A 57671-nucleotide genomic window follows, 5' to 3' on the forward strand; every position below is an offset into this window, starting at 1 on the left:
GAATCTATCTTGAAGTAAATCAATTAACCTTTTTTATTATCTTCATTCTTTATTTGGAATTGAATTATGAAAGAAAATTTAGAATTAGATTTAGCATGGAAGTTTGTAAACAATACTAATAGAAATGTCTTTTTAACAGGAAAGGCTGGTACTGGTAAAACCACCTTCTTACATAAACTAAAACTTCAGGGAAATAAACGAATGGTCATTGTTGCTCCTACAGGAGTAGCTGCCATAAATGCTAAAGGTGTTACAATTCATTCTTTTTTTCAAATGCCGTTTGGACCTATTTTACCAAATGATGAAATGTCTTCATCAAGTTTCAAACGAAAATTCAGCAAAACTAAAATAGATATAATTAAGTCTTTAGACTTATTGGTCATTGACGAGATTAGTATGGTTAGAGCTGATTTACTAGATGGTATAGATCAAACCTTAAGACGCTATAAGGATAGAAATAAAGTATTTGGCGGCGTACAGTTGTTAATGATTGGTGATTTACAACAATTGTCTCCAGTGATAAAGGATCATGAGTGGAGACTTCTAAAGCCCTTCTATAAGAATGCATTCTTTTTTAGTAGTATATCTTACCAAAATAGTAATCCTATTACTATAGAACTAAAACATATTTATAGACAAGAAAATCCGCTGTTTATTAATATTTTGAATGAAATCAGGAATAATAATTTAAGCATTGCTTTAGCCGAAGAATTAAATAAACGGTTTTCACCAGATTTTGAACCCAATGAAGATGATGGGTATGTGTCCCTAACCACACATAATAATAAAGCACGACAAACTAATTTGGTAGAGTTAGATAAGTTGAAAGGTAAAACATGGACATATAAAGCCATTATTGAAGGAAATTTTCCAGAACATTCTTTTCCTAATAAAGAAACATTAGAGTTAAAAGTTGGAGCACAGGTTATGTTTATTAAAAATGATAGCTCTCAAGAGAAACGATACTTTAATGGTAAAATAGGTAAGGTGCTATTATTAGAAAAGGATGAAGTTATTGTACACTGTCCGGATGACGATTTTAATATCACTACAAAATTAGAAACTTGGGAAAATATAAAATATACTGTTGATGCTGATACCAAAGCTATCTCTGAAGATAAAATAGGTAGTTTTACACAAATTCCATTGCGCTTAGCTTGGTCTATTACAATTCATAAAAGTCAGGGATTAACTTTTGAAAAAGCAATTATTGATGCTCAGGGAGCTTTTGCTCACGGACAAACTTATGTGGCATTGAGTCGTTGTAAATCATTAGAAGGTTTGGTTTTAAAAAGTAAAATTGAATCGAATCAAATAATTAGTGATTATAATGTTATTGAATTTAATAAGAAAGTAGAAGAAAATCAACCTAATGATTCTATTTTATTGGAATCAAAACGTAATTATCAATTAGATTTAATTTCAGAAGTATTCAATTTTTATGGCTTTATCTATCCCGCTAATCGTGTTTTAGATATTTATTATAAAAACAGAGGTAGTATTGAAGGTACAATAGAAGCTCCGATTATTACAATTAAAGATAGTGTAACAAATCTTCTTAAAATAAGTAATGGTTTTAAATCACAATTACAAACTTTAGTCAACCTTAAAGATATTCCTGAGCTGAGCGATGTGGTGCAACAACGGTTTAAAAAAGCCTTGGGTTATTTTAAAGATCAAACGACTTCAACTATAGAAGCCCCTTTAAAAGAGTTAAATTTTTCTACTGATAACAAAGCCATTCAAAAAGATATTGTTAAGCAATTAGATACTTTAGAGGAACTATTAGAAGCTAAGCTTTCTTACTTTGAAGGTTTAACTGATGGTTTCAATACAGATACATTTTTAAACTTAAGAGCAAAATCAGTATTCTTAGGTAAAGAAAAGCCAAAGAAACAGCGTAAAACAATTATAGATGGTACAACTAATGTTGAACTGTTTGAATTATTACGAGAATTAAGAAATCAAATTGCTAAACGTGAAGGCTTAGTTCATTTTCAAATTTTTACACAAAAATCGTTATATGCCATGTGTGAATTACTACCAACTTCTAAACAAGAATTGAAAGAGGTTCATGGTATGGGTAAAACGAGAATTGAAAAATATGGGGCAGACATATTAAAAGTTATAACGGATTATTGTAATGAAAATGATATTGAAACTTCTAACGATCATTCTGTATTTGATGAATTAAAACCTAAAAAACGAAAAGGGGATACCAAGAAAATATCTTTAGATTTATTTAAATCGGGAAAATCAATTGATCAAATTGCCTTAGAACGTGAATTAAATTCTAGTACTATATTTGGACATCTAGCGGATTTTATTGCTTCAGGTGAAGTGAAAATTACGGATTTAATGTCTTCAACACATTATAAAGAATTAAAAGCGATTATCCCAACTCTTACTTTCGAAAACCTTTCAGATTTAAAACATCAAATAGATGATAAATATTCTTATGGAGAATTACGATTGGTCCTTCAAGAATTAAAATCATAATTATTATACTTTTCTAGGTTATAGGTTAATGATAATAATATAGATGCTATGTCCAGATTTCACTCAATGGCATAAAAAAAAGCTTCGTTATCGAAGCTTTTTTGTAAAAGAAGACTAACTCTTTTATTCTATGATTTAATAATTTTAGCAACAGAACGTTTATTCGTGTTTTGTTCTATTATGTGGAGTAAATACATCCCTTTAGGATAATTTGAAAAATCCATTTTTTCAAGTCTACTATTCGTTGTTGTATGAATGAGTTTTTTTCCATGTATATCAAACAGTTGTAATGAATAGTTTACATCTGTATGAAATTGAACATTTAATATCGTATGTGTTGGGTTAGGAAAAACCTTAAAATTTGTATGGTCTAAATTTTCTACAGATAAACTACTGTCTACATTAAAGAGTTCAAATATGTAAGCAGACCAGTTATTATCCATATTCTTTACTCTAAGATATAAATAATGAATGCCATCGGTCATATCTTCAGGAACGGGTATGGCAAAAGTTTCATTAATTGTAAAACCTTCGGTTATTGGAATTGATGCACCATTACCAATGCCTGGATCAGTATCAAAAAAGTATTCTGCAGCTGTTATAGGTGATGAAACAACATTAGAGATGGTTTGAATATAAAAGTAATCTCTGTAGAACAAACCCCAATTATGGTCTAAATCCTTTACACGTATATGTAATACATGCAAGCCATTATCGAGACCTGCAGTTGGAATATTAAAGGTGTCATTGAGTGTTTGATCAGCTGTAATAGATAAGGAAGTGCCATTGCCAACACCAGGATCGGTATCGATAAAGTATTCAGCTTCACTTAAGTTTGAGCCTACAGGAGGAATTTCTATAGTATGTATATAAAAATAATCACGATAATACATACTCCATATATCGTTAGTACCTTTAACTCGGATATGGAGTACATGCAATCCATTGCTTAATCCATTGGTTGGTATACTAAAGTTTGAACTAATAGTATTGCCAGAAGTAACTGCTAATTCATTGGCATTCCCAACACCAGGATCTAGGTCTATAAAATATTCGGCATCTGTAATCTGGCTCCAGCCATTACAAAATGCGCCTATAGTGCAAATCAGGATGAGTAAAATACGTTTCATTACTATTGTTTTTGTGTTGCAGTAAAGTCTACATTAAGTGTTTGTCCTGGAGCAACAACACTATTTGTAATGGTGATACTTTCCGCATATGGAGTAAGATTAGGTCTACCATCGGGATCAAACGCAAAGTTATTTCCATAAAGACCTATATCTGTTCCATCGCTTCCTGCATTGATTCCTGGTGATCCACTAGCTAAATTAAAGTCGTTAATATAAAAATCAGTTACAGATTCAAATGGCACGTTTTCAAATAAGGGATTGGTATTATCTAAATTATTGCTTCCTGATAACGGACTAATAGTAGCACCGTAATAGCTGTAGGTTATATTACTTACAAATGTTATTGTAGAACTATATATGCCTATTTCTGTTAGAGTCCCTGTAGATAAGAAAATATTGTTATTCACTAATGTGTTAGAGCAATAAGAGAAAAATGTTTCAGAACTAAATGTAGTAAGAAATATATTATTTGTAACGATTGAAGTATTATTGAGATTAGTAATGGAACCTCTTAAAAAATTATTCTTTATCTGCCAATTGTTAGTCCCTGTTTGAGAGTTTATATTTGTGCTAGTACTTGAAAAATAATTGCCTTCAATAATCCATCCATCACTAAGGTTATCAGTAGTAGATCCGGTAACATTAGATCTAATACGATTGTTAATAATGTGCATATTGGTTTGATCGGGACTAGTACTGGATGTACCGCACTTTATATTGTTAATTGATAAACCTTTTATTTGTGAACCAGCTGAATTATTAATAAACGTAATGGTATTAAGGCTAGCGATTTCGTCTCCAGTAACATCAGAGTTGTGACCAAGCCCCATAATAGTGAGCGTTTTATCAATAGTTATAGACTCATAAGAATTAGGAGAAGGGTGCACTTGAATTATATCTCCTGTACTAGCTGTATTTATAGCAGTTTGCAAATCTGTAAATTGGGCTCCAGATTGATCTCGGTTGTCAACGGTGTGAATCGTTTGGGAAAAGCCAAATAGATTCAGTAATGTGCATAAAATAGTAATTTTTAAAGTTTTCATAATATGTATTTATTTAATTAATAAATGTGTGATATGTTTTTTTTAAGTCGGGTTAAAAGTGTCTTTTTAGTAGTGTATTTGTTTTTATAAAGTGTCAATTGTTGCTGTACGCATTATACTCAAACTCTCCATCTACAATGTAAGTTTCTTCAATTTCATCGCCATTGATATTGACTTTATCAACAGCAATTCCTTGGAAAGATCCCTTTATACTAGTAACATAAATATCATTATGTTCAATTTGCAGAACTTCTACAGAAATAGATTTGGCTTCTAGACCTAATTCTAAATCATTAAATCCAAAAAGTAAATCGAAATCTGTATGGCCATCTAATACTTCAGTCAAACCTGTTCTTGCAGGAATACTTAATGATGCATTAATAGATTGATTGATATCGTTATAAACGATTACGGCCTTCTTTAAGGTTTGAGAATTGCTCTCAGGAAAAATATTGGCTACAGCAATTACGCTTGGATTACTGATATTATCAGTCACAATATTGAACGTATCGTTTACTTGATTGCCAGTGACACTATAATTGATATAAATAAGTTGTTGTGGAGTATCATTAGAATCATCATTATTTTTACTGCAAGACATCGTAATTAACGATAAGAGCAATAAGAGTTTTATTGTAGGCAATATAGGCTTCATATGATACGATTTATAAATTAAACTTTACACCGTCTGCAATAACAAGCTGTCCACCATCTATTATAACGTATTTTATTTCTGCGAAAGGGGTGATGCTACTTCCGATGTTAAAATTGGCACCTGCGCCTAAGTTGAGACCGATACGACCATCACTACTAGAGAAATCACCTCCTAATCCAAAGCTGTTTTCGTATTTTACTTTAATACTAGAGTAGTTAAGACCTGCAATACCGTAAACATCAATGTTTTCTTCATCTAGAAAGTAATAGTTGGCATTGGCATTAACTTCAAACCAGTTTATTTTTATACCGCTTTCATCTTTAGGTAAATAATAAATAAACGATGGTGAAATGGTTAATTTTTCCATTATCGGAAACTCTGCATTGGCACCTAAACCTATAGTTTTAATTTCGGTACCATAACCTAATAGTGCTCCTATTTTTGTGTCTGATTGAGCTGACGCTGTAAGAGAAAATGTGATAATAACTATGGCTGTAATTAATATATGGATTTTTTTCATGATTGAATATTTAAGATTATTTTACAAGTTATTGTTAGGTATCGTGTATTCAAAGCTACCTGTGACAGAGTGTAGTAATTCTTCTGGCTCAGAAGTTGGACCGGTATAGGCTTTGTAATATGCCTGCCCTTCAAAACTCCCTTTAATATGTCCAAGTGTTAAAATTCCAAAATCATTATAGGTTTCTTCATATTCAGTAATTGTTAGACTAATATTTTTTGAAAGTAAATGAGTAAGTAAATCGTTATCACCATCATTATCACCATCATAGAAAGCATATAGTTCTCCAAACAAAAATTTCATATTAAAAATAGGCTCCTCTGTTATATTACCGGTTGATCCTGTTTCAATTTCACCAAGAGCAAATTCACCTATATTAGTAGGAAGTGTCATATAAATCTCCTTAAAATCATCACCAGGTAATGACCTTGCAAACACTAAACTTGCAACTTGTGTTGTTCCTTCATTATATACGTGTCCAAGTATCGTTATATTATCATTTTCAATTTCCTGAAATTCTGAAATAGTAAATGAGTGATTAACAGCACTACCTGTTATGCTGTAATACATATAATTACTTTGAGATTGTGGGTCGTCGTCATTAGTAATGTCATCACTACTTGAGCAGGTATGCAACATTGTGGGTACTATGACCGTCAATATGATTTTTATAAAATTTGTTTTCATAATGTAGTTTTGTTTATTAATTTTTAAATCCAGAGAGTAAATTCATTGATTGATAATCTTTTTTACTAATAGTTGTAGGTTTCTTGTCTAGAGATTTTGCTGTTATACTTATATTATTCTTAGATTTCTTTTTATCAATCATTTCCATTTCCATAATTAAACCATTAGAGAATTGGGATAGAATTTTGGGATCTATGTCTGGTAAATCCATGTTTTTTACGCCATTAAAGTTCATGAAATGACTAAGTTTTATAGGTGCTTCTATAGTATGGTACATTTTTATAATATACTTGTCGTCTTCAAGCTGTAGGCCTTTGCAATTGTAGTTTAATATGGTTTTTGAAGCTAAATCTGTAATTTTAAAATTTGGTTTGTCATTAGTATTTTTAAGTTCTGGAATAGGATACATTTGAAAAAAATTATGGCCTTGAGTCTCCATAAACATGACCATAATATTAAGATTTGAATCAAATAACATGGTAGCATTACCTTTGTTTTTTGATTTGTTATCTACCATTTTTGTTGCTTGATAGTTTGCATTTTCTTTAATTAAGAAAGTCATATCTATGGCTTCTTTTTTTCTTGAAGCCATCAATATTTCGGTTTCAAGTTGCCAATCAAAATCATAAGAATCGGGTAACATTTTTGCAGTAACTTTGTTATTTTTTAATGCATTTCTGGCAGATTTTACTTGACCTTTTGAATTACTAGTATCATAATCATCCTCATCAATATCTTCAGTGTTTTTGTCTTTTTTAAAAGATCCCATTACTAATCCCATCATATCTTGGCCACGAGGTTTTACTTCTCTAGCTGGTGGCAGATTGACTTCTACAGGTGTGTATTCGTAAATAATTAGGCTTTCTCCAGGCGGCATCATGTCCATGTCAAAAGCATTCATAGACTGTTCTGTATCTGATTTATTAGTATATATTTCAATAAGACGATCGTTGTCATCAAAAATCACATAACTACCATCATAGCCAGGCTCGTTTAGAAATTCAAACTTTGTATAGCTTTTTCCTCTTAAGGATTGTTTACTTTCTTTAAAATCCTCATATCTAAAATGTTCGGGTTTGTATATAAAGGCAAATTCTACAAAACCATTAAACGGATTTGGGGTTATATTTTTATCCATTTGCTTTTGTGTGTTTGCCATAAATGGTTCTGGAGGTAGCTTTAGCATTTCTAACATCATGTTTGGCATCATCATTCCTTGACCTCCTGATGCTATTAGTGAAGATTTGTTGTAAGCATGTGCTTTGTCATTATAAGCATATATAAATCCTTCACTGTCTGTATAACCTGGTTTAGGTGTTTTGTTAGATTCTAATCGTACAGCGACTTCTTCTGCATCAAAATATTGTGTCTGATTGCTATTTCCATTTTCATGTATTTTAAGAACAACATCTTCCTTGTAGAAGTCTGTTTTATATTTGGTGTTAAGCTCTAGTGCAGAATTTGTTGATTCAGATTCGATTTGTTCTTCTGAATTTTTACGACTTCTTTTTTTAGACTTGTTTGTTGTTGTAGCATCATCTATGGTTTTTTCTGTTTTCTTTGAGACAACCTGATCAGTTTTTTTTAAAATGGTACGTTCGGCAGCTTGTTCTGCTTTTTTTCTTATCTTTTTTAAGATTTGAGCGTCTACATTTACGACCATGAAGAGGCTGAAAATCATTAATAGTATGTGTTTCGTTTTCATAATAAATGTGATTATAAATTGTTAAACCATTTTATATAATGTGTGCCTAAAAGGGGAACAGGTTTTTCTCTTTCGTTAATAGCATTTATAAATCCCATAATCCACATATAGAGTAAAACAAAGACACCAATGATGTTAATGAGCCAACCTAATATTGGTACAAGTCCAATGATGCCCAAAGCAAGACCTGTTATGGCTAAGCCTAAGGATTGGGTAATATGATATTTTGCAAAATCATCTTTTTTGTCATTGTTCATCACAAAAGCAATAATGAGTCCTATAATGGTTAAATAGGCAATGATGGCAATTGTTTTACCTTCTGAAGATGTTGTTTTTGTTTTTGCTGATTCCATAAGATTTGTTGTTTTTAAAATGTAACGTTTATGTTTCCTGAAATTGGAAAGTTCCTACCATACTCCATCATTCCACTGCCTTCTCCTTCAAAGGTCATCCGTAGTCCTTTAGGTGTGATTTTAGAAATATTGATGGTTCCTTTTCTAAATATGATGCGTTTATTCATTTGCTTAACATCTCTATCTTTATTAAAGAGGTTGAGATCAACAGTTTGTTTTTCTGAATTCACATTTGGAATGTTGTATGTTGCTGAGCCTTTTTGTAAAATATCTGTATGAAAGAGGTTAAAGTTGATTTGTAACGGATTATCATTATCCCTAAAAACAAGCAGAATTGAATCGTTTTGAAACTTGTTTTGTATTTGTGGTATTAATTGATTTTGCTTTATTTCAAATGATTTGTCTTCCATGGTGACTTGAATTGCAACATTTGAATCATTAGTACTGTAAGCAATACTATTTGTTTGAGTATTATTGTTGTTACAAGCTATGATTAAGCAAAAGGTGCTTATTGTTAGTATAAATTTTAATTGAGGTTTCATGTCTTAAAGTCTTTATTGTTTTACCGTAAATAGCTTTAGCATATTTTTTTGTTTTGGGCTAGGTACTTCGGCAATAAACGCATAGTTACCTGGCGTCAGATTTGTTGAAAAATAACCGGTGTTACCTGTTGGCATTTCTTGAATACCTCCTAAAAAAGTGACTCCTTTAGGAGAAGGTGATATAAAACCTTTTGGGTTGGTCCAATTCATCCAACGATCTAATTCTTCTAAATTGGCTTCGTTACTTAATTTGACTAAATGAATATCATGCCCTAAAAAGTGTTCATGTGCTTTTTGATCTGTAAATGTTACGGCAATAGTGTGCTGTCCTTTAGTGTATGACGTATTTGCTGTGATACCATTGGCACTAGATATATTGAGATCTATGGTTGGTCGTGGTTTTTCTATTACGCTCTTATGATTTGTAACACGTATTTCTTTAAACATACCCATCACAGAATGAAACTTACCATTGGGCATTTTTACATAACATTCCATTAAGTAGTTTCCTGGTTCTAAATATATAGTAGACTCCGAGGTTGTATTGGGCGAGGTTAAACCAATACCTCCAGTAAAAACAACGTTAAAAAACCAAGGAGGTAAATTACCAAAGGCGGCGAGACCTTCTTCTGTTTTTCCTTCATTAATCAAGGTCATGCCTTTATCAAATACAGGAAATACGTCTGCTTTTGTGTCGGCAGCACTTATGCCATCAGGATATTTTTCAAATACTATAAAGTGTGTTTCCTGAGATTGATTTTTGTAGCTGAATGTATTCCATCCAGAAGGAATAGAATCAACAGTTTGTATTTCCATGTTATTGGTTGTAATTTCTATAACTGGTTTTTTATCTGTTTTGCACCCGTAGCAGAGCAACAGTAATGGAAGTAAAAAATAATAGAATCGCTTTAAAATAGTATTCATGATTTCTTGATTTTTATAGATTTAACAACATTGCTATTAAGCACAACCTTTATAAAATAGTCTCCGCTTTTTAAGTGATCTAAATTGATATATATGTTTTCTGCTTTTTTATTAAGCGTATGTCCTTTTGTTATCATTTTGTATTTTTTCAAATAGACAAATCGATTATTAATAACTTTAATACTCTAAAATTAGATCGTTAACTGATAACGGGATTGCACTTATGTAACAAAGTATTGTACTTATGTAACATCGATTTTAAGTTGCTTGTTTTAAGGTGTTTGAGGCGAATTCGGTAGGGGTGCAATTGTAAATTGACTTAAAAGATTTTATAAAATAGGAAGACGTATTGAAACCCGTTTGGTAAGCAATTTCTGAAATTGTACTATCCGATTGTTCTAATAAACTAACCGCGACTTTCATACGTTCTTTTTTAATAAATTCTGTAGTAGATAAACCTGTAAGCGATTTCAGTTTTCTGTGTAGTTGCATTCTACTCATTAACATTAAATCACTTAATTGCTTTGATGTAAAATCGGGTTGTAGTATATTTTCTTTTACAGCTTCTTGTAGTTTTTGAAAAAAATGATCTTCTGTGTGAGAAACATTTATACCATGGAAGTCTAGAGCATTATTTTTACTGTAATATTTGTGGAGTGTATTTCTGTTAGCAACAATTTGTTGCACTCGTATTTTAAGTTTTTCTACATTAAAAGGTTTTGTGACGTATGCGTCAGCTCCAGATTTTAAACCTTGTATTTCATTTTTGTCACCAGATTTTGCCGTTAGTAGAATAATAGGTATGTGGCTTGTTTTTATATCTTCTTTTAAGGTGTTGCACATATCGATCCCATTTTTAATAGGCATCATTATATCACTAATGATAATATCTGGTATAAGTTTTATAGCTTTTTCTATACCTTCCTTACCATTACAAGCTTCATAAAGTTTATAGTCTTCTTTAAAAATAGAGTGAATAAAAGTTCTGATGTCGTTATCATCTTCAACGATTAATAAAATAGGTTTTTGATTATGTTCTATGTGTGCAGAATTTATGTGTTTTTCTGAATATTTAAGTTCTTCATGTGTTAGATCTAGAATTGGTTGCTGAGAAATTTCTGTAGTACCAAAATAGGAGAGCGCTAAAGGCAAAGTTACTGTGAACTGAATATCATCAGAATTCATAGTATGTGCTATAATATTACCATGAGATAAAACAGCTAACTCTTTTACTAAGGACAGTCCTATACCAACACCTTCGTTTAGCTTATTATTTTGGTAATAGCGCTGAAATAATTTTGGAAGTTCATCGTCTTTTAATTTATTCCCATTATTCACTATAGCAATTGTTATAAAGTTTTCATTTAAGTTAGCATCAAACGTAATTTTACCATTAATAGGGGTGTATTTTATCGCATTAGAAAGTAAGTTGGTAACGATTTTCTCTATAACATCAGGATCAAACCAAACATCATCCATCGTGTCAATATTGTAAGAGAATTTGATTTGTTTTTCTTGAGCGCTATACTCAAAAGCTTTAACTAACTGTTTTAGTAATATTGTAATATTACCTTGCGATACATTGAGCTTTAAATTTCCAGATTCTAATTTTGAAAGGTCTAATAATTGGTTGACTAAATTTAATAAGCGTTTTGAGTTTCTTTTAATAAGGTTCAATTGCTCCTTATCATCTTCGGAAATATTTGGTTTCGCTAATTGATTTTCAACAGGACCAGAAATTAGCGTTAATGGGGTTTTAAATTCGTGTGAGATATTATTGTAAAGTTTAGTTTTAAACTCATCTAATTTTTTGATTTTGTCTTTTTCAATTTCAATTAAATTAAACTTATATCCTAAACCTAAAGAAAAACAAAGCATTTCTAAGAAAACCCCTAGCTGCGATGCATTAAAATTATAGAAACCAAATAAATTATTGGCATGTACACCTTGGATATAAACAGCTGTTGAAGCAGAGTACATGCCTAAAATAGTTAGAGAAATAAGGCATATATTACTTACCAAGATGTAATACCTTAGTTTTGATTTAATGACAATAAAAGCTCTAATTACAGCATATACGGAATATAAATGAAGCGGAATAAAAATGTAAGATTGGTATTTAATAACGTTTTCTGAGTCTTTGGTTATAAGCAAATACAAAAAAGTCACTGTTGCTAGCACATACATGAGTACCGTAAACATGTCTACTTCTTTAGAAAATTTTGCATGGTGAGATTTTATTTCTGCAAAAACATTAATAAATTTCACATACAGACCTGTTAGCAAAAACAATAAGGGTAATAAGAAGCTAAATTCTAGGTCTACATTATCTGTAAATAATCTTAGCTCTAGCATTAAATCTATTTTTATAAAAAAATAGCCAGCAAATAGAAGAGAATAAATTCCATATAGTAAATAGTCTTTTTTCTTTACTTGAATATAAACTAATAACATATATAAGCCAATAAATACAAATGCACCTTGAAATAGGAACGTTGTTATAATAGCCTTTATAGCGTCTGTATTTTGAAAAATCTCATTCATTATCAGATTTCGTCTTTTAATAAAAAGAAAAGGGAAATAATGACTAACTCAGGATTATTTCAACTTACTTCCCTTTTCACAACTGATTAATAGCGCCTTAAATATTATTTAGTAATCTTGATAGATTTGATGACCTTATTATTTAGTAGAATTTCGAGCTGATAGTTTCCCTTTTTTAAATGGTCTATATTGAGATATATTTTATCATCTTTTGGTTTGTCCTTAATGGGATTTTCCATCTCAAAAAATTCTACTTAGTTAGTGTAGTTGTAAAATTATAGTGAAGCTTGAATACATCATATCAATTATGTTTCAAAACATATAACAGGTGTTTCATTGTGTTGAAAGATGTTTGTAATTAACTGATTAATTGCGATATAGTGCTTAAGAGATGTATTCTTTAGGAGTTGTCTTATACGTGTCCTTGAAACATTTTATAAAATAGGAAGGAGAATTAAAACCTATTTGATACGCAATTTCAGATACTGTAGCATCCGAATTTTTTAATAATTCGAGCGATAGTTTTAAACGTTGTGAACGAATAAATTCAGTGGTAGATAAACCAAAGATTGCTTTCATCTTTCTATGGAGTTGCGTTCTGCTCATTTGTAGTTTCTCACTAAACTTTTCACTAGTAAGGTTTGGATCCGTTAGGCATTCGTCTAAGACGTCTTTTATTTTTTGAAGAAAATCGTTTTCGGTAGAGGTAATGGAAAATTCTGGTGTAATGCTAAAATTTTTACTGAAGTGTTTTTGTAATTGTCGTCTGGTTTCGATTAAATTATCGACTGTCAACTTTAATTTTTCGCTATTAAAAGGTTTGGTAACGTAGGCATCAGCTCCAGTTTTTAAGCCTGTAATTTCATTAGCGTTACCTACTTTTGCCGTTAATAAGATGATTGGAATATGACTTGTAATTTCATCATATTTTAATGCATTACAGAGTTCAATGCCATCTTTCTTTGGCATCATAATGTCGCTTATAATAAGATCTGGCATGTGTTTGCGTGCTTTTTCTATACCAGATTCACCATTGGTCGCCTCAATTAAGTAGTAATTTTTTTTGAAATTAGAAACGATAAAAGCACGTATGTCTGGTTCATCTTCTACAACTAAAATTGTAGGTTTATCGGTAACTAAAATTTCTGAAGCCTCTTGTTCAGTCTCATTAAGAGTCTCTTTAGTGTTCTCAATGATTTCATCATTACTAAAGGCTTCTTTCTTAATGGGAAGTGTTACTGTAAATTGAATTTTATTGTCATCAATATTATTCGCAATAATACTCCCTTTAGACAAGTTGACTAAATCTCTAACCAATGCCAGGCCAACACCAACACCATCAGATAATTTGTTGTCTTGGTAGAATCGCTGAAACAGCTTACTCAAGTCTTTTCTGCCAACGCGATCGCTAGAATTTACTATAGATAAAACCAATACATCATCTTGAAGAATGACATCGAATATAATTTCACTTTCTTTTGGAGCATATTTTACAGCATTCGATAATAAGTTTGATGTTACCTTTTCAATAACATCTTTATCAAACCACACTTGTTTTATATCTTGAATATTGCTTTTTATCTTAATATTTTTCTGATTGGCTTTATACTGAAAAGCACTAACTATTTGTTTTAACAATACGGTTATGTTGCCCTTAGAGACTCTTAATTTTATTTGCCCCGAATCTAGCATTGAAAGGTCTAGCATCTGATCTACTAACAATACTAATCTGTCCGTATTTTGCTTTACTAGTTGTAGCTCTTTTTTATCGCTTTTAGAAAGTTCTGGTTTTGATAGTTGATTTTCTATAGGTCCAGAAATTAGGGTTAGTGGTGTTCTAAATTCGTGAGAAATATTCGTGTATAATTTGGTTTTAAATTCGTCTAACTTTTTAAGTCGTTTAGTTTCTTCGTGTTCAAACTGAAGTTGCATTTTCATTTGCCAACGCCATTTTAAATAATAATAAAGTGCAAATGCAGATAACAACCCTAAGATTACATAAATAATTTTTGCCAAATTAGTACCATACCAAGGTTTGTTAATGGTAAATGCATATGTTGCAGGTGTATTATTCCAAACACCGTCATAATTACTAGAGATAACTTTAAAAGTATAATCGTTAGGAGGAAGGTTGGTGTAATGTGCCGTATTACTATTGCCTGCATTTATCCATTTTTCATCGTAATTCACCAACTGATATTTATAAGAGTTACGCTCAGGTTGTGAAAAATGCAGGCTCGAAAACGTAAAAGTTATAGTGTTTTTATTGAATTTAAATGCTGCATTTTGTTGAAAGGGGTGGTCTACTGAATAAACTTCAAACTTTGTAATAATAGTTTTAGGTTTTATGGTGTTAAATGTTAATTGGTTTGGGTTAAACCAATTGAGGCCTTCTAATCCACCAAAATAAAGATTATCGTTTTTGTCTTTATAGTAGGCACCTGTATTAAATTCTAAAGCTTGTAACCCATCGTAATTGCTATAATTTTCAAATTTATTTTTAGTTTGATTGGTGAATTTACTAATGCCATTATTTGTACTTAACCATAAATTCCCATTGTTATCTGGTAAAATTCCATAAATAACATTGTTAGGTAAACCATCCGTTGTTGTAAACGTTTCAAAAGTATCGTTTTCAATATGATACTTTTTAAGACCTTTACCATTGGTACCTATCCAAAGAATACCATTGTGGTAGTACAAAGATTTTATCTTACTATTGATGGTTTTAATATTTACTACGCGATCTAAACCTGTATGTAACTTATACAGACCATTATCGTCACTTCCTATCCATAATTCACCATTGTCGCCATTGGTTACGGTTTTTATGTCGTTGGTTGTTAATAAAGAATTACTGGTATTAAATTGCTTAATAATTCCTTTATTTATGTCGAATAAAATCAGGCCGTTTCGTTCAGTACAAAGCCAACTTTGTTCATTGTTTTCTCTAACAATTTGCCAAATGGTATAATTGGCTAATTCTGGAAACGACTTATAGTTTCCGTTAATATCTCTAATATTTAGACCAAACCCTTGATGTCCAATCCATAAATTATTGTTATTGTTGAGTAGGCTAATAATTCTATCGCTAGCTAAAGGAGAATTATTGGCAGTGAATGTTTTATGTTCTTTAGTCTTAAAGTTAATGTAGGTTAGGCCTTTTCCGGAGGTGCCAATCCATATATTATCATCTTTATCAGTGCTAATACTTCTTACAACATCAACATTTACTGTTTTAGGAACTTGGTTATTGGTTAATACATTAAATTTTATAAGATGTGTATCGTAATAATTAGCACCAGCTCCATCAGTACCCAACCATATGATATTTGTTACGTCTTCATACAAACATAAGATGTCATTATATTGAATAGCAAATGGGTTGTCTTTGTTGGCTTTAAAGTTGGTGAGATTCTGGTTTGTTAGGTCAAGTTTATAAGCTCCATTTCCATAAGTCGCAATCCATAATCTGTTTTCTTTATCAATAAGAAGATCTTCAATATTTAAGTCTTCTGGAAGATCTTTATGCCGATATTTTACAAACAAATCTGTTTTTTTTTCTCTGTAATATAAACCTTGACCAAAAGTTCCCAACCAGATGTTGCCGCTCTTATCTTTTGCTAATGTGCTAAAGTTTGCGTTATTGTGAGAATCTATCAGGATTTCCTTATAAGATGTGTTCTGTTTAAATTCAAATACCGAACCAGATGCTGAAACAATTAAGGAATTATGGGTTTCAATAAAATCATAAATAGTTCTTTGTTTATCGTTTTCATTTAAAACCTGAAGCGTGTCTTTTGTTATTGCATCAATTTTAAATAAGCCGTCGCCATAAGTACCAACATAAGTGTTTAAATTTTTATCTTGAAATATAGAACTGACATTTTTGAAGGTTGAGATGTACTTAAAATCATCTGTTTTTGAGTTGTAAAGTTCTAGTTTTCCAGAATTAGTAATAATCCATAACTGATTTTGGTTATCATTATAAATCTTACCGAGCCTACTAAATGTTGGTCTAGTAATGTCTTCAAAATGTTTGTCGTAGTGTTTAAAACTTCTACCATTATATTTGTTCAGTCCATCTTGTGTTGCAAGCCATAAATAACCAACACTGTCTTGTGCAATGCTAATAACGCTGCTTTGAGATAAACCATCATTGATGGTTAGACTATCAAATGAAAATGGTTTTTCGTTTACAGATTCTTGAGCGTTTGCGAAAAATGAACAAGCAATCAATATACAAATAAAAAGGAAAAAATTAATTATTTTGTAAAGTAAGTAAACCATAAATTAAATGACAGTGAATCTTAAAAAGATGCTGTTTAACTTACTAATATAAAGAATTTTAACTTGATATTACAATTTGTGAATAAATGTAAAAACCCATCAAAATTTGATGGGTTTTAAAATATATATTATGAGTAGTTATCTAATTTTTTATAAGTCCTCTAGAAATTACAATTTTCTGAATTTCTGAAGTTCCTTCATAAATCTGAGTGATTTTAGCATCACGCATTAAACGTTCTACATGGTATTCTTTTACAAATCCGTTTCCACCGTGTATTTGTACAGCTTCAACTGTATGTTCCATAGCAACTTTACTAGCATATAATTTTGCCATAGCACTAGACATGTCATAATTGTTCCCTTGGTCTTTATCCCAAGCAGCTTTCATCACTAACATTCTTGCAGCTTCAATTTCAGTATGCATATCTGCCAATTTAAACGCTATAGCTTGGTGGTTACAAATTTCTGTACCAAAAGCTTTACGTTCTTTAGAATATTTTAAAGCTAATTCATAAGCACCAGCAGCAATACCTAAGGCTTGTGCAGCAATACCAATTCGTCCGCCAGAAAGTGTTTTCATAGCAAATCTAAAACCAAAGCCATCATCACCAATTCTATTTTCTTTAGGAACTTTTACGTCATTAAATTGTAATGTATGCGTATCACTACCTCTAATTCCTAATTTGTCTTCTTTAGGCCCAATATCAAAACCAGGCATACCTTTTTCAACAATAAAGGCATTAATACCATGAGAGCCTTTATGCTTGTCTGTTTGAGCAATAACTAAATAAACTTCGGCACGTCCACCGTTTGTAATCCAGTTTTTTGTACCATTTAAAACGTAATGGTCACCTTTATCTATAGCGGTTGTTTTTTGAGATGTAGCATCACTACCAGCTTCTGGTTCGCTTAAACAAAATGCTCCAATACATTCACCTGTAGCTAATTTTGTTAAATATTTTTCTTTTTGAGCTTCATTTCCGTATGCTTCTAATCCGTAACAAACCAAAGAGTTATTTACTGAAACCATAACAGAAGCAGAGGCATCTACTTTAGATAATTCTTCCATGATGAGTACATAAGAAATAGCATCCATACCGCTTCCGCCATATTTAGGATCTACCATAATGCCTAAAAATCCTAATTCACCCATTTTACGTACTAAGCTTTCAGGAAAAGTTTGTGCATTATCACGTTCTATGACACCAGGAAGTAATTCTGTTTGTGCAAAATCTCGTGCTGCATCACGAATCATTAAATGTTCTTCTGTTAAGTTAAAGTCCATATACTATAAATATTATTGATTTCTTAAAATTTTGATGCAAAGATAATTTTTTATTGCGGTATTTTCAATAAGGAATATTATTTTTACTCATATGACAAAATTTACTTATAAAGTTATTGGTGTAATGTCAGGAACTTCACTAGATGGTATAGATCTTATTTATGCAACCTATGATGTTATTGATACCCATTGGGATTTTAAAATTCACGATGCAGAAACTGTAAAGTATTCAGCACAATGGAAATTACAATTGGGAGCATTAGTTAACCAGTCAATGGACCAATTGCAGGATATTGATTCATTATATTCTAAATATCTAGCAACAGTAATTTCAACATTTATAAAACAACATCACATTAAAGATATAGATTTTATTGCCTCGCATGGACATACGGCTTTACACCAACCAAAGCAAGGGGTAACTTATCAAATAGGTAATCTGCAAGTGTTAGCAGATGTTTTAAATGAAAAAGTTATCTGTGATTTTAGAGTTCAAGATGTAGAATTTGGTGGACAAGGAGCGCCTTTAGTACCTATAGGTGATCGTTTGTTATTTAAAGATTTTGATTATTGTCTCAATTTAGGCGGCTTTGCCAATGTTTCTTTTGAATCTAAAAATAAAAGAATTGCGTTTGATATTTGCCCTGTAAACATTGTTTTAAATTATTATGTTTCTAAATTAAATTTAGAATATGATGATAAAGGTAAAATAGCTTCAACAGGACAGGTAAATGAAGCGTTACTATTTCAGTTAAACACACTTCGTTTTTATAACGAACAAGCACCAAAATCTTTAGGTTTAGAATGGGTAGAATTGAATATCTTTCCACTTATTGAACCTTATAAGCTTGAAACAAAAGATATATTACGAACATTTATTGAACATGTTGCTATTCAAGTCTCTAGAGTTCTAACAGAAAGCAATACAAAGGTTTTAGTTACAGGAGGTGGAGTTTACAATGATTTTTTAATGGATAGAATTAGTCATTTCTCTAAATCTAAAATTGTAATCCCAGAAAATGAAATTATAGAATTTAAAGAAGCTTTAATTTTTGGATTGCTTGGAGTATTAAAAGAGAGAAACGAAGTTAACTGTTTAAAAAGTGTAACAGGTGCAAATCAAAATCATTCATCAGGAAAAAGATTAATCCCTAAAAATCTAAATTAATTAACATTTCGGTTCGATTGTTTTTTATATTTGTTACCGGAAATAAAACAAAAATAAATTGATAAAAGATTTACTTCAGAAATACGAAAATAAGACTCCCGAAATCGTATTTCATTGGAACGACTCAGAAACAGACGCGGAAGGGTGGACAGTTATAAACTCATTACGTGGTGGAGCAGCAGGTGGTGGAACACGAATGCGAAAAGGATTAGATAGAAATGAAGTGTTGTCTCTTGCTAAAACGATGGAAGTAAAATTTACAGTTTCTGGCCCTGCCATAGGTGGAGCTAAATCTGGAATAAATTTTGACCCACAAGATCCAAGGAAAAAAGGTGTTTTAGAACGTTGGTATGCAGCGGTATCTCCTTTATTAAAAAGTTATTATGGAACAGGTGGTGATTTAAATGTTGACGAAATTCACGAAGTTATTCCAATTACTGAGCAGAGTGGTGTTTGGCATCCTCAAGAAGGTGTCTTTGAAGGCCATTTTAAACCAACACAAGCCGATAAAATTAATAGAATTGGTCAGTTAAGACAAGGTGTTATCAAGGTTATTGAAAATCCAGACTTTTCTCCTAGTGTTAATAGAAAATATACCGTTGCAGATATGATTACGGGTTACGGTGTCGCTACAGCAGCAAAACACTTCTATGATATTAATGGAGATTCTGTGAAAGGAAAACGGGTTGTTGTTCAGGGATTTGGAAACGTAGGTGCAGCAGCTGCTTTTTATTTCGCACAAATGGGTGCAAAAGTTGTTGGTATCATTGATAGAGTTGGAGGGTTAATCAATAAAGATGGATTTACATTTGAAGAGATCACTGATTTATACCTTGCAAAAAATGGTAATACACTAGTTGCAGATAACCTCATTCCGTTTGAAGAAATCAATGAAAGTATATGGTCGTTACAGACTGAAATATTTGCACCTTGTGCAGCATCGAGATTAGTGACTCAAGATCAAATTGATCAGATGATTACTACAGGTTTAGAAGTGATTACCTGTGGTGCTAACGTCCCTTTTGCTGATAAAGAAATATTTTTTGGATCTATAATGGAACATACAGACCAAAAAGTGAGCCTAATACCAGATTTTATTTCAAATTGTGGTATGGCAAGAGTTTTTGCTTATTTTATGGAACGTAAAGTGCTAATGACTGATGAAGCTATTTTTAATGACACATCTGAAGTTATAAGGAAAGCTTTAGAAAAAGTGCATGAAAATAATTCAACAAGAATAGGTATAAGTGAAACAGCTTTTGAAATAGCATTAAAACAACTGATATAACATATAATGGAAGCTGCAATAATTCTTGTATTTGTTTTTGGCTATTTGGCCATAACATTAGAACACAATATTAAAATTGATAAATTAATCCCTGCTTTAGTCATGATGGCTATAAGTTGGGCACTGATTTCATTAGGTATTGATGGATTTACTCAATGGTTTGATTCTGCTAATCATAGTCTAATGGACAATTTTGGTTTACTTCCGCATGAAGAGAAAATGCACTTAATGGAAGAAACCTTACTTCATCATTTAGGTAAGACAGCAGAGATTCTTGTATTCTTATTAGGTGCAATGACCATTGTTGAAATAATAGATTATTTTGATGGGTTTTCTACCATTAAAAATGCTGTAAATTTTAACAGTAGGAAGAAACTGCTATGGATGTTTGCAATCTTAGCCTTTTTACTTTCAGCAATCATTGATAACCTTACTGCCACAATTGTTTTAATATCAATTCTTCAAAAAATTGTAAAAGAAAGAGATGTAAGAATATGGTATGCTGGTTTAATTATTATTGCAGCAAATGCAGGTGGTGCTTGGTCGCCTATAGGAGATGTGACAACAACAATGCTTTGGATTGGAGATAAAGTGTCTACAGGTAAATTGTTCTCGTATTTGTTTATCCCTTCATTGTTATGTATGGTAGTACCAACTTTTATTGCGTCATTTTTAAAGCCTTTTAAAGGCGATTTAGAATTGCAAGAGTCAGATGGTAAACCAAAAAACAAGTTTAGTGCTACCATGTTATTCTTAGGATTGGGAGCTATTATTTTTGTGCCAATATTTAAAGTGATTACACACTTACCTCCTTATGTAGGTATGATGTTGTCATTGGGTGTTGTTGCTATTTTTGCTGAAGTATATAGTAGTTCTAAATTTTCAATTTCAGAAGTGAGTTCAGAAGAACATAATTCTAATGCAAGTCATAGTCCTGTTCATCATTCACTATCTAAAATTGAATTGCCAAGTATATTGTTTTTCTTAGGCATCTTAATGGCCGTTGCAGCCTTAGAATCTTTAGGGATTTTATTCGGTTTTGCAGGTTCACTTCAAGACACTATGCCAATGTTAGGTACAGAGTTTCATCATGAAGGTGTATCGGATTTAGTGGTGTTACTTTTAGGTGTTGGATCGGCTGTAATAGATAACGTACCTTTGGTTGCAGCAAGTTTAGGTATGTTCTCAGAACCATTAGATAATGAGCTTTGGCATTTTATAGCCTATTCTGCAGGTACCGGAGGAAGTATGTTAATCATCGGTTCTGCAGCAGGTGTTGTGGCAATGGGAATGGAAAAAATAGATTTCTTTTGGTATTTAAAGAAAATATCTTGGTTGGCATTAGTTGGGTTTCTAGCTGGAGCAGCAGCCTTTATGGTAACAAGAGCTATTTTTTAATATTAAAATAATAAATATACTTAAGCTATAAACTTAGCGTTATAAACAGTACAACTTTAAAAAATTAAATATTTTAGTATGATATCATTAAATACTATTCAAGATGAAGTAGATATTTTAACTGAGGGAGAACCAGTTGAAAAAACCTTATCTATTATTGAATTAATTACAAGTGGAGGAACATCAGGAATAGTGATTATTCTTATTTTGTTTATACTTTTAATTATAGCTACTTATATTTATTTTGAACGCATTTTTGCCATTAAAGCAGCGTCTAAAGTCGATTCAAACTTTATGAATCAGATTAAAGATCACGTAAGTAATGGTAAGATAGATTCAGCACAAATGTTATGTGCTCAGCAAAATTCACCAGTTTCGAGATTAATTGCTAAAGGAATTACTAGAATAGGAAAACCTCTAGAAGATATTAATACAGCTATAGAAAATGCTGGGCGTTTAGAAATTTATAGTCTAGAGAAAAACGTAAGTGTGTTAGCTACTATTTCTGGCGTTGCACCAATGATTGGGTTTTTAGGAACTGTTGTTGGTATGATTATTTCAATTTTTGAATTGGCAAATGCAGGAGGAACCATTCAAATGGATGTTTTAGCAAGTGGATTATATACAGCTATGACTACAACTGTTGGTGGACTTATAGTTGGTATTATTGCATATGTAGCCTACAACCATGTTGTAGGAAGAACAAATAAAGTTGTTTACCAAATGGAAGCAAATTCTATTGAATTTTTAGATCATTTAAACGAACCTATCTAATTTATGAACATTAGAGGAAGAAATAAAGTAACACCAGAATTCAATTTCGCGTCAATGACCGATATTGTATTCTTGTTATTAATATTTTTTATGATAGCGTCAACATTGGTAAGTACTAATGCTATTGATATTATATTGCCAAAAGCAAGTGGTAAGACTGAAAATAAAAAATCGACTGCAGTAAGTATCAAAAAAGATTTGACCTATTATATTGATCAAAAACGCGTTGGAGAAAGTGTTTTAGAAACAGAGTTAGTATCTATTCTTTCTAACCAAGAATCACCAACAATCGTATTGAGAGCAGAGAAATCTGTGCCTGTAGAAAATGTAGTGAAGGTTATGGATATTGCCAATAGAAATAAGTTTAAAGTGATATTAGCTGTTCAACCTAATTAACGGCATCATTTTTGAAAATAGCTTTGGAAACCAACAAGGTTTCAAAATTTGATAAGTTTAAAACAATACCTATAAAGTGAAATATTTAGAGACTAAACACGAACGCAATTCGGCAAAAATTACAGTACTCATTTCTTTGATACTGTTACTGCTATTGTTTGTTGTTGGGCCTCAATATATGGATCCTCCAGAAGAATATGGTGTAGCAGTAAACTTTGGGACCACAGATTTTGGTAGCGGTAATAAACCATTAAGTGAACCTAAAAAGGCTGTTGAAGAAAAAATAGTAGAAGAAAGTGCTGTTGAAGAAGTGGTACCGGAAGAATCACAAGTGACACCTACTGAAGCGGCAACCAAAGCCGAAGAAGTAATGACGCAAGATAACGCTGAAGAAATTGCTATAAAAAAGCAAAAAGAAGCAGAAGCAAAAGCTAAAGCGGCTGAAGAAAAGGCTAAGGCAGAAGCTAAAGCAGCTGCAGAAAAGATAGAGCGAGAAAAACGTGAAGCTGAAGAAAAGAAACGTGCTGAAGAAGCTGAAAAAAAGAGAAAGCTCGATGCTATGATTGGAGGTGTGAAAAATGCAGAAGGCAATACAGATGGAGGAGAAGGACCAGATAGTCAAGGTGGAAATAAAGGACAATTAGATGGTGATCCTTATGCACCAAGTTATTTTGGAGGTTCAGGTCCAGGAAAAGGAGGTGTAGGATACGGCCTAGGAGGTAGAGGAATACCATCCAAGCAAATATATAAGCAAGACTGCAACGAATACGGCTTAGTTGTTGTAAGAATTCAAGTAAACAGACAGGGCAAAGTAATTAAAGCAGAAGCTGGAATTAAGGGCACAACCAATACGGATCCTTGTTTATTAGAACCTGCAAAAAAAATAGCCATGTCTCATAAATGGCCAGCAGATCCTGAGGCACCAACAACTCAAGTTGGTTTTGTGAGTATTAATTTTGATGTAGGTCAATAGAATGAATTATCAAGATACTGTGAATTGGATGTTTCAACAACTTCCAATGTATCAAAATAAAGGCAACTCAGCTTTTAAAAAAGACTTAACTAATACCATTAATTTAGCCACGTATCTCAACCATCCAGAAGGTAGGTTTAGATCTGTTCATGTTGCTGGCACTAATGGCAAAGGGTCAACAAGTCATATGTTGGCTTCAATTCTACAAGAATCAGGTTATAAAGTTGGCCTATACACGTCTCCGCATTTAAAGGACTTTAGAGAGCGTATTCGTATTAATGGTAAAGTTATAAGCAAGCAGGCTGTTATAGCTTTTATAAAGAAGAATAAAGCATTTTTAGAAGATAATCAACTATCGTTTTTTGAAATGACTGTTGGTATGGCTTTCGATTATTTTTCAAAGCAAAAAGTAGATATTGCTATTGTTGAGGTTGGCTTGGGTGGTCGATTAGATTCTACAAATATTATTACACCAGAATTATCTGTAATTACAAACATAGGTTTTGATCATACGCAGTTTTTAGGAAACACATTTCAAGAAATTGCAGGAGAGAAAGCCGGAATTATAAAACAAAATGTTCCTGTTGTTATTGGAGAAACACATCCTGAAACCGAAAGTGTATTTAAACAAAAAGCAAGCGAAGCTAATTCTGCGATTTATTTTGCAGATCAAATTATAAATGAAGCTTTAGAGAGCGATTTAAAAGGGTCTTATCAGGTACATAATATTAAAACGGTTATACAATCAATAAATATTTTAAAAGAGCTAGGTTTTAAGATTTCTAAAAATAATTTAGAAAAAGGACTTTTAAATGTTGTTGGTAATACAGGTTTGCAAGGCCGATGGCAAATATTAGGGCACAATCCGAAGGTTGTTTGTGATACGGCGCACAATAAAGAAGGATTAACTTATGTAATGGAGCAAATAAAAAAAGAAACCTTTAATAAGCTTCATATTGTATTTGGTGTTGTAAATGACAAAGATTTGGACGCAATAATTCCTTTACTTCCTAAAGAAGCAAGCTATTATTTTTGTCAACCAAACGTGCAAAGAGGCTTAAATGCTAAAATATTGATGACTGCTTTTAAAAAAAATCAATTATTAGGAGAATCTTATAAAAGTGTTAGTGAAGCCTTAACTATCGCAAAATCAAATGCTAATAAATATGATTTGATTTATATTGGCGGTAGTACTTTTGTTGTAGCAGAAATAATTTAAATTTTTATTAAAAAATGTTTTGAGATATTAAAAACTAGACTATCTTTGCAGTCCTAATTATTAGGGCGACTAGCTCAGTTGGTTCAGAGCACTTGGTTTACACCCAAGGGGTCAGGGGTTCGAATCCCTTGTCGCCCACTTCCAAAAAGAAAACCGATTTACGAAAGTAGATCGGTTTTTTTGCTTTTAATAAGCGAGTGAAGTTATTAGGTTTTGTAATTTATAAAAACAGAAATTTTAAGAATTACCTAACTGATTCAATATTTTAATAGCAGATGCAATTTCGTTCAAGGGCATCTAAGATTAAGTTCATTTGTTTAAAAAATGGTAAAGTCAATTAAAAAGGGTCATTAACTCAGTTGGTTCAGAGTGTCACGTCGACAACGTGGAAGTCACTGGTTCGAATCCAGTATGACCCACATTATTAGAAAACCCGATTTATAATTGTAAATCGGTTTTTTTCGTTTAAAAATTACAGAGCATTGCTGTTATATAATTTATTGGATAATTATGTTTTGTTTTTTGAAAGTATATTTGTTAATTGAGATATGAATACTACAGAAGCAGCATTACAAGAACGTATTAAGGAGTTAACTTGTCTATATGAAGTTTCATCCATAATAGGAGATGTTAATATCGTGTTGCTTAAGGACACATTAAGAGCTGTAGCTTTTAGTTTAAAAAAAGCATTTCAACAATCTGAAGACACCCAAATTATAATACAAACAGAGCATAACAAAGTTGTAACTGAAAAAAGACAAGGAAAGTCTGTTTTTATTACTTCTGAAATTAAACTTTTTAATGAGGTTAAAGGTGAAATTAGTGCGCATTTAAATGGTGTAAATTATAGCGAGAACAATTTTTTAAATGAAGAGAAGTTGCTCTTAGATAATGTCGCTCTCATGGTTGGAAACATGTTAGAGCGTATTGAGATTCAGAAAAACCAAGCGTCTTTAAAACGGCAAATGGAACGTGCAGATCGTCTTGGGATTTTAGGTGAAATTACTGCCGGAATAGCGCATGAACTTAATACTCCTTTAGCAAATATTTTAGGCTTTGCAGAATTGCTTAAGGATGATTTAGCAGATAATAAAAGTGCAACATCAGATTTAGATAAAATTATTCAAAATGCAGTTTTTTCGAGAGAAGTAGTAAAGAAGCTTATGTTTTTTGCTTGCGAAATGCCGCAAGAAATGAAACGTGTTAACATTGTGCCTAATATTAAAAATGCTATAAACTTATTAGATGCAACTTTTAGAAAAGAGCATGTAAAGTATCTTGTAAAAATTGAAGAAGAAGAATTATGGTTAAAGGCAGATCCTATTCAGCTCACACAGATTATTTTCAATTTATTAATTAATGCCATTTACTTTTCTCCAAAAGATGGATTGGTAACCATTGAGGCTGAAAAAACAGAAAAGGATATCATTTTGAAAATTTTTGACGAAGGAAAAGGATTTAACCCAGAAGATTTGGATAAAGTGTTTCAGCCGTTTTTTTCAACCAAACCTACAGGAGATGGTTCTGGACTAGGACTAAGTGTTGTACATGGCATTGTAGCATCTCATAAAGGCACAATAACAGCTGAGAATATGCCAAATAAAGGTGCTATATTTACAATAATACTCCCAAAAGAATAAATGACACCATGCAGTTACGCAAAGAAAATATACTTATTGTAGATGATGATGTTAACATCTTAGAGTTGTTACAGCGTCATTTGCAATCGTGGAATTATCATGTTTTTAAGGCGATGTCAGTAAAAGAAGCCGTAACAATTTTGCGAGATTCACAAATAGACTTATTGATTACAGACTTAAAAATGCCTGAGTTAGATGGTTCAGAGCTTATTAAGTTTGTATCAGAGCACTATCCAAAATTGCAAAAATTAGTTGTTACAGGTTATCCGTCAGTTCAAGATTCATTAGTCGCAATTAAATCTGGAGTGGTAGATTACTTAACAAAGCCATTTACAAAGGATGAATTAAAATCTGCAATAGATAAATCTATTTCTAATAATCAAATCCGGAAACCTAACCAATCTGAAGACGAACAAGAGTCTTCTTACGGAGAAATTATAGGTAATTCAGAAAAGATAAACGATGTCATTCAGGTCATTGAGCGTGTAAAAGATAATAAAGCTACAATATTTATTAAAGGTGAAAGTGGTACGGGAAAGGAGTTGGTTGCTAGAGCAATTCATTATCAAGGTAAGTTTGCAAGAGCACCATTTATTGCTGTAAATTGTGGCGCAATACCAGAAAATCTTTTAGAAGCAGAATTGTTTGGGCATTTAAGAGGTGCATTTACGGGAGCAGAAACTAATAGAGAAGGTTTTTTTCAGGCTGCTAACGGAGGTACTATTTTTTTAGATGAAATAGGTAATGCATCACTAGCAGTTCAATCAAGGTTGTTACGCGTATTACAAGAAAAAGAAGTTGTTAAAGTAGGAGCAACAAAAGCAGAAAAAGTAGATATACGCGTTATAGCGGCAACTAATAGCGATTTGCGTGATATGCTACAGAAGCAAACCTTTAGAGAAGATTTGTTTTATAGGTTAACTGTTGTCGAAATTGAAATAGCACCTTTGAGAGAGCGAAAAGAAGATATTCAATTATTAGTAGATAAGTTTCTCTTTAAATATGGAGTAGAGTATAAAGATAGATTTCTAAAAATTACACCAGAAGCTTTGGAAATTCTAAAACGTTACGATTGGCCAGGAAATATTAGAGAATTAGAAAATATTATTCAGCGTGCAGTGATTATGTGTGATAAAATTATAGACGTAGCACATTTGCCTGAACATTTAAAATACACTTTAAATTTTTCTAAAGACAAATTGGAGCCGTTAAAAGTCATTGAAAAAAGATATATTGAAAAGGTTTTACGCGCTACAGATAATAATAAAACTAAGGCTGCAGAAATTCTTCAAATAGACCGAAAAACAATTCGTCAAAAACTTTCAGAATAATATTCTTTAACTGGTACTTTTTTACTCTATTGGGTAATTTTGTACCAATCTCTTTTTTGTGTTTTATAATTCAAGTCACTAACTATTCTTTGTTTATAGGCTTTTGTTGTTTTGCAGAGCCATGATTGGCTGTTTTGGCACAAGCATTGCTTCATTATACAAATAACATTAATAGTATTTATTATGAATCATTTTAATATTTGTCCGAGTTGCATGCATCGCAACGATTGTGTTTTAACAGCACAAAAGGATAAGGTTTGGTCTTGTAGTGAGTTTGATGAAATTAAATCAGAAGAGGTTTTTTTAGAAAAAGTACAACAGCCTAAGCAGGAACTAGAATTAGCTTAATATTTAATAATAAATTATGATTTTTAACGCATTAATATCAGTATTTAAAACTCGAAATCTAGTAGATAAAAAATCTGCTAAAGAAGTTTCTAGAAATAAATATATCATTGAGAAATATCATGAAAGATCGATAACTAATCGCTATTTCAAATAAAAATTTAAACATACTACAATGACAACATTAACAGCAGATTTGAAAAAAACAACCCAAAAAACGACAAAAAAAGTACCTGTAAGAGGTATGATGGATAACGTGATGGAGCAGTTTAATAGTGCTGCAGACCAAATCAATTTACATCCAAACATTAGAAAAATATTAAGCATAACCAATAATGAAATTCTTGTGAATTTTCCAGTTAAAATGGATAATGGTGAGGTGGAAATATTTACAGGATACAGAGTACAACATAATAACGCATTAGGACCATATAAAGGGGGCTTACGTTATCATCCAACTGTAGATCTAGATGCTGCAAGAGCTTTAGCGATGTGGATGACATGGAAAACTTCTTTGGCAGGTTTGCCTTATGGAGGTGGTAAAGGAGGTATTAAATTAGATCCTTCTAAATATTCTGAAGGCGAATTAGAGCGTATTACAAGACGTTTTACGTTTGCTTTAGCAGATAATATTGGACCAGAACACGATATACCTGCTCCAGATGTGAATACCAATAGCCAAACTATGGCATGGATAGCAGATACTTATATGAGTACGCGTCCGCCAGCAGAACGTAATGCAAACCAGCATATAGTTACAGGGAAACCAGATGGAAGTGGTGGACTTGAAGGTAGAGATAGAGCAACCGGTTACGGAGTGTACTTGACTATCAAATTCTGGGCAGAAAAAAACGATGTAAATTTAGAAGGAAAGAAATTTATCGTCCAAGGTTTTGGTAATGTTGGTTATTGGGCTGCTCTTTTTTTAGAAAGAGATGGAGCAAAATTGGTAGCAGTACAAGATGCATATGGATGTATTCAAAATCAAAAAGGTATAGCAGTTGAAGCGCTTTCTAAATATACTAAAATCAATGAAGGTAGTATTGCAGATTTTCCTGATGCAAAGCCTGTTAATAAAGATAAGTTCTTTGGTTTAGATTGTGATATTGTTATTCCTGCTGCTTTAGGAAATCAAATTACTAAAGAAAATGCATCAAAAATAAAAGGAAAACTTATAGCCGAAGGAGCAAATGGCCCAACCAATGTAGAAGGTGAAAAAATCCTTTTAGATAAAGGAATTACTATCATACCAGATATCTTATGTAACTCAGGTGGAGTTGTAGGTAGTTATTTTGAATGGTTGCAAAACCGAAATGGTGAAATTTGGCAACTAGATGAAGTTATGGCTAAACTTGACAAAAAGATGAAAGAATCTTTTAATAAAGTTTATGACTATTCTAAAAATGAAAATATAGATATGCGTACAGCAGCATTTTGTATTGCTATTGAACGTATAGAAAAAGCATATATACAAAGAGGTATTTTTCCATAAATAAATGTAAAAACATGAAGTACGGAAGTTTAATAATTGAAAAGAAAGAATACGTTTACTTAAAACGTATACTAAATGTATCGGGTTATGCCGAAGACCATGAAACTCAAAAATGTTTAATGAAGCTGTCTGAAGAGCTAAAAACAGCTCAGATTGTTAGTGAAGAAGAAATGCCTAAGGATATTATTAGATTTAATAGTATCGTGACGCTAGTTTTAGAAAATGGTTTGGAAAAAAAGTTGCAAGTTGTAATTCCAACAGAAAGAAATATAAATCAAAATAAGATTTCTATTCTTACACCAATGGGATCTGCATTAATTGGTTATTCAAAAGAGGATACCATTTTTTGGGATTTTCCAGGAGGGAAACAACAGCTTAAAATTATTGATGTATCTCAAGAAGAAACCTTTAGTGGATTAGATATTGTAATGTAAAAATATAAGATATGACAACTTTAAATACTGAAATTTTTCATCACGATTCAGATGTTGATGTAACACATAAAATCAACACCATGGAGTTAAGTAATTGGATTAATCATTTAAAGTATATAAAAAAAGAGTTGGTTAACCTTATTAATATTTGCACCGCAGATCTAAATGAAAAATTGGAAGACTATAGTGTTGAGGAGCGTTTTCAAAAAAAGAAAGTTGAAAACGAAATCCTATTAGAAGCACTTATAAAATATTCAAATTCTAGATCTAACATTGTAGAGTGTGAGGATACACAATGCGATATGGCATACATTAATGAGCACGAAAGTTATAGGAGAAGTTACTTATATCATTTGGATAAATACAGGAGGCTTAAAGATGAGTTTTTTAATAAAGTACAAGGAAAGTTTACACTTATAAAAATTAATTAATCTTATATCATATAAGCTTTTGAACACCGTTTTATCGCATCAACTTAATCAGCAAAGAAAATTGTGTATACAAAAAGATTTAAACGAATTAAATCTATGGATTAATACTTTAGAATTTTTTAATAACGAACTGGATCATTTTAGTGTTATAGAAAAACAGCTTATTAAAAAGGCTTCTGTTTCAAGTACTATTCAAGCCATTCGTAGAAAGAATGTCTTAAATATGGCCATTTTATGCAAGTACGAGCAAGAGTTGAAAACAGAATATCAGTATGGGAAAACTGAATATGATTTAAACCGATTAAGATTCCATGAACAGAAGCGGATAAGTTATATGAAGCTCGTTGATGAGTGTAATACTTTTAAAAATAAATTCTACTTGTCTCTAAGAAAGTACAGAAGAGAATAACTTAAATTTTTACTTAAGATTACAAAAGGGTAATTCTCAATTATTTTTTTGTTGTTAATAGCAGGCCGTGAAAGAGAATTCTTTCACGGCTATTTATTTTATAATAATGTTAAAATTCGTTCTAAAGCCATTCCGCGAGACCCTTTAATCAAAACTGTAGCATTATTAAGTTGAAGCGATTCTATATGTGGTTTTAAATCTTCATAAGTTGAAAACTTAAATGTTGATGCTTTGGTTTTGGTCTTATAAAAGTTTTTACCAATTAAAAATCTGTTTTTTTCAAAATGATCTTCAATAAAATCGACTATGTTTTGATGTTCTTTTTCAGATTCAGAACCTAATTCAAACATATCTCCAAGAAAGAGAAATTTGTTTTTAACTTGTAGTTGTTTAAAATTTTTAAGCGCTGCTAACATGCTTGTAGGATTGGCATTGTAAGCGTCGAGAATAATTTTTGTATTGCCTTTTTCTATAATTTCAGAGCGGTTATTATCTGGGTGGTAACTTTCAATAGCTTTTTGTATGTTTTCAGAGCTTACATTAAAATATTTTCCAATCGCAACAGCTACTGCTATGTTGCCATAATTATAATCGCCTATAAGTTGACTTTCAATTGTAATGCCATCATATGTTATGGTGACATAAGGGTTTGCATTTTCAAAAGCAACAATACAATCATTATTCGTATGAGATCCAAAATGACTAACATTACTATAGTTAGCAATTTGAGTTACTTGCTTTTTGTCGTCAGTGTTTATAAAGACTTTGTTCTGATTTTGCATTAAAAAATCATACAATTCAGACTTCGCTTTAATAACTCCTTCAATGCTTCCAAAACCTTCTAAATGTGCTTTTCCAAAATTGGTAATTAAACCATAATCAGGTTGTGCAATACCAGATAAAAAAGCAATTTCCTTTAGGTGATTGGCGCCCATTTCTACAATTCCAAAGTCTAATCCTTTTGTAAAACTTAATAAGGTTAATGGCACACCAATATGGTTGTTTAGATTTCCAACTGTAGCTCTTACTTTGTACGTCGTTTCTAAAACCGCATTAATAAGCTCTTTTGTAGTGGTTTTACCATTGCTGCCAGTTAAAGCTATAATAGGAATGTTAATTGCCTTTCTATGATATGTTGCAAGCTTTTGAAGTGTTGTTAATACATCTTCAACTAAGATGCAATGATCGCTTATTAAAGCATTTTTATCATCTATAACACAATATTTTGCTCCACCGTCAAAAGCTTTATTTACAAATTGATTGCCATCAAAATTATCCCCTTTAAGCGCAAAATACATACAGCCTTGTTGAAGTTTTCTAGTGTCTGTAGAAACCGCTGTGCAGGCTTTAAATTTTTGATATATATCGTCTATTTTCATGAGCTTAAAAATAAAAAAGTCCTGATAAATTTATCAGGACTTTTTAAAATATTATTTAACGTTTATTAGTTACGTCTTTTTCCTCCTTTTTGGCTTTTAGAACCAACTCTAGATACTGCGCATCTAAAGCCAATATAATCTGTTGCCATATCTTGTGGGAAGTAACGACGTTGTGCTGGGTCAATCCAGTATGCTCTATCTCTCCAAGAGCCACCTTTATAAACTCTTACTTCGTCATTAATTAAAGATGTTCTACTATTAGATTTGTCGTATTCTCTAATTAATTTACCCTCAGAAGAATCTGTTTCAACTCTATGTTTTGGTGAGTTGTACATTTTGCTAGTGGTGTTTTTCTTTGCTGCTCCACCTTCTGTTTCATCAAAATTCTCTCTGTAGTAACGAGAAGAACGTTTGTCACCATCTCTAAAGTTGATGTTATCACTTTTACTAAAGTTAGTTCTTAAATAAGTTTCTTCTTCATCTACAGGAACCCTTGCGATTTCACCAGGTAAATCTCTAGCTACAATTTTTCCGTTGCTTAATGTATCATAAACAATTTCATCTGCAGTTACAATTTTTACAGTACCATCTTCATTGATTGCATTCTTAGTATATACATTTCCTCTATAGTAGTTGAAATCATTGAATTCGTCATCAACAATAGGTCTGTAAACATCGGCAACCCATTCGGCAACATTACCAGCCATGTCATATAAACCATAATCGTTTGGTGAGTATGTTTTTACTTCTGCAGTAATATCTGCACCATCGTCAGACCAGCCAGCAATTCCACCATAATCACCTTTTCCTTGCTTAAAGTTAGCCATTTGATCTCCACGATTTACACGCTTTCCAGATCTTGTATATTGACCATCCCAAGGATATTTTTTACGTCCTCTATAAACGTTAAAGCTACGTAACTCACTCATACCTAAAGCAGCATATTCCCATTCTGCTTCTGTTGGTAGTCTGTATTTCACAGGAATTGCTCCAGATTCTCTATTGGCATAAATATTAACAGGATTGCCCTCAGCATCTGTTTGTTGTCTACGTTTTCCTCCTTCTAATACTTCAGAATTTCCTCCGTAAGTTTCTGTAGGAGCGTTAATATAAGTGTCAACATCAAAAGTACTCTCAGCATTCAAATCTGTATATTGAGCATCTCTTTTAATGTAACCAGCTTCTTGTAAAGATAATTCAGCTACACGGTTAGATCTCCAATTCGCATATTCTACAGCTTGAATCCAACTTACACCAACAACAGGGTAATTTGCATAACCAGGATGACGTAAATAGTTTTCTGTCATCATTTCATTATAACCTAAACGATTTCTCCAAACTAATGTGTCAGGAAGTGCACCTTTGTATATAAGTGCGAAATCTGGGTTATCTGGAGGATAAACACTTTTTAAATAATCTAAATAATAAAGATAATTTAGGTTAGTAATTTCAGTTTCATCCATGTAGAATGACTGAATATGTTGTTGATTTGGAGTGTTATTCCAATCGTGCATTGGATCATCACCTACTTTACCCATTGTAAAGGTTCCGCCTTCAATGAATGCAGTTCCAGGAGGTGTTTCTTGTTCCTTAAATTGAGTGTTGTACTGAAAACCACCTTGTTTATCGTTGATTTTCCATCCTGTGGCAGTATCTACATTGCCAGAATTAGAAGAACGGTTGCAACTTACAATTGAAGCGCAAAGCGTTACTGCTATTAGAAATTTTAGGTTTGAGACATGTTTCATATCCATACGTTTAAGTAAGCTCGTTTAATTTTAGAGTCGCAATATAACAATTAAAGGTAAACTGACAACTTTTTTTCGCGTCTAATTGTAAAAAAATGTGCATTTCATCCTTTTTTTTGAGCACAACAACGGACTTTTTTCGATTTGCCGATGTATTTTGCTCTTTAATAACGAGGGAGCAAATGAATTATTGTTGTATTTTTGAAATAAAAATTGCAAAGTCATAATATAGTGCTTTAACAAGCGTTATTTTATTTGAGACTAAAAACGAAAAAGAATATATGAAAAATTGCTATATAATCGCTTTGATGTTGTTTAGTGTGCTTTGTTTTGGGCAGCAAAAACAATTTAATATAAATTGGAGTGGATATAAAGTTTTAGAAACAGCTTATAGTAAAATAGAAGTGCCTGCTTTTGATGATAATCATTTTAGTTATAATGAAAGTGATGGTTTAACCTTTTTTGCTCAATGGGAAAGTAACGGAAGTCAAATTGATGAAAACTCAATACAATTAACCAATGTTGCTTATGAATCTATTTCTGCTTCTGAATTAAAGAATTTAAGTCCAAAATTAATTCCAAATTCTCCTAAGTATAAGATATACAATACTAATGCAAGAGATAAACGTGCTCATTATTTTGAATTAAGTCCTATTATTAAGGATAGAGGAGTTTATAAAAAAATTACAGGCTTTACAATTACGTATAGCACACGTTCTGCTCGTACAGCCAACAACCTAAATGATGCCAATGGAATTGTAAACTCAGTTTTAAGTACAGGACAATGGTTTCGTTTTTATATTGAAGATTCGGGTGTCTATAGATTATCTAAAAGCTTTTTAAGTAGTTTAGGTATTAATACCAATTCAGTAGATCCAAGAACAATAAAAATTTATGGTAATGGAGGGAGAATGTTACCTTTAAGTAATTCAGAAAATTACCCTTTCGATGTTGTAGAAAATGCCGTAAAGTTCATTGGTGAAGAAGATGGAAGCTTTGATAACAATGATTACATCCTTTTTTATGGTGAAGGACCTAAAACTTATAGTGAAGAAAGTGAAACCAATTTAAATATATTTACCGATAAGACATATTATTATGTGAATATCAGTTCTGGTAATGGTAAGCGTATTCAAGAAATGCCAACTATAGATGCTTCGCCAGATATAGTAATTAATACATTTCAAGATTATCAGTACTATGAAGTTGATGAATATAACCTGGGGAAAATAGGTAGACGTTGGTTTGGAGATGATTTTGATATTGAAAATCAACGTTCCTATAAATTTGAATTTCCAAATTTAGTAACTGATATTCCGGTAGATTTTAAAATTGTTGTTGGGTCTGTTTCTGAAGTAGAAACAACAATGAAGATTTCAATAAATGGAAATCAAGTTGATAATATGGGATTAGGAACCATAAGTCCTGGATCTGTATTAGCAACTGATAAAACACACAATAACTCACATATTATTACATCTGATGAGATTACGGTTACATTTGATTATAGCAACAACGGTAACCCGTCGTCAAATGCATTTTTAGATTATATTAATATTGAAGCAACTAGAGGCTTAATTTATGAAGGCAATCAGTTAGTTTTTAAAAATAAAGATGTTATTACCACACCTGGAATAGCCCAATATAACTTGTCTAATGCTTCTGCAGTAACAGAAATATGGGATGTTACAGATCGTTTTAATGTTACCAATCTCGTAAATTCTACTAGCGAAAATACAATAACGTTTAAAGCACAATCTGGAGAACAGAAAACATATATAGCATTTTCTAATGCCAGTGTTTTACAACCTAATAAAGACAGTAGGTCAAGTGTTGCAAATCAAAATCTAAAAGGGACTATTTTTAATAATGCTCAAGGACAGTTTGAAGATATAGATTATATTATTTTATCTCCTTCTCAGCTGACAACACAAGCAGAACGTTTAGCGCAAATTAATAGAGATAGGTATAATCTAAACGTAAAAGTAGTTGATTTAGAAACAATCTATAATGAATTTAGTACAGGAAGTCAGGATGTAGCTGCAATTAGGAATTTTATTAAATACGTTTATGATAATGCAAGTACACCAAGCAAACGATTAAAATATTTATGTTTGTTTGGAGAAGGGTCTTATGACTATAAGGATAGAATACGTAATAATACCAATTTAGTGCCATCATGGTACTCTAAAGCAAGTTTTAGTCTCGGTAATTCCTTTGTTTCAGATGATTTCTATGCCATGCTAGATGATAATGAAGGAGATGGATTAACAACTTCTGATAGAATGGATATTGCTGTAGGCCGAATTTTAGCAGAAGACGTACAGCGAGCCAAAGAAATGGTAGATAAAATTAATACCTACTATCAATCTGAGTCTTATGGCAGTTGGAGGAATAATGTATTGCTTATTTCTGATGATGTTGATGAGGGCTGGGAAAGAAATTTACAAGAGACTACAGAAAGTTTGGGGAATTCGCTAAATCAAGAAAAACCATTTTTAAATGTCGTAAAGATTCATTCTGATGCTTTTGAGCAAGAATCAACAGCAGCAGGAGATAGATATCCTAAAGTAAATGAAGCCATAAGAGACGCTATTGAAGTAGGAGCTTTAGTAGTGAATTATTTTGGTCATGGCGGAGAAGATGGTATAGCAAAAGAACGGATTTTTGATAAGTTTGATTCTCAGGAAGTTAATAATATCTGCAAATACAATTTGTTTATAACTGTAACTTGTGAATATACCAAATTTGATGATCCACATAGAGATACGGCAGGAGAGTTTACCTTTTGGAATAAAAACGGAGGTGCCATTGCTTTACTAACAACAACACGTCAAATATCAGAATCTACTGGAAGATTTTTTAACCTAGCCTTGGACGATTACCTCTATGCGTTTGGTTCTAATGATTATCCATCTATTGGAGAAGCATTGCGATTAACTAAAACAGATAATTCTATCGTTGGGCGTTCTCAAAAACGATTGGTCTTTCTAATTGGTGATCCAGCAATGAAATTAGCCTTCGCCAAACCAGATATTAGATTAACTAAGGTTAATGATGTAGAAATTACACAGCCTATTGATACACTTAAAGCTTTAGCTTATACAAAATTAGCAGGTGAGGTTGTAGATGCAAATGGAAACGTATTACCTAATTACAATGGAACATTAACCGCTACGGTTTATGATAAGCCAATTGAACGTCAAACCTTAGGTAATGATGGAGTAACAGACGCTGATGGTGTAATTATTATGGACTATACAACATTAGGGGAAGTCATTTTTAAAGGGCAAGCAAGTATTGTTAATGGGCAATTTGAATTCGATTTTATTGTACCAAGAGATATTGTTATTCCTGTTGGCAATGGTAAAATTAGTTTTTATGCTCAAACAGATGATCAACTTTCAGATCAAGCAGGTGCAAATTTCGATATTAAAGTTGGAGGTATTAATGAAAATGCACCAACAGATGATATCGGACCAGTGATAAATCTATTCATGAATGACGAAAATTTTGTGTCTGGAGGTATCACTAACGAATCACCAACGTTGTTGGTAAAACTTCAAGACGATAATGGAATCAACACAGCAAGCGGGATAGGTCACGATATTACAGCTATTATAGATGGAGACGAAACCAACCCAATTGTCTTAAATAATTATTACCAAGCTAGTGTAGATGATTATACTAATGGAACAGTTTCTTATCCTTTTAGAGATTTAGAACCAGGAGTGCATACGCTTACATTAAAAGCTTGGGATGTTTATAATAATTCTTCAACAGCAGAAATTCAGTTTAGAGTTTTTGATGAAGACGAAGAATTGATTATTGATAATGTTTTAAATTATCCAAATCCTTTTGTGAATTATACAGAGTTTTGGTTTAATCATAACAGTTCTGATCCTTTAGATATTTCTGTGCAAATTTTTACAGTTACAGGTAAATTGGTAAGAACTTTAAATGGACAAACTAGTGCCGATGAATGTTGTTCTAAAGGTTCGTCGTCATTATCTAGAAGCATTATATGGGATGGAAGAGATGATTTTGGAGATAAAATAGGAAAAGGAGTCTATGTTTATAAACTAAAAGTGAAATCTAACCGTTTAAATAAGCAAGTTGAAAAAATTCAAAAACTTGTTATACTATAGAAGTATTTAATTTTTTTGTTTTGTAGCTGAAATTATAGCTTTTTATTTTGTAGAAGATTTTCATTATTACGGTATAAGAAAACAGAAAGCAACAAAAAGTAAGTTGAATTGAGAGCAAAAAGAAAAAGTTTAAATTAATTCTTAAATAATAATTTATATTTGCTAACGCATTAGTGCAAATAAGTTAGCATTAATAACTAAAATGAACATGAAGAAATACATATTATCCCTAATCGCTATAGCGACAATTAACCTAACCTTTGCTCAAGTAGAAACAACACAAATTACTACTAACTCTTTTGATAGTAGAGTAATTACAACAGGTTTGCCTTTTATGCTTATTGCTCCAGATGCAAGATCAGCCTCTTTAGGAGATATGGGGGTAGCTACCTCTGTTGATGGTTTTTCACAACAATATAATCCTGCGAAATATGCTTTTTCAGAAGCAAAGCAAGGAGTGAGTTTAAGTTATACACCATATTTAACCAGATTAGTAAATGATATCTCGTTAAGTTATGTAACTTATTTCAATAGAATAAACGAGTACAGTTCTTTTTCTGCAGGGCTTAAATATTTTTCATTAGGTGAAATTGTGCTAACACAAGATGCTAATGATCGTGGTGTAGCAGTAAAACCAAATGAATTTGCTATAGATGCAGCATATTCGTTAAGATTAAGTGATCAATTTGCAATGGCAGTAGCTCTACGTTATATGCGTTCAGCTCTTAGAATTGATACAGTAGATCCAAATGCGAGTCCAGGGAGTACATTTGGAGCAGATATAACAGGATATTACCAAAGTGAAGAAGAGGCTTATAATGATTTTAATGGGCGTTGGAGATTAGGTTTTGCAGTACAAAACTTAGGTCCAAGATTTAAGTACGATGATGGTGGTCAAGAAGTGTTTCAGCCAACTAATTTACGTCTAGGTGCTGGTTTCGATTTTATTTTCGATCAGTATAGCAAGTTAGCCGTTACTGCTGAGGTTTCTAAATATTTAGTGCCAACACCTCCAATTATGGGAGATAAAACGGTATTTACAGATACAAATGATGATGGTATTTTTAGTCCAGATGATGGAGATTTTCAAACACAAGATCAATTAGATGCTTCAGAAGAGAATGTTATCATTGAAGGTCAAAGTACAGATGTAAGTTTCTTAAGTGGAGTTTTTCAATCGTTTGGTGATGCACCAGGAGGTTTTAGTGAAGAGTTAAGAGAATTTACATGGGCATTAGGTGCCGAATATACGTACCAAGAAAACTTTGCGTTTAGAGCGGGTTATTTTAACGAAGCAGATGATAAAGGAGCACGTAAGTTTTTTGCTTTAGGAGCAGGATTTAAATACACAACAATTAATGTAGATTTATCTTATTTATTCTCAGCGTCAAAAATTCAGAGTCCGTTAGAAAACACCCTGCGTTTTTCATTGACTTTTAACTTTGGTTCAGGGGAATATGATGAGTATTAGAATCTATAAATAATTTAAATTTCAAAACTATTGTTAAAAAAGCAATAGTTTTTTTGTCTAAAATAAATAGTAAATTTATGAAGGAGGTTAAAATAGAAACGACACTACAAGTTTATACTGGTTTTAATGAGCTTCCTGAAGCAATTCAAAACTTAATGAATACGGCAATTGAAGCAAGAGATAACGCCTACGCTCCGTATTCAAAATTTAATGTAGGTGCTGCTATTTTACTCGATAATAATGAGGTTGTCATTGGTAGCAATCAAGAAAATGCGTGTTTTCCTTCTGGTTTATGTGCAGAGCGTACAGCTATTTATTATGCAGGTGCCAAATATCCAAAGGCTAAGATTCTAAAAATGGCAATTACAGCATCTTCACAAAATCAAGTAACAGATAAACCAATTCCTCCATGTGGTGCCTGTAGGCAATCTATCGCAGAATACGAAATCAAACAAAATCAACCCATCGAAATTTATTTTATGGGAGCAAAAGGAAAGGTGGTAAAATCTAACTCATTAGCGAATTTGTTGCCGCTTCTTTTTGAAAGTTCGGTATTATAACGTTTTCGTTGCATTAAATTCATTAATTAACTGTTTTTTTACGATATACTGTTTCATCAGTATTTTCTAAAGTGTTATTTTTGCTATTCTATTTTAAAGAACTCATCAAAAAATGCAAAAAATAACCAAAGAAGTTTACCTAAAGTGGTATGAGGACATGTTGTTCTGGCGAAAGTTTGAAGACAAACTTGCCGCAGTTTACATTCAACAAAAAGTTAGAGGATTCCTTCATTTATATAATGGACAAGAAGCTGTATTAGCAGGTGCATTACATGCTATGGATTTAACTAAGGACAAAATGATAACGGCTTACCGTAATCACGTTCAGCCAATTGGTATGGGAGTAGATCCTAAACGCGTAATGGCAGAGTTATATGGAAAAGCAACAGGTACATCTCAAGGTCTTGGTGGATCAATGCATATTTTTTCAAAAGAACACCGCTTTTACGGAGGTCACGGAATTGTAGGTGGTCAGATTCCTTTAGGAGCTGGTATTGCTTTTGGAGATAAATATCATGGTAAAGATGCTGTAACTATTTGTTGTTTTGGTGATGGAGCTGCAAGACAGGGCTCATTACATGAAACATTTAACTTAGCAATGCTTTGGAATTTACCAGTAGTATTCGTTTGTGAAAACAACGGTTATGCTATGGGAACTTCTGTAGCGCGTACAGCAAACCATACAGATATTTGGAAATTAGGTTTAGGCTACGAAATGCCTTCTGGACCAGTTGATGGGATGAATCCTATTAAAGTTGCTGAAGCTTTTGATGAAGCGATTCAACGTGCTAGAAAAGGTGGCGGACCTTCGTTCTTAGAAGTGAAAACATACCGTTATAGAGGTCATTCAATGTCAGATGCTCAGCACTACAGAACAAAAGATGAGGTTAAAGAGTATAAGAAAATTGACCCAATTACTCAGGTAAAAGATATTATCTTAGAGAAAGGATATGCTACAGAAGCAGATTTAAAAGCTATTGATAAGGATGTTAAGAAACGCGTTTCTGAATGTGAAAAATTTGCAGACGAGTCTCCTTATCCAGATAAGAGTGTGATGTACGATGCTGTTTATGAGCAAGAAGATTACCCATTTATAGATCACAAAATTAAATAAGCTATGGCAGAAGTAATAAATATGCCGCGTTTAAGCGACACCATGGAAGAAGGAACTGTTGCCTCTTGGTTAAAAAAGGTAGGTGACAAAGTTGAAGAAGGAGATATTTTAGCAGAAATCGAAACGGATAAAGCAACTATGGAGTTCGAGTCTTTTAACGAAGGAACGTTACTACATATTGGTGTTCAAGAAGGTGAAACTGCAAAAGTAGATACGCTTTTAGCTATTATTGGTGAAGAAGGCGAAGATATTTCTAGTTACTTAAATGGAAGCGCATCAGAATCATCTGAAGAAAAAATAGAAGATACTGAGAGTGCTGCTGAAGAATCTCAAGAAACGGAATCAGCAAGTGAAGTTGAAATTCCAGAAGGTGTTACAGTGGTTACCATGCCGCGTTTAAGTGATACCATGGAAGAAGGCACAGTAGCAACATGGCTTAAAAAAGTAGGAGAAGAGGTAGAAGAAGGAGATATTCTTGCTGAAATTGAAACCGATAAAGCGACGATGGAATTTGAATCATTCCAATCAGGTAACTTATTATACGTTGGTTTAAATGAAGGAGAAACGGCTAAAGTAGATTCTTTATTAGCAATTATAGGTCCTAAAGGAACTGATATTTCAGGTCTTGCGAAAAACTTTAAAGTTGATGGTGGTGATGAAAAGAAAGAAGCACCAAAGGCTGAAACTAAAAAAGAAACACCAAAAGCAGAGCCTAAAAAAGTAGAAGCAAAGAAAGATACACCAAAAGTCTCAACGTCAAATACAAGCTCAGGACGAGTTTTTGTTTCTCCTCTAGCTAAAAAAATGGCAGAAGAGAAGGGAATTAACTTAAGTCAAGTTAATGGTTCTGGTGAAAATGGACGTATTGTAAAGCGTGATATCGAAAACTTTACTCCAGCAACACAATCTGTTTCAGTTGGTAAATTTGTTCCAACAGGACAAGAAGATTTTGACGAAGTGCCAAATTCAAATATGCGTAAAGCCATTGCTAAAAACTTAGCAAAATCTAAATTTACCGCACCACATTATTATTTAAATGTGGAGTTTGACATGGAAAATGCAATAGCATTTAGAGCACAATATAATTCTATACCAGATACTAAAATTTCTTATAATGACATGATTGTTAAAGCATGTGCTTTAGCGTTAAAACAGCATCCTCAAGTTAACTCTCAGTGGTTTGATGACAGAATGCAATTAAACAATCATGTTCATATTGGTGTTGCCGTTGCTGTGCCAGATGGTTTATTAGTGCCAGTGGTTAAATTTGCAAATGAGCAAAGCTTGACACAAATTGGTGCTGCTGTTAGAGAATATGCTGGTAAAGCAAGAAACAAGAAATTGTCTTTAGAAGAGATGGAAGGTAGTACGTTTACGGTTTCTAATTTAGGAATGTTTGGTATTGATAGCTTTACATCAATTATTAATCAACCAAATTCAGCGATTTTATCTGTTGGGAATATTGTTGAAAAACCAGTAGTTAAAAACGGACAAATTGTAGTAGGTAATACTATGAAATTATGTCTGGCATGTGATCACAGAACTGTAGATGGTGCAACCGGAGCACAATTCCTTCAAACTTTAAAAGGATATATTGAAAACCCTGTGACAATGTTAGTTTAATATATTAACGTTCACAGCATCGTGAAGATTATATAAAAAACCTATTTCATTAACCTGAAATAGGTTTTTTGTTGTTGTTGTATTAACCATAATATAAGATTACTTTCGCAGCTAAATTTAACTGCTATTCAGTAGTTTACTAAAAATATAAAATGAAAAATTTAAAAGTAGTTGTGTTAATAACATTTCTTACATTATTTATGTTGGGTAATGCACAAAAGAAGAAAGTGGCTGTTGTAACATTTTATGCAGACAAAATGATAGACTTATCAGCACTTGATGCTTCTGCAGATTTAATTGCAAAAAACACCAACCTAAGTGATGACCCCAATTTTAATTTAACTGAGCCACTTAATAAATTGCATGACGCTTTTTTTAGTGAATACGCTGAAAATTTTGATTTTGAATTTATAGCAGAAGAAGATGTATGGGCTAATGAAACATATAAAACGTTTAAACCTACTTATGAAGAAGCAGGAAGCATAAATAAAGATATAGAATCAACTACAACGGTTCAAGGCTATAAGGTTATCCCTAATTACAGACAAAATGTTAAAGATTTAAAAGGCGTTGCAGAAGATTTAGGTGTAGATGCTATAATGTTTATTCATTTAGATTTTGGTTTTGTGAAAACAGGAGTTGGTAGTTTTGGTTATGTTAGCATACAAGCAAGATTTAGTATGGATTTATATTCTAAAGATAATAAGAGTATTTTTCAGTTTCATGAAGTTGCTGGTTCTTCAAAAAAAGCAGCTATGGTAAAAGGTATTCCTGTTATGAGTACAGATAAGATTCAACCAATGTGTGAAAGCGCAGTAGATAAATTAATGAAAGATTTGAATAAAAAAGTAGCGCGTTTAGCTAAAAAAGCGAACAAAAAAATGTAAATCTTTTCAATTAAAAATAATCTTTTAAATCCTATGCCATTAGTTTGGTATAGGATTTTTTTATATTTAAACACAAATAAAATTTATGATGAAAAAAGCACTTTCAATAATCTTAATAGCATTAGTTTGTTCATGTTCTTCGAGTAAAAAAACGTCAAACTCTAATGAAGTAAAACCTGAAATCACAGAAAAAGCCATTAGAGCAAGTATGGAGTATTTAACTTCAGATGAATTGGAAGGGAGAGCAACAGGAACCGAAGGCATAGAAAAAGCCGCTGTTTTTATAGAAAACTATTTAAAGTCTAATGGTATTAAACCTTATTTTAAAACGTATCGCGATTCGTTTAAACTAAATGATTTAGATGGTTATAATATTGTTGGACTTATTGAAGGAAATGACCCAAAACTTAAAAATGAATATATAATTCTAGGTGGACACTACGATCATATTGGAAAAGGAAAAGTAGTAGAAGGAGATTCAATTGCAAATGGCGCCAATGATGATGCTTCTGGTACCATAGCGGCTATGGAATTTGGGAGGTATTTTGCCCAGTCTAAGAGCAATAAACGTAGCATCTTAATTACATTATATGATGCAGAGGAATTAGGTTTAAAAGGCTCTGCTCATTTAGCAAAACGTTTAAAAGATAAGGGGTTGAATGTTTATACAATGATTAATTTTGAAATGATTGGTGTAGCTAGAGCTTCAACGGAACCAATGGCTTATATGAGTGGTTACGAACGCTCTAGTTTAGCTGAAACTTTAAATAAATATGCAGGTGAGGAAGTTGTTGGTTTTTTTGATAGAGCAAAAAAGATGAATTTATTTATGAGGTCAGATAACTTTCCCTTTTTTAAAGAATTAAATATACCTGCACATGCCATTTCAACTTTCGATTTTACAAATTACGATTACTACCATCATGTAGATGATGAAGCCGATAAAATGGATTATGAGCATATGGTTAACTTTATTAATAAGATGATTCCTGCATTAGAAGGCATGATGAACGCACCAACAAAAGAAGTGATATTAAAAGATGAGTAAAAATATTATTATAACAGGGACAAGTCGTGGAATTGGGTTTGAATTAGTTCACCTATTGGCAAAACAAGGCCATAATGTTTTAGCATTATCGCGAAATACAAAGCCAATAAGTCAACTTCATTTTGATAATATTTCATCCTTTGCATTTGATCTATGTAATGAGGATGATTATCATAAAGTAGCGCATTTCGTTAAAAGCGAATGGAAACATGTTGATATTTTAATCAATAATGCTGGTGCAATTATTAATAAACCATTTTCCGAAACAACATTTAAAGATTTTCAAAAAATCTATCAAACCAATGTGTTTGGTGTTTCAGAATTAACACGAACGGTACTTCCATTTATGAAGAACAATGGGCACGTAGTGACCATTAGTTCGATGGGAGGTATTCAAGGAAGTATGAAGTTTGCAGGATTGTCAGCATACAGTTCTAGTAAAGGTGCTGTAATTACTTTGGTAGAGTTACTCGCTGAAGAATATAAAGAAACAGGCCCTCAATTTAATGTCTTAGCATTAGGAGCTGTTCAAACCGAAATGTTAGAAGAAGCTTTTCCTGGCTATCAAGCGCCAACATCGGCTAAAGAAATGGCAACATATATTCAAGATTTTGCCTTAACAGGAAATAAATATTATAACGGAAAAGTATTGCAGGTTTCTAATTCTACACCTTAATATATTGATGTCATAGCTAAAGCTGACTTTTAATTAAAAAAGCCAATTGTTTTTATATCATTTGTGTTATTCTAACAATAGGATAATAAAATATTAAAGCTAATTTTTATATTTATAAAATAACTAGAGAAATGAGTCTAAAATTACCAAACAAAATACGTTTCATTTTCGTTGCTCTTTTATTGTTTTTTATTTTTCAAGATGTAAATGCGCAAACATTTAATCGGGTAGAAAACACTGTTGGTTTAGGGGGGCTTCGAGAGAATAATGGAGTCGCCGTAGCCGACTATGACGGTGATAATGATTTAGATATTTTCGTGGTTGCAAAGGCAAAAGACGATCCTACTAGCCCTAAAACGTTAAGTCGTTTATTTCGAAATAATAATGACGGAACATTTACCGATGTTACAGAAATAGCTGGTTTTACTAATTTATTACCCCAAGAAGAAGGTGGTGGCGAATACTTTGGTTTAGCTGGAAATAAAAATGGTGCATTTTGGGGTGATTTTAATAATGATGGATTTCCAGATTTATTCTTAACCTACTCATTAAAAGTACAATTATGGCAAAATTTAGGTAATGGCACGTTTGTTAATATTACAGAAAGTGCTGGATTTACAACTTTTAATGAATGCTATAATACAGGAGCAACTTGGTTTGATTATAATAATGATGGCTATTTAGATATCTATATTAATGATTGGTCGGGTTGTGGTACAAACCAACTCTATAAAAATAATGGGGACAATACATTTGTAGATGTAACGGCTGAAGTAGGCCTTTTTTCAGATGTAAGTAGACATAGTTATACTGCACTGCCTTTTGATTTTAATCAAGATGGTTTTATGGATTTACTAGTTTCAAACGACCTAAGTAAAGCTAATTACGTTTATATAAACAATAATGGTAATTCATTTGTAGAACAAGCAGCAGACTATGGTCTAGCGACTATGGGTGATGATATGGGAATTACAATAGGTGATCATAATAATGATGGTCATTTTGATTTATTTATAACTACAATAGATCAGAATTTTTTCCTTCGTAATAATGATGATAATTCATTTAGCGAGCAAGCTGAAGTGTATGAAATTAACGCTACAGGATGGTCTTGGGGAACACGATTTTCTGACTTCGATTTAGATGGAGATGAAGATCTGTTTATTGCTAATGGTTATGATTTCGGTAATAGAAGTGCAGAACAAAATTTTTATTTTAGAAATGCTTTTGTAGAAGGCGAAGATAAATTTTATAATGTTTCAGCTCAGTTACAATTAAACGATTTAACTATAAGTGTAGAAGCTATTGATTGGGATTACGATAACGATGGAGATATCGATTTATTTATTACTAATAGTGACCGGTCATCATTTCTATACGAAAACAAAACCCTAAATTTTGATACTACAGATCCTGCTGTACATTTTTTCAAAATTCAATTAGAAGGCACGACATCAAATCGTGATGCTATAGGTACAATAGTGACCCTAACTACAGAAACCGGAAGCTTAAAACGTTATTATTCTGGTGTAGGCTTATTGAGTCAGAGCTTACAAGCGGTCCATTTTGGTCTGGGTGAAGCAACTACAATTACAGAACTAGAAATAAAATGGCCATCAGGCTTAATTGAAACTTATAACGATTTAAGTGTAGATACAACTATAAAGGCAATTGAAGGACAAGGTTATGAGGAGTTAAATATCATGCCAAGCCAGAAAACTTATGGTTGTACAGACCCTTTGTCTTGTAGTTATAATCCTAATGCAACCTTAGACGATGGCTCTTGTAGTTATATTTTACCTAACACTATTGTGGGTAATTTATCATCGTCTTTTTTGTCTACAGAGGTGTATAGTTATAGCATTGGAGCTGAATCGATAGCGAATTGGCAAGTTGTTGGTGGAGAGATTTTAAGTGGCCAAGGTACAGATACAATTACCGTGAAATGGCATATTGAAGAATCGGGTTCTATTACAGTAACAGAGTCTACTGAAGATTGTATTAGTTTAGCAACTTCTGTTCAGGTTAATTTGAATGCAGATAGCCTTCCTGAAGATATATCTATTGCAAGATTATGGAATGAAGCTTTATTAGAGGCCATAAGACGAGATTATGCAAGACCAACGATACACGCTAGGAATTTGTTTCATTCTAGTGTCGCGATGTATGATATTTGGGCCATTTATGACGATGTTGCAAGACCTTATTTAATAGGGAATACGGTAAATGGATTTAGTAGTACTTTGTCAGACTTTACTCCTTCTGAAAGTATAGAAGAATCAGAGAAAGAAGCGATTAGTTTTGCAATGTATCGTTTGTTGTCTCATCGTTTTCAAAACTCACCAAATGTTGAAATTACTCAAGCTAGATTTGATTTGTTAATGGACAAGTTAGGTTACGATACATCGTTTACGTCTTTGTTATACGAAAATGGAAGTGCAGCAGCTTTAGGTAATTTTGTTGGACAGATATTAATAGATTATGGTTTGCAAGATGGAGCAAGAGAAGCTACTGGCTATGATAATGGTTATTATGAACCAATAAATGTACCTTATGCTTTAGATGTCTCTTTTCACCCTCCTATAAATGACCCTAATAGATGGGAGCCATTAAGTTTAGAAACTTATATTGACCAAAGTGGTAATGTCGTAGAAGGTAATGTACCTCCTTTTCTAAGTCCTGAATGGGGAAATGTATTACCTTTTGCCTTAAAAGAAGAGGATAAAGTGGCATACGAAAGAGATGGGAATGTCTTTAATGTGTATCACGATCCATCAAATCCACCTTATATAAGTACAACAGAAAATACTTCAGAAAGTGAAGCTTATAAATGGGGCTTTTCAATGGTATCTGTTTGGCAATCGCATTTAGATCCTAGCGATAATGTTATGTGGGATATTTCACCAAGCGCAATAGGAAATGTAGATATTAGTACGTTTCCAACAAATTATGCCGACTATCCAAGTTTTTATAATTTTACAGAAGGTGGTTCTAATAGTAATGGACATGCTATAAATCCGTTTACAGGTAATCCTTACGAGCCTAATATTGTGCCTCGTGGTGATTATACTAGAGTATTAGCAGAGTTTTGGGCAGACGGTCCAGATTCTGAAACTCCACCAGGTCATTGGTTTACACTATTAAATTATGTTAGTGATCATCAAGAATTTGAAAAACGTTTTGAGGGAGAAGGAGACATTTTAGACCCTTTAGAATGGGATGTTAAATCTTATTTTATACTAGGTGGAGGTATGCATGATGCTGCTATTTCTGGTTGGAGTATAAAAGGGTGGTATGATTATATTAGACCAATATCTGCCATACGTTATATGGCAACACAAGGGCAAAGTTCCGATCCGTCATTATCTAACTATAGTGTTTCTGGTATCGAATTAATTGATGGTTATATCGAAGTCGTAGAGTTGGGAGATCCTTTAGCGGGGCCTACTAATGAAAATGTAGGTAAAATAAAGATGTATACTTGGAAAGGTCATGACTATATAAGTAATACAGAAACAGATCAAGCAGGAGTAGGTTGGATATTAGCAGAAGATTGGTACCCTTATCAGAGACCAACTTTTGTAACACCGCCATTTGCAGGTTTTGTATCTGGACACTCTACGTATTCTAGAGCAGCTGCAGAACTTATGACTATGATAACAGGTGATGAATTCTTCCCTGGAGGTATAGCCGAATTTGTCGCAAAAAAGAATGAGTTTTTAGTATTTGAAGAAGGACCATCACAAGATGTTGTTTTACAATGGGCAACTTATAGAGATGCTTCAGACCAAACGAGTTTAAGTCGTATTTGGGGTGGAATTCATCCGCCAGCAGATGATATTCCCGGACGATTTATTGGTCAAGTGGTCGCTGAAGATGTATTTAGCTTTGCAATACCTTATTTTGAAGGTGAAGAATTAAGTGTTACTGAAGTTGCTTCAGAAATGGGAGTCTATCCTAATCCAACAACTAATGGTAAATTGCATATTTCAAATACAAAAACGAATGACCGCATTGAAGTGTATGATATGAGAGGACGTAAAATTGAAATACGAGATAGAGGCTATAATGAATTGACGAATACAACAACAATTACGTTGACGAATACTGAAACTGGTTTATACCTGCTGAAAGTAAATACTAGTACCACGATGATTGTCGTTAATAATTAATCACTATAGTTTTTAAAATCAATTTTGATTGCTGTTGTGGTTTGACCTTCAATCGTAATGTGTTGCTTTTTTATAAGAGCCTTTAAAGTATCTCTTTTTATTGCGTTATGTTGTTTTACGGTATAACCAAAATTGATGTTTGTCATAGAATCATTAATTACTTCTACAGATCCAATTTGATATAAATCATCTACCATAGGATAATCGTCATGGTCTAAACTATCTAAAATGATATTTGAACTCAGAATTGTGCTTGACTTTCTAGAGGTTTCAAAAGCTGCATTTTTTTTAGATAAGTAAATTAGATCGTATGTTTCTTGTAGTTTTTCTTCAACAATATGTAATTCATTAAAGTAAGGTTTTTCTATAGTTAATGTGTTGGCGTCATCGAGCTCTAGACGTTCCATTTCAGAATGCTCAGATCTTTCATTGATATTATTGCAACTACACAAGATTAAAACCAAAAGCGTCAAATAGCGTTTCATTCTACAATAAATTTAAGTTTCACAATTTTACCATCAGCATAGGTTTTGCTCAGAATTTTCATTTGTTTTAAACTTTGCGTTGGTGTTGTGAGTTTAGTAATGAATTCATGTTTTGTGTATAATTCTATACCTATATTATTGGGGAAAATTTGATAAATTAAAGCATCATTAGAAAAGATCTTTTCGAGATTTGCTTTGTGTGCTTTCCAATCAATAAGGTTTTTGCTAGAGTAATAATCGAGCATTAAAGCATAATCATCTGTATTTAGTTTGACTTTCCCATTGTCTATGTTTTTTATCGATTTAACAATGGTATCCGTTTTATGATAAGGCGATTGTACCACAAACGTTATATAGTCTGCATCTGTTGTATACGTAAAACAGCCGTTGTCATTAGATTTTATGTAGGTTGGTGTTTCATCAATATTCAGAATTTTAATATCTAAACGAATTGAATTTATAGGTTGCCCTTTAATGTCATCTATAAAACAAATGGTATAGGTATGACTTCTATTGGTGAACCAAAAGGCTATTAAAATTGTTAGTAGCACAATCGGTAAGAGATAAAATTGTATTGCTTTAGATTTTTGTTTAGAGACTTTGCTGTTTGTAGTTTTAAAGTCAGACCAGTTTTTAAATCCAACATAAGTGCTGAGTAAATTAAGCATGTCTACTCTTGGTAATTTATCAGCATCGTTTTTAAAATAGGTATAAAACCATTTTTCACTGACTCGTGCTTTTACACGTTCAAATAAGTCTTCTTGAAACACTACAATGTCATTTCCACTCCAGTCTTTTACAGACATAGAAGCATTGTGCCGTTTCAGAAAGGTTTTTACAACCAATTCTTTAAGGTGAACGAATAATTCTAAGTCGTTAGAAATCAATAGTTAGTTTGCTTTAGTGCTTCTGTTTCAGTATTGTACATGCTTTACAATTGTTTTACAACGGCTTTACAATTGCTAATACATGTTTCAATATAGATTTGGTTTTAAATCTTAAAAATAAAGAATTATGAAACGTAAATCATTAAAAACAGTATTAAAATTATGGGTACTAGCCGTATTATTAGTGGCATGTAATCATTCAGAGTCCTCGGAAAACTTTGCTTTAGAAAGTGTTGAGGTTAAAGCCGATTTTGAAGCCATTGAAACTGATGATAGCACTACCGAGACTCCAAAATTAGAATTAAAACATTTAAAAATCATTAAATCTGCAAATGTGAGGTACAAAGTTGAAGATGTAAAAATAGCTACAGAACGAGTCAAGCGTATTTCTGAAGCATACAATTCTTATGTCTCAGATTTACGCTTCGAGAATAATCTTTATAAAAAAGAAAACCGATTCACGTTAAAAGTACCTTCTAAAGATTTTGATGTTATTATGGATTCTATAAGTCGTGTTGCCGAATTTATTGAATATGAAAATATAACCACTAAAGATGTGACTTCCGAATTTATAGATGTAGAAACTAGATTGAAAACTAAATTAGAGGTTAAGGAGCGCTACGAATCTATTCTTAGAACAAAAGCAAAAAGTGTTGAAGACTTATTAGATGTTGAAGAAAAATTACAACGTATTCAAGAGGAAATTGAATCGAGTCAAGGGCAATTAAAATATTTAACCAATAAAGTAGCCTTTAGTACCATTCAGATTGATTTATATGAAACTGTAGAATATAAAGAAGAACCAGAGCATTATAGAAAAACATTTCTATCTGAAATTAAAGACGGTTTTACTTCAGGTTGGGATGTTTTGAAATTGTTTTTTATAGGTCTAGTGTATATTTGGCCATTTGTAATAATAGGAATTGTTGTGTTTATTTTGATTAGAAAAAGACTTAAAAAGTAATAATTTAACGCTTATTTTTGCAGTAATGCAAACACAGCTTTTAAATTTTATTCCTCCAGCGGCACAACCCATGATTACAGAGCTTTTAGCTATTGATCATTTAGTTGTAAAAGTGAAAAATGAGCGTAAAACGCGACACGGAGATTATAGAGAATTACCAAATGGGAAACATCAGATTACGATTAATTCTAATTTAAATGTTTATCGATTTTTAATGACATTAATTCACGAGATAGCCCATTTTGAAGCTTATAAAACATACGGAAGGCTTATTAAGCCACATGGAAAAGAGTGGAAGCATACCTTTCAGCATTTAATGTTGCCGTTTTTAAGACCCGAAATTTTTCCGTTAGAGTTATTGCCATTATTAGCTAATCATTTTAAAAATCCAAAAGCGTCTAGCGATACAGATACGCAGCTCGCCTATGCCTTAAAGCAATTTGACGAAAGTAACGATAAGACCTATGTTTTTGAAGTACCTTTGAATACAACCTTTAAACTTTACAACGGTAGAGTGTTTAAAAAAGGAAATAAAAGAAGAAAGCGCTACGAATGTGTAGAAATTAATTCGGGTAAATTATATTTGTTTAACCCCAATGCAGAAGTAGAGGTTTTAGATTAAAACATAGATTGATGGATAGCAAAAATTCAAATTATTACGCCATTTTAATGGCAGGAGGAGTTGGTTCAAGATTTTGGCCTGTAAGTACAGAAGATTTTCCTAAGCAGTTTCACGACATGCTTGGTACTGGAGATACATTAATACAAAAAACATTTAATCGCTTAGCACAGTTAATTCCAGAAGAGAATATTTTTATATTAACCAATGAACGTTATAATGATCTTGTTTTTGAACAATTACCAAACGTTACCAAACGTCAAGTGGTTTTAGAACCAGCCATGCGCAATACAGCTCCGTGTATCTTATATGCAGCCTTAAAAATTCAGAAAGAAAATGAAGATGCAGTAATGATTGTAGCACCAAGTGATCATTGGATTGAAGATGAAGCCGCTTTTTCTAATAATGTAAAAACAGCTTTTGATTATTGCCAATCTAACGATGCTTTAATGACTTTGGGGATTACGCCAACATTTCCTAATACAGGGTATGGTTATATTGAATATGATAAATCGGCTATGACTGAAATTAAACCAGTCAACCAATTTAGAGAAAAGCCCGATTATGACACGGCAAAATCCTTTATAAGCCAAGGGAACTTTTTGTGGAATGCCGGGATTTTTATGTGGAGTGCTAAATCTGTTATTTCGGCATTCAAAAATAACCAACCTAAATTGTATCAATTATTTGAAAGTGGTTATAGCGTTTACAATACAGAATTTGAAGACGATTTTATTCGTGATAATTACGAAAAAGCAGAAAACATATCTGTAGATTATGCGCTTATGGAAAAGAGTGATAATGTTTATGTGATTCCTGCTACTTTCGATTGGAATGACCTAGGAACTTGGGGAAGCCTATACGATAAGTTAGATAAAGACGACAATGCTAATGCTGTGGTTAATGCTAAAACCTTATTAGAAGATGCTCATGGTAATATGATTCGTTCTAAGGCAGATAAAATTATTGTTGTCGATGGACTAAAAGATTATATCATTGTAGATAAAGACGAAGTTTTGCTTATCTTTCCTAAGGAAAAAGAACAAGATATTAAAAAAGTGCTACAAAATGTAAAAGCCAATTTTGGTGAAGAATATGGATAAACCTTTTGTTTTATTAGCGGTATACATTTAATATATTGATTACTGATTTTTAGGTTTTTAATTATAAAATTTGAATTTTTTTTAAACTATGAGCGAAGAACATAAATTTAATTTTTCAGAGGAAGAGGAGCAGCGCATCACTAATGAGATGAACAAAGAGAAAGCTGTTGAAGAAAAGAAGGACGCCGTTAAGAAAGATGCACAAGGTTTATTTGCAAGTATAAAATTGTTTTTAACTGAATTACTCGATTTTAGAGATGATACAGATAGAGATGCCACCATTACTGCTATTAAGCATGATATTCCATTCAAAGGGGCAACCGCTTGGATTTTGGTTTGTTCTATTTTTGTGGCTTCCATTGGTTTAAATGCAGATTCTACAGCTGTTGTTATTGGAGCCATGTTAATTTCGCCATTAATGGGGCCAATCTTAGGGGTTGGATTGTCTATAGCTATTAATGATATTGATACATTAAAGAAGTCTTTAATAAACTTAGCCACAATGATTGTCTTAAGTTTATTAACGGCATTTTTATTCTTTTGGTTATTTCCGCTGAGTACAGAAACTTCAGAACTTTTAGGAAGAACGAGACCAGATATCAGAGATGTTTTAATTGCTTTCTTTGGTGGTTTAGCCTTAATAATTGCACGAACCAAAAAAGGAACTATAGCTTCTGTAATATTTGGTGTTGCAATTGCTACAGCCTTAATGCCTCCTTTGTGTACAGCTGGTTATGGTTTGGCTATGGGGAATTGGAGCTTTTTTGGTGGAGCTATGTATTTATTTACTATTAATACCATATTTATAGCTTTAGCAACATTTTTAGTTTTAAAAGTATTGCGTTTTCCAATGCTTAAATATGCTAATTCTGCAAAACGAAAACGTATTTCTAGAGTAGCAATGGCTGTTGCTGTTATTGTAATGATTCCTGCAATTTGGACATTTTTAACAGTATTGAAAGAGAGCAAAATAGATATGGCTTATAAGAGTTTCTTAAAAGAAGAGATAACAGAGAACCGTAGTCTGTGGTTATATGATGAAGATCTAGATATGGATGCAAAAATAATAAACTTGTATTTTAATGGGGAAGTAAGTGACGAGATTGTTACCGCGTGGCAAAATGCTAAGAATAAATCTGCGGACCTTAGTGAGTTTAGATTAGTTATTAACGCTAATAAAACAAGAAGTGTAGATCGTATGGCGCAATCTTTAGATAGAGCTTATGCAGACCTAGATAGAAAGGACAATGTGATTGAGGGCTTGCAAAAACAAATAGAAGAACTACAAGCAAATATTTCTAATTTAAATAAAGTCATAGAGTCTAAAAATACAAATCAAGATGCAGTATCATTTAGTACATTGTCTCGTGACGCCAAAATTAAATTTAGCGATTTAGAATATTTTGGCTATGCTAAAATGTTAGAGTCAAAAGATTTTATAAATATAGATACAGTGACTGTTGCTAATGTAAGATGGAAAGTTCAACTTGCAGATAGTTTAGTTTTTATGAAAGAGCGCGATTTACAAAAATGGCTAAAAAACGAATTAAAAGTAGATACCGTATTTATTAAACGTAACTAAAGATTAGTCACTTTCTTCGAGGTACATTTTTCGTACTTTCTTAAATAAATTAGAAGAGTAAACAAAATCAGTTACCACTTCGTTATCAGTTTTAAATATGGTTTTGTTAGAGCCCTCCCATGCTTTTAGCCCATCTTTTAAGAACACAATTTTTTCGCCAATTTCCATCACAGAATTCATATCGTGAGAATTAATGACTGTAATAATATTGAATTCGTCTGTGATTTCTTGGATTAAATTATCGATGACAATAGCTGTCTTTGGATCTAAACCAGAGTTAGGTTCATCACAAAATAAATATTTAGGGTTGTTTACAATTGCTCTTGCAATAGCAACACGTTTTTGCATACCACCAGAAGCTTCACTAGGCATTTTTTTATGAGCATCAGGCAGATTAACACGGTTTAGAACCACATTAACTCTATCTTCCATTTCACTTTTACTTTGTTTTGTAAACATACGTAATGGAAACATCACATTTTCGGCAATAGTCATAGAATCAAATAAAGCACTGCCTTGAAAAACCATGCCTATTTCGGCACGTAATGCGCGCTTTTCATTCGGACTTAATTTGCTAAAAATCTTTCCGTCATAAGAAATTGAGCCTTCTTCATATTCAAATAAGCCCAATAAGCATTTTAAAAATACCGTTTTACCTGAGCCACTTTGTCCAATAATTAAGTTGGTCTTTCCTTTTTCAAAAGAGGTTGTTATGCCTTTTAAAATATGAGCATCTCCAAACGATTTATGTAAGTCTTTAACCTCTATCATAATTAGCCAAGTAATAAACTGGTTAGTAAAAAGTTAACTAATATAATCATAACACTAGTCCATACAAAAGAAGTTGTACTCGCTTTACCAACTTCTAAAGCGCCTCCTTTCATAAAATAACCGTAATACGAAGGTATAGTTGCTAATAAAAATGCAAATACAAAGGTTTTTACAAAAGCGTAGATGAAGTGAAACGGAATAAAGTCCATTTTTACACCTTCAATATAATCTTCCATAGTACCATAGCCACCATAGACACAAGCTACAAGTCCTCCAAGAATCCCTAAAAACATGGCGATAGAGATTACAAAAGGATAAAGTGTTAGAGCAATAAATTTTGGAAAAACAAGGTAGTTAATAGCATTTATTCCCATAACCTCTAGTGCGTCAATTTGCTCAGTAACGCGCATTGTTCCTATACTTGATGTGATAAAAGAACCAACTTTACCCGCCATAATTATAGAAATAAAAGTTGGAGCAAATTCTAGTATTATAGATTGTCTGGTGGCAAAACCTACTAGATATTTTGGCATCAAAGGACTCGTCATGTTTAACGAAGTTTGAATAGCAACAACTCCTCCTACAAAAAATGAAATAAAAGCAACAATTCCTAATGAGCCTATAATAAGATCATCTATATCTTTTAAAATTAAAGGTTTCATCACAGACCATTTTGTAGGTCTACGAAAAATATCCTTAATCATTATAAAATAAGTGCCTATATTATGTAGGTAAATCATGTTTAATTTAATTAGTGCTAAAGTATAAAAAATGATTAGGAAATTACCCTAAATTAAAATTAAGATAACATAAAAATTGTATTTTTGAGATTGATATAAAAGACATATAGAAATGAAAAAAATCTTCACTATAGCTTCCATTTTGTTTTTGTTTAATTCTTGTAGCTCTCAAAATACTACAATAGAAACTACAGAAACTACTTCTATAACAGAAACAAG

At 32.3% G+C, this 57671-nt stretch carries 48 protein-coding genes and 2 tRNA genes (1 of these 50 running past the window's edge); 31 read left to right on the plus strand and 19 right to left on the minus strand.

What is annotated here, in order from left to right:
* Positions 1-66 precede the first annotated feature (66 nt).
* Positions 67-2499 carry a helix-turn-helix domain-containing protein gene (locus tag KO504_RS12855; RefSeq protein WP_215927508.1) on the plus strand — a complete coding sequence of 811 codons (2433 nt, stop codon included), beginning with the start codon at positions 67-69 and terminating at the stop codon, positions 2497-2499.
* Positions 2500-2627: 128 nt separating this feature from the next.
* Here the strand turns inward: KO504_RS12855 and KO504_RS12860 are convergent, their stop codons facing one another.
* From KO504_RS12860 to KO504_RS12915, 13 genes are all read right to left on the minus strand, one after another.
* Positions 2628-3629, minus strand: coding sequence for a T9SS type A sorting domain-containing protein (locus tag KO504_RS12860; RefSeq protein ID WP_215927510.1), 1002 nt, complete (start codon positions 3627-3629; stop codon positions 2628-2630).
* 2 nt (positions 3630-3631) lie between these two features.
* Positions 3632-4672: a hypothetical protein gene (locus KO504_RS12865; RefSeq protein WP_215927512.1), complete on the minus strand. Its 1041-nt coding sequence runs from the start codon at positions 4670-4672 to the stop codon at positions 3632-3634.
* A 94-nt stretch (positions 4673-4766) separates the two neighbouring features.
* Positions 4767-5327, minus strand: a complete 561-nt coding sequence (locus KO504_RS12870; RefSeq protein WP_215927514.1) for a hypothetical protein — start codon at positions 5325-5327, stop codon at positions 4767-4769.
* A 10-nt stretch (positions 5328-5337) separates the two neighbouring features.
* On the minus strand, positions 5338-5847 hold the full coding sequence (locus tag KO504_RS12875; RefSeq protein ID WP_215927516.1) for an outer membrane protein: 510 nt from the start codon (positions 5845-5847) through the stop codon (positions 5338-5340).
* Positions 5848-5868: 21 nt separating this feature from the next.
* The gene (locus KO504_RS12880; RefSeq protein ID WP_215927518.1) at positions 5869-6534 is read right to left on the minus strand and encodes a hypothetical protein; all 666 of its coding nucleotides are present in this window, start codon (positions 6532-6534) and stop codon (positions 5869-5871) included.
* Positions 6535-6550: 16 nt separating this feature from the next.
* Complete coding sequence (locus tag KO504_RS12885; protein WP_215927519.1) at positions 6551-8239, minus strand: hypothetical protein; 1689 nt, start codon at positions 8237-8239, stop codon at positions 6551-6553.
* A gap of 11 nt (positions 8240-8250) precedes the next feature.
* Positions 8251-8592, minus strand: a complete 342-nt coding sequence (locus tag KO504_RS12890; protein ID WP_215927521.1) for a DUF4870 domain-containing protein — start codon at positions 8590-8592, stop codon at positions 8251-8253.
* Between the two features lie 14 nt (positions 8593-8606).
* Positions 8607-9134, minus strand: a complete 528-nt coding sequence (locus KO504_RS12895; RefSeq protein ID WP_215927523.1) for a hypothetical protein — start codon at positions 9132-9134, stop codon at positions 8607-8609.
* Positions 9135-9146: 12 nt separating this feature from the next.
* Complete coding sequence (locus KO504_RS12900) at positions 9147-9950, minus strand: hypothetical protein (RefSeq protein WP_252723690.1); 804 nt, start codon at positions 9948-9950, stop codon at positions 9147-9149.
* 366 nt (positions 9951-10316) lie between these two features.
* Positions 10317-12602 (minus strand): response regulator, encoded by a 2286-nt coding sequence (locus KO504_RS12905; RefSeq protein WP_215927527.1) that lies wholly within the window; start codon positions 12600-12602, stop codon positions 10317-10319.
* 104 nt (positions 12603-12706) lie between these two features.
* A complete protein-coding gene (locus tag KO504_RS17405; protein ID WP_289846251.1) occupies positions 12707-12841 on the minus strand; it encodes a hypothetical protein in 135 nt (44 codons plus the stop codon).
* Positions 12842-12986: 145 nt separating this feature from the next.
* Complete coding sequence (locus tag KO504_RS12910) at positions 12987-16892, minus strand: hybrid sensor histidine kinase/response regulator transcription factor (protein ID WP_215927529.1); 3906 nt, start codon at positions 16890-16892, stop codon at positions 12987-12989.
* Positions 16893-17034: 142 nt separating this feature from the next.
* Positions 17035-18177, minus strand: a complete 1143-nt coding sequence (locus KO504_RS12915) for an acyl-CoA dehydrogenase (RefSeq protein ID WP_215927531.1) — start codon at positions 18175-18177, stop codon at positions 17035-17037.
* 91 nt (positions 18178-18268) lie between these two features.
* Between KO504_RS12915 and KO504_RS12920 the strand changes: the two genes are divergently transcribed.
* The 16 genes from KO504_RS12920 to KO504_RS12995 all read left to right on the plus strand — a co-directional run bounded on the left by KO504_RS12920 (position 18269) and on the right by KO504_RS12995 (position 31475).
* Positions 18269-19345, plus strand: coding sequence for an anhydro-N-acetylmuramic acid kinase (locus KO504_RS12920; RefSeq protein ID WP_215927533.1), 1077 nt, complete (start codon positions 18269-18271; stop codon positions 19343-19345).
* Between the two features lie 61 nt (positions 19346-19406).
* Positions 19407-20633: a Glu/Leu/Phe/Val dehydrogenase dimerization domain-containing protein gene (locus KO504_RS12925; protein ID WP_215927794.1), complete on the plus strand. Its 1227-nt coding sequence runs from the start codon at positions 19407-19409 to the stop codon at positions 20631-20633.
* A 6-nt stretch (positions 20634-20639) separates the two neighbouring features.
* Positions 20640-22031 carry a sodium:proton antiporter NhaD gene (gene nhaD / locus KO504_RS12930; protein ID WP_215927535.1) on the plus strand — a complete coding sequence of 464 codons (1392 nt, stop codon included), beginning with the start codon at positions 20640-20642 and terminating at the stop codon, positions 22029-22031.
* A gap of 78 nt (positions 22032-22109) precedes the next feature.
* Positions 22110-22805: a MotA/TolQ/ExbB proton channel family protein gene (locus KO504_RS12935; RefSeq protein WP_215927537.1), complete on the plus strand. Its 696-nt coding sequence runs from the start codon at positions 22110-22112 to the stop codon at positions 22803-22805.
* Between the two features lie 3 nt (positions 22806-22808).
* Positions 22809-23201, plus strand: a complete 393-nt coding sequence (locus KO504_RS12940) for an ExbD/TolR family protein (RefSeq protein WP_215927539.1) — start codon at positions 22809-22811, stop codon at positions 23199-23201.
* A 76-nt stretch (positions 23202-23277) separates the two neighbouring features.
* Positions 23278-24174, plus strand: coding sequence for an energy transducer TonB (locus tag KO504_RS12945; protein WP_215927541.1), 897 nt, complete (start codon positions 23278-23280; stop codon positions 24172-24174).
* Between the two features lies 1 nt (position 24175).
* The gene (locus tag KO504_RS12950) at positions 24176-25393 is read left to right on the plus strand and encodes a bifunctional folylpolyglutamate synthase/dihydrofolate synthase (RefSeq protein WP_215927543.1); all 1218 of its coding nucleotides are present in this window, start codon (positions 24176-24178) and stop codon (positions 25391-25393) included.
* A gap of 63 nt (positions 25394-25456) precedes the next feature.
* A tRNA-Val gene (locus tag KO504_RS12955) sits at positions 25457-25531 on the plus strand.
* Positions 25532-25737: 206 nt separating this feature from the next.
* Positions 25738-25812, plus strand: a tRNA-Val gene (locus tag KO504_RS12960).
* A 129-nt stretch (positions 25813-25941) separates the two neighbouring features.
* Complete coding sequence (locus KO504_RS12965; RefSeq protein ID WP_215927545.1) at positions 25942-27033, plus strand: sensor histidine kinase; 1092 nt, start codon at positions 25942-25944, stop codon at positions 27031-27033.
* Between the two features lie 8 nt (positions 27034-27041).
* Positions 27042-28364 carry a sigma-54-dependent transcriptional regulator gene (locus KO504_RS12970; protein WP_215927547.1) on the plus strand — a complete coding sequence of 441 codons (1323 nt, stop codon included), beginning with the start codon at positions 27042-27044 and terminating at the stop codon, positions 28362-28364.
* Between the two features lie 183 nt (positions 28365-28547).
* Complete coding sequence (locus tag KO504_RS12975) at positions 28548-28712, plus strand: hypothetical protein (RefSeq protein WP_215927549.1); 165 nt, start codon at positions 28548-28550, stop codon at positions 28710-28712.
* A 172-nt stretch (positions 28713-28884) separates the two neighbouring features.
* Positions 28885-30201 carry a Glu/Leu/Phe/Val family dehydrogenase gene (locus KO504_RS12980; protein ID WP_215927551.1) on the plus strand — a complete coding sequence of 439 codons (1317 nt, stop codon included), beginning with the start codon at positions 28885-28887 and terminating at the stop codon, positions 30199-30201.
* A gap of 14 nt (positions 30202-30215) precedes the next feature.
* Complete coding sequence (locus KO504_RS12985; protein ID WP_215927553.1) at positions 30216-30635, plus strand: GreA/GreB family elongation factor; 420 nt, start codon at positions 30216-30218, stop codon at positions 30633-30635.
* Between the two features lie 11 nt (positions 30636-30646).
* Positions 30647-31066 carry a hypothetical protein gene (locus KO504_RS12990; RefSeq protein WP_215927555.1) on the plus strand — a complete coding sequence of 140 codons (420 nt, stop codon included), beginning with the start codon at positions 30647-30649 and terminating at the stop codon, positions 31064-31066.
* A 61-nt stretch (positions 31067-31127) separates the two neighbouring features.
* Positions 31128-31475, plus strand: coding sequence for a hypothetical protein (locus KO504_RS12995; protein ID WP_215927557.1), 348 nt, complete (start codon positions 31128-31130; stop codon positions 31473-31475).
* A 98-nt stretch (positions 31476-31573) separates the two neighbouring features.
* On the opposite strand, the gene KO504_RS13000 is transcribed toward KO504_RS12995, so the two are convergent.
* Together KO504_RS13000 and gldJ are read right to left on the minus strand one after the other, a co-directional pair.
* A complete protein-coding gene (locus tag KO504_RS13000; RefSeq protein ID WP_215927559.1) occupies positions 31574-32854 on the minus strand; it encodes a UDP-N-acetylmuramoyl-tripeptide--D-alanyl-D-alanine ligase in 1281 nt (426 codons plus the stop codon).
* A gap of 65 nt (positions 32855-32919) precedes the next feature.
* Positions 32920-34608, minus strand: coding sequence for a gliding motility lipoprotein GldJ (gldJ, locus tag KO504_RS13005; protein ID WP_215927561.1), 1689 nt, complete (start codon positions 34606-34608; stop codon positions 32920-32922).
* 275 nt (positions 34609-34883) lie between these two features.
* Between gldJ and porU the strand changes: the two genes are divergently transcribed.
* The 9 genes from porU (at position 34884) to KO504_RS13050 (ending at position 50301) form a co-directional block, all read left to right on the plus strand.
* Entirely contained in the window at positions 34884-38750 is a 3867-nt protein-coding gene (porU, locus tag KO504_RS13010; RefSeq protein ID WP_215927563.1) for a type IX secretion system sortase PorU, read from the plus strand.
* A gap of 208 nt (positions 38751-38958) precedes the next feature.
* On the plus strand, positions 38959-40221 hold the full coding sequence (porV, locus tag KO504_RS13015) for a type IX secretion system outer membrane channel protein PorV (protein ID WP_215927565.1): 1263 nt from the start codon (positions 38959-38961) through the stop codon (positions 40219-40221).
* A 77-nt stretch (positions 40222-40298) separates the two neighbouring features.
* Positions 40299-40781, plus strand: coding sequence for a cytidine deaminase (cdd, locus tag KO504_RS13020; RefSeq protein WP_215927566.1), 483 nt, complete (start codon positions 40299-40301; stop codon positions 40779-40781).
* 112 nt (positions 40782-40893) lie between these two features.
* On the plus strand, positions 40894-41895 hold the full coding sequence (gene pdhA / locus KO504_RS13025; RefSeq protein ID WP_215927568.1) for a pyruvate dehydrogenase (acetyl-transferring) E1 component subunit alpha: 1002 nt from the start codon (positions 40894-40896) through the stop codon (positions 41893-41895).
* 3 nt (positions 41896-41898) lie between these two features.
* A complete protein-coding gene (locus tag KO504_RS13030; protein ID WP_215927570.1) occupies positions 41899-43518 on the plus strand; it encodes a pyruvate dehydrogenase complex dihydrolipoamide acetyltransferase in 1620 nt (539 codons plus the stop codon).
* Positions 43519-43670: 152 nt separating this feature from the next.
* A complete protein-coding gene (locus KO504_RS13035) occupies positions 43671-44405 on the plus strand; it encodes a hypothetical protein (protein ID WP_215927572.1) in 735 nt (244 codons plus the stop codon).
* Positions 44406-44490: 85 nt separating this feature from the next.
* A complete protein-coding gene (locus KO504_RS13040) occupies positions 44491-45453 on the plus strand; it encodes a M28 family metallopeptidase (RefSeq protein ID WP_354667400.1) in 963 nt (320 codons plus the stop codon).
* Positions 45446-46129, plus strand: a complete 684-nt coding sequence (locus KO504_RS13045; RefSeq protein ID WP_215927573.1) for an SDR family NAD(P)-dependent oxidoreductase — start codon at positions 45446-45448, stop codon at positions 46127-46129. Before KO504_RS13040 ends, KO504_RS13045 begins: the two co-directional genes overlap by 8 nt.
* A 131-nt stretch (positions 46130-46260) precedes the next feature.
* Positions 46261-50301 carry an FG-GAP-like repeat-containing protein gene (locus tag KO504_RS13050; RefSeq protein WP_215927574.1) on the plus strand — a complete coding sequence of 1347 codons (4041 nt, stop codon included), beginning with the start codon at positions 46261-46263 and terminating at the stop codon, positions 50299-50301.
* Here the strand turns inward: KO504_RS13050 and KO504_RS13055 are convergent.
* Positions 50298-50786 carry a hypothetical protein gene (locus tag KO504_RS13055; protein WP_215927575.1) on the minus strand — a complete coding sequence of 163 codons (489 nt, stop codon included), beginning with the start codon at positions 50784-50786 and terminating at the stop codon, positions 50298-50300. The two genes, KO504_RS13050 and KO504_RS13055, sit on opposite strands and share 4 nt — an antisense overlap.
* Positions 50783-51673, minus strand: a complete 891-nt coding sequence (locus tag KO504_RS13060; RefSeq protein WP_215927576.1) for a hypothetical protein — start codon at positions 51671-51673, stop codon at positions 50783-50785. The genes KO504_RS13055 and KO504_RS13060 overlap by 4 nt, the downstream gene beginning before the upstream one ends.
* Before the next feature lie 127 nt (positions 51674-51800).
* Between KO504_RS13060 and KO504_RS13065 the strand changes: the two genes are divergently transcribed.
* The 4 genes from KO504_RS13065 to KO504_RS13080 all read left to right on the plus strand — a co-directional run bounded on the left by KO504_RS13065 (position 51801) and on the right by KO504_RS13080 (position 55941).
* A complete protein-coding gene (locus KO504_RS13065) occupies positions 51801-52637 on the plus strand; it encodes a DUF4349 domain-containing protein (protein ID WP_215927577.1) in 837 nt (278 codons plus the stop codon).
* Positions 52638-52662: 25 nt separating this feature from the next.
* Positions 52663-53259: a SprT-like domain-containing protein gene (locus KO504_RS13070; protein WP_215927578.1), complete on the plus strand. Its 597-nt coding sequence runs from the start codon at positions 52663-52665 to the stop codon at positions 53257-53259.
* Positions 53260-53270: 11 nt separating this feature from the next.
* Positions 53271-54359 carry a mannose-1-phosphate guanylyltransferase gene (locus KO504_RS13075; RefSeq protein WP_252723692.1) on the plus strand — a complete coding sequence of 363 codons (1089 nt, stop codon included), beginning with the start codon at positions 53271-53273 and terminating at the stop codon, positions 54357-54359.
* An 88-nt stretch (positions 54360-54447) separates the two neighbouring features.
* Complete coding sequence (locus KO504_RS13080) at positions 54448-55941, plus strand: DUF389 domain-containing protein (protein WP_215927579.1); 1494 nt, start codon at positions 54448-54450, stop codon at positions 55939-55941.
* 3 nt (positions 55942-55944) lie between these two features.
* Here the strand turns inward: KO504_RS13080 and KO504_RS13085 are convergent, their stop codons facing one another.
* Positions 55945-56712, minus strand: a complete 768-nt coding sequence (locus KO504_RS13085) for an ABC transporter ATP-binding protein (RefSeq protein WP_215927580.1) — start codon at positions 56710-56712, stop codon at positions 55945-55947.
* Positions 56713-56714: 2 nt separating this feature from the next.
* Positions 56715-57452 (minus strand): MlaE family ABC transporter permease, encoded by a 738-nt coding sequence (locus KO504_RS13090; protein ID WP_215927582.1) that lies wholly within the window; start codon positions 57450-57452, stop codon positions 56715-56717.
* Positions 57453-57564: 112 nt separating this feature from the next.
* Between KO504_RS13090 and pafA the strand changes: the two genes are divergently transcribed.
* Positions 57565-57671: the 5' portion of an alkaline phosphatase PafA gene (pafA, locus tag KO504_RS13095; RefSeq protein ID WP_215927584.1), read on the plus strand. The gene runs 1561 nt beyond the window's last position; only the first 107 of its 1668 coding nucleotides appear in the window; it begins with the start codon at positions 57565-57567; its stop codon lies off the right edge, out of view.

Source organism: Winogradskyella psychrotolerans (assembly GCF_018860565.1).
Taxonomy (GTDB): Bacteria; Bacteroidota; Bacteroidia; order Flavobacteriales; family Flavobacteriaceae; genus Winogradskyella; species Winogradskyella damuponensis.

Coding starts and splice junctions, on each gene's coding strand:
- KO504_RS12895 (WP_215927523.1), bottom strand. CDS start 9,134: ATGAAACCTCAATTAAAATTTATACTAACAATAAGCACCTTTTGCTTA.
- KO504_RS12860 (WP_215927510.1), bottom strand. CDS start 3,629: ATGAAACGTATTTTACTCATCCTGATTTGCACTATAGGCGCATTTTGT.
- KO504_RS12880 (WP_215927518.1), bottom strand. CDS start 6,534: ATGAAAACAAATTTTATAAAAATCATATTGACGGTCATAGTACCCACA.
- KO504_RS12870 (WP_215927514.1), bottom strand. CDS start 5,327: ATGAAGCCTATATTGCCTACAATAAAACTCTTATTGCTCTTATCGTTA.
- pdhA (WP_215927568.1), top strand. CDS start 40,894: ATGCAAAAAATAACCAAAGAAGTTTACCTAAAGTGGTATGAGGACATG.
- KO504_RS13090 (WP_215927582.1), bottom strand. CDS start 57,452: ATGATTTACCTACATAATATAGGCACTTATTTTATAATGATTAAGGAT.
- KO504_RS12865 (WP_215927512.1), bottom strand. CDS start 4,672: ATGAAAACTTTAAAAATTACTATTTTATGCACATTACTGAATCTATTT.
- KO504_RS13040 (WP_354667400.1), top strand. CDS start 44,491: ATGATGAAAAAAGCACTTTCAATAATCTTAATAGCATTAGTTTGTTCA.
- KO504_RS13080 (WP_215927579.1), top strand. CDS start 54,448: ATGAGCGAAGAACATAAATTTAATTTTTCAGAGGAAGAGGAGCAGCGC.
- KO504_RS13035 (WP_215927572.1), top strand. CDS start 43,671: ATGAAAAATTTAAAAGTAGTTGTGTTAATAACATTTCTTACATTATTT.
- KO504_RS12975 (WP_215927549.1), top strand. CDS start 28,548: ATGAATCATTTTAATATTTGTCCGAGTTGCATGCATCGCAACGATTGT.
- KO504_RS12970 (WP_215927547.1), top strand. CDS start 27,042: ATGCAGTTACGCAAAGAAAATATACTTATTGTAGATGATGATGTTAAC.
- KO504_RS12875 (WP_215927516.1), bottom strand. CDS start 5,847: ATGAAAAAAATCCATATATTAATTACAGCCATAGTTATTATCACATTT.
- porU (WP_215927563.1), top strand. CDS start 34,884: ATGAAAAATTGCTATATAATCGCTTTGATGTTGTTTAGTGTGCTTTGT.
- KO504_RS12985 (WP_215927553.1), top strand. CDS start 30,216: ATGAAGTACGGAAGTTTAATAATTGAAAAGAAAGAATACGTTTACTTA.
- KO504_RS12990 (WP_215927555.1), top strand. CDS start 30,647: ATGACAACTTTAAATACTGAAATTTTTCATCACGATTCAGATGTTGAT.
- cdd (WP_215927566.1), top strand. CDS start 40,299: ATGAAGGAGGTTAAAATAGAAACGACACTACAAGTTTATACTGGTTTT.
- KO504_RS12885 (WP_215927519.1), bottom strand. CDS start 8,239: ATGAAAACGAAACACATACTATTAATGATTTTCAGCCTCTTCATGGTC.
- KO504_RS13030 (WP_215927570.1), top strand. CDS start 41,899: ATGGCAGAAGTAATAAATATGCCGCGTTTAAGCGACACCATGGAAGAA.
- KO504_RS12890 (WP_215927521.1), bottom strand. CDS start 8,592: ATGGAATCAGCAAAAACAAAAACAACATCTTCAGAAGGTAAAACAATT.
- KO504_RS12920 (WP_215927533.1), top strand. CDS start 18,269: ATGACAAAATTTACTTATAAAGTTATTGGTGTAATGTCAGGAACTTCA.
- KO504_RS13085 (WP_215927580.1), bottom strand. CDS start 56,712: ATGATAGAGGTTAAAGACTTACATAAATCGTTTGGAGATGCTCATATT.
- nhaD (WP_215927535.1), top strand. CDS start 20,640: ATGGAAGCTGCAATAATTCTTGTATTTGTTTTTGGCTATTTGGCCATA.
- KO504_RS13065 (WP_215927577.1), top strand. CDS start 51,801: ATGAAACGTAAATCATTAAAAACAGTATTAAAATTATGGGTACTAGCC.
- KO504_RS12910 (WP_215927529.1), bottom strand. CDS start 16,892: ATGGTTTACTTACTTTACAAAATAATTAATTTTTTCCTTTTTATTTGT.
- KO504_RS12900 (WP_252723690.1), bottom strand. CDS start 9,950: ATGGAAATACAAACTGTTGATTCTATTCCTTCTGGATGGAATACATTC.
- KO504_RS13050 (WP_215927574.1), top strand. CDS start 46,261: ATGAGTCTAAAATTACCAAACAAAATACGTTTCATTTTCGTTGCTCTT.
- KO504_RS12965 (WP_215927545.1), top strand. CDS start 25,942: ATGAATACTACAGAAGCAGCATTACAAGAACGTATTAAGGAGTTAACT.
- KO504_RS12905 (WP_215927527.1), bottom strand. CDS start 12,602: ATGAATGAGATTTTTCAAAATACAGACGCTATAAAGGCTATTATAACA.
- KO504_RS12950 (WP_215927543.1), top strand. CDS start 24,176: ATGAATTATCAAGATACTGTGAATTGGATGTTTCAACAACTTCCAATG.
- KO504_RS13000 (WP_215927559.1), bottom strand. CDS start 32,854: ATGAAAATAGACGATATATATCAAAAATTTAAAGCCTGCACAGCGGTT.
- KO504_RS13045 (WP_215927573.1), top strand. CDS start 45,446: ATGAGTAAAAATATTATTATAACAGGGACAAGTCGTGGAATTGGGTTT.
- KO504_RS12855 (WP_215927508.1), top strand. CDS start 67: ATGAAAGAAAATTTAGAATTAGATTTAGCATGGAAGTTTGTAAACAAT.
- KO504_RS12980 (WP_215927551.1), top strand. CDS start 28,885: ATGACAACATTAACAGCAGATTTGAAAAAAACAACCCAAAAAACGACA.
- KO504_RS13075 (WP_252723692.1), top strand. CDS start 53,271: ATGGATAGCAAAAATTCAAATTATTACGCCATTTTAATGGCAGGAGGA.
- KO504_RS12940 (WP_215927539.1), top strand. CDS start 22,809: ATGAACATTAGAGGAAGAAATAAAGTAACACCAGAATTCAATTTCGCG.
- KO504_RS12935 (WP_215927537.1), top strand. CDS start 22,110: ATGATATCATTAAATACTATTCAAGATGAAGTAGATATTTTAACTGAG.
- porV (WP_215927565.1), top strand. CDS start 38,959: ATGAAGAAATACATATTATCCCTAATCGCTATAGCGACAATTAACCTA.
- KO504_RS17405 (WP_289846251.1), bottom strand. CDS start 12,841: ATGGAAAATCCCATTAAGGACAAACCAAAAGATGATAAAATATATCTC.
- gldJ (WP_215927561.1), bottom strand. CDS start 34,608: ATGGATATGAAACATGTCTCAAACCTAAAATTTCTAATAGCAGTAACG.
- KO504_RS12915 (WP_215927531.1), bottom strand. CDS start 18,177: ATGGACTTTAACTTAACAGAAGAACATTTAATGATTCGTGATGCAGCA.
- KO504_RS13055 (WP_215927575.1), bottom strand. CDS start 50,786: ATGAAACGCTATTTGACGCTTTTGGTTTTAATCTTGTGTAGTTGCAAT.
- KO504_RS13070 (WP_215927578.1), top strand. CDS start 52,663: ATGCAAACACAGCTTTTAAATTTTATTCCTCCAGCGGCACAACCCATG.